The sequence below is a fragment of the Oscillibacter valericigenes genome (genome assembly GCF_016902445.1).
GTDB classification, from domain to species: Bacteria; Bacillota; Clostridia; order Oscillospirales; family Oscillospiraceae; genus Oscillibacter; species Oscillibacter avistercoris.
Genome location: NZ_JACSNX010000017.1, coordinates 1 through 56,294, shown reverse-complemented (window position 1 = coordinate 56,294; position 56,294 = coordinate 1). Strand labels below are relative to the sequence as shown.

At 64.3% G+C, this 56,294-nt stretch carries 50 protein-coding genes; 43 read left to right on the top strand and 7 right to left on the bottom strand.

What is annotated here, in order from left to right; all coding sequences use genetic code 11:
- The first annotated feature begins 147 nt into the window (after positions 1–147).
- The 10 genes from rlmD (at position 148) to tuf (ending at position 15,415) form a co-directional block, all read left to right on the top strand.
- Positions 148–1,545, top strand: coding sequence for a 23S rRNA (uracil(1939)-C(5))-methyltransferase RlmD (gene rlmD / locus H9X91_RS10475; protein ID WP_204804895.1), 1,398 nt, complete (start codon positions 148–150; stop codon positions 1,543–1,545).
- Positions 1,546–1,547: 2 nt separating this feature from the next.
- Positions 1,548–2,096 (top strand): HNH endonuclease, encoded by a 549-nt coding sequence (locus H9X91_RS10470; protein ID WP_204804894.1) that lies wholly within the window; start codon positions 1,548–1,550, stop codon positions 2,094–2,096.
- A 182-nt stretch (positions 2,097–2,278) separates the two neighbouring features.
- Positions 2,279–2,464, top strand: coding sequence for a hypothetical protein (locus H9X91_RS10465; RefSeq protein WP_204804893.1), 186 nt, complete (start codon positions 2,279–2,281; stop codon positions 2,462–2,464).
- A gap of 344 nt (positions 2,465–2,808) precedes the next feature.
- A complete protein-coding gene (rpoB, locus tag H9X91_RS10460; protein ID WP_204804892.1) occupies positions 2,809–6,510 on the top strand; it encodes a DNA-directed RNA polymerase subunit beta in 3,702 nt (1,233 codons plus the stop codon).
- A gap of 61 nt (positions 6,511–6,571) precedes the next feature.
- Positions 6,572–10,360 carry a DNA-directed RNA polymerase subunit beta' gene (gene rpoC, locus H9X91_RS10455; RefSeq protein WP_204804891.1) on the top strand — a complete coding sequence of 1,263 codons (3,789 nt, stop codon included), beginning with the start codon at positions 6,572–6,574 and terminating at the stop codon, positions 10,358–10,360.
- A 235-nt stretch (positions 10,361–10,595) separates the two neighbouring features.
- A complete protein-coding gene (locus H9X91_RS10450) occupies positions 10,596–10,841 on the top strand; it encodes a ribosomal L7Ae/L30e/S12e/Gadd45 family protein (RefSeq protein WP_204804890.1) in 246 nt (81 codons plus the stop codon).
- A gap of 102 nt (positions 10,842–10,943) precedes the next feature.
- Positions 10,944–11,360, top strand: a complete 417-nt coding sequence (gene rpsL / locus H9X91_RS10445; RefSeq protein ID WP_204804888.1) for a 30S ribosomal protein S12 — start codon at positions 10,944–10,946, stop codon at positions 11,358–11,360.
- Positions 11,361–11,513: 153 nt separating this feature from the next.
- Entirely contained in the window at positions 11,514–11,984 is a 471-nt protein-coding gene (rpsG, locus tag H9X91_RS10440) for a 30S ribosomal protein S7 (RefSeq protein WP_204804886.1), read from the top strand.
- Positions 11,985–11,999: 15 nt separating this feature from the next.
- Complete coding sequence (gene fusA / locus H9X91_RS10435; RefSeq protein WP_204804885.1) at positions 12,000–14,105, top strand: elongation factor G; 2,106 nt, start codon at positions 12,000–12,002, stop codon at positions 14,103–14,105.
- Between the two features lie 104 nt (positions 14,106–14,209).
- Complete coding sequence (tuf, locus tag H9X91_RS10430; protein ID WP_204804884.1) at positions 14,210–15,415, top strand: elongation factor Tu; 1,206 nt, start codon at positions 14,210–14,212, stop codon at positions 15,413–15,415.
- 83 nt (positions 15,416–15,498) lie between these two features.
- Here tuf and H9X91_RS10425 read toward each other — a convergent pair whose 3' ends face one another.
- Positions 15,499–15,972, bottom strand: a complete 474-nt coding sequence (locus tag H9X91_RS10425) for a DUF4830 domain-containing protein (RefSeq protein WP_204804883.1) — start codon at positions 15,970–15,972, stop codon at positions 15,499–15,501.
- An 87-nt stretch (positions 15,973–16,059) separates the two neighbouring features.
- Here H9X91_RS10425 and H9X91_RS10420 point away from each other — a divergent pair, with 87 nt between their 5' ends.
- The 11 genes from H9X91_RS10420 (at position 16,060) to topA (ending at position 28,795) form a co-directional block, all read left to right on the top strand.
- On the top strand, positions 16,060–16,782 hold the full coding sequence (locus H9X91_RS10420; RefSeq protein ID WP_204804882.1) for a pseudouridine synthase: 723 nt from the start codon (positions 16,060–16,062) through the stop codon (positions 16,780–16,782).
- 159 nt (positions 16,783–16,941) lie between these two features.
- Entirely contained in the window at positions 16,942–18,033 is a 1,092-nt protein-coding gene (locus H9X91_RS10415) for a PucR family transcriptional regulator (protein WP_204804881.1), read from the top strand.
- A 247-nt stretch (positions 18,034–18,280) separates the two neighbouring features.
- Positions 18,281–18,973, top strand: coding sequence for a cell division ATP-binding protein FtsE (ftsE, locus tag H9X91_RS10410; protein WP_204804880.1), 693 nt, complete (start codon positions 18,281–18,283; stop codon positions 18,971–18,973).
- Positions 18,966–19,856 (top strand): permease-like cell division protein FtsX, encoded by an 891-nt coding sequence (ftsX, locus tag H9X91_RS10405; protein WP_204804877.1) that lies wholly within the window; start codon positions 18,966–18,968, stop codon positions 19,854–19,856. Before ftsE ends, ftsX begins: the two co-directional genes overlap by 8 nt.
- Before the next feature lie 10 nt (positions 19,857–19,866).
- A complete protein-coding gene (locus H9X91_RS10400) occupies positions 19,867–21,114 on the top strand; it encodes a murein hydrolase activator EnvC family protein (RefSeq protein WP_204804875.1) in 1,248 nt (415 codons plus the stop codon).
- 51 nt (positions 21,115–21,165) lie between these two features.
- Positions 21,166–21,915: a hypothetical protein gene (locus H9X91_RS10395; RefSeq protein WP_204804873.1), complete on the top strand. Its 750-nt coding sequence runs from the start codon at positions 21,166–21,168 to the stop codon at positions 21,913–21,915.
- A 163-nt stretch (positions 21,916–22,078) separates the two neighbouring features.
- Complete coding sequence (greA, locus tag H9X91_RS10390; protein WP_204804871.1) at positions 22,079–22,552, top strand: transcription elongation factor GreA; 474 nt, start codon at positions 22,079–22,081, stop codon at positions 22,550–22,552.
- 12 nt (positions 22,553–22,564) lie between these two features.
- Positions 22,565–24,064 (top strand): lysine--tRNA ligase, encoded by a 1,500-nt coding sequence (gene lysS / locus H9X91_RS10385; protein WP_204804869.1) that lies wholly within the window; start codon positions 22,565–22,567, stop codon positions 24,062–24,064.
- A 316-nt stretch (positions 24,065–24,380) separates the two neighbouring features.
- Positions 24,381–25,142, top strand: a complete 762-nt coding sequence (locus H9X91_RS10380; RefSeq protein ID WP_204804867.1) for a TrmH family RNA methyltransferase — start codon at positions 24,381–24,383, stop codon at positions 25,140–25,142.
- A 13-nt stretch (positions 25,143–25,155) separates the two neighbouring features.
- On the top strand, positions 25,156–26,340 hold the full coding sequence (gene dprA, locus H9X91_RS10375) for a DNA-processing protein DprA (protein WP_204804865.1): 1,185 nt from the start codon (positions 25,156–25,158) through the stop codon (positions 26,338–26,340).
- 34 nt (positions 26,341–26,374) lie between these two features.
- Entirely contained in the window at positions 26,375–28,795 is a 2,421-nt protein-coding gene (gene topA / locus H9X91_RS10370; RefSeq protein ID WP_204804863.1) for a type I DNA topoisomerase, read from the top strand.
- Here topA and H9X91_RS10365 read toward each other — a convergent pair.
- A complete protein-coding gene (locus H9X91_RS10365; protein WP_204804861.1) occupies positions 28,763–29,032 on the bottom strand; it encodes a hypothetical protein in 270 nt (89 codons plus the stop codon). The two genes, topA and H9X91_RS10365, sit on opposite strands and share 33 nt — an antisense overlap.
- A gap of 80 nt (positions 29,033–29,112) precedes the next feature.
- Here H9X91_RS10365 and H9X91_RS10360 point away from each other — a divergent pair, with 80 nt between their 5' ends.
- From H9X91_RS10360 to H9X91_RS10325, 8 genes are all read left to right on the top strand, one after another.
- Positions 29,113–29,325, top strand: coding sequence for a helix-turn-helix domain-containing protein (locus H9X91_RS10360; RefSeq protein WP_204804859.1), 213 nt, complete (start codon positions 29,113–29,115; stop codon positions 29,323–29,325).
- A gap of 825 nt (positions 29,326–30,150) precedes the next feature.
- Positions 30,151–31,461, top strand: a complete 1,311-nt coding sequence (gene trmFO, locus H9X91_RS10355; RefSeq protein WP_204804856.1) for a methylenetetrahydrofolate--tRNA-(uracil(54)-C(5))-methyltransferase (FADH(2)-oxidizing) TrmFO — start codon at positions 30,151–30,153, stop codon at positions 31,459–31,461.
- A complete protein-coding gene (gene plsX, locus H9X91_RS10350) occupies positions 31,458–32,492 on the top strand; it encodes a phosphate acyltransferase PlsX (protein ID WP_204804854.1) in 1,035 nt (344 codons plus the stop codon). Before trmFO ends, plsX begins: the two co-directional genes overlap by 4 nt.
- Before the next feature lie 82 nt (positions 32,493–32,574).
- The gene (acpP, locus tag H9X91_RS10345; protein WP_204804853.1) at positions 32,575–32,823 is read left to right on the top strand and encodes an acyl carrier protein; all 249 of its coding nucleotides are present in this window, start codon (positions 32,575–32,577) and stop codon (positions 32,821–32,823) included.
- Between the two features lie 51 nt (positions 32,824–32,874).
- Entirely contained in the window at positions 32,875–33,558 is a 684-nt protein-coding gene (rnc, locus tag H9X91_RS10340; protein ID WP_204804852.1) for a ribonuclease III, read from the top strand.
- A gap of 157 nt (positions 33,559–33,715) precedes the next feature.
- The gene (locus H9X91_RS10335; RefSeq protein ID WP_204804851.1) at positions 33,716–34,555 is read left to right on the top strand and encodes an undecaprenyl-diphosphate phosphatase; all 840 of its coding nucleotides are present in this window, start codon (positions 33,716–33,718) and stop codon (positions 34,553–34,555) included.
- Positions 34,556–34,679: 124 nt separating this feature from the next.
- Positions 34,680–37,217, top strand: a complete 2,538-nt coding sequence (locus H9X91_RS10330) for an FtsK/SpoIIIE family DNA translocase (protein WP_204804850.1) — start codon at positions 34,680–34,682, stop codon at positions 37,215–37,217.
- Between the two features lie 368 nt (positions 37,218–37,585).
- Entirely contained in the window at positions 37,586–38,785 is a 1,200-nt protein-coding gene (locus H9X91_RS10325; RefSeq protein WP_204804849.1) for a pyridoxal phosphate-dependent aminotransferase, read from the top strand.
- 40 nt (positions 38,786–38,825) lie between these two features.
- On the opposite strand, the gene H9X91_RS10320 is transcribed toward H9X91_RS10325, so the two are convergent.
- Positions 38,826–39,140: an MGMT family protein gene (locus tag H9X91_RS10320; protein WP_204804848.1), complete on the bottom strand. Its 315-nt coding sequence runs from the start codon at positions 39,138–39,140 to the stop codon at positions 38,826–38,828.
- Complete coding sequence (locus H9X91_RS10315) at positions 39,137–39,952, bottom strand: carbon-nitrogen hydrolase family protein (RefSeq protein WP_204804847.1); 816 nt, start codon at positions 39,950–39,952, stop codon at positions 39,137–39,139. The genes H9X91_RS10320 and H9X91_RS10315 overlap by 4 nt, the downstream gene beginning before the upstream one ends.
- Before the next feature lie 267 nt (positions 39,953–40,219).
- On the opposite strand from H9X91_RS10315, the gene H9X91_RS10310 reads away from it, so the two are divergent.
- From H9X91_RS10310 to H9X91_RS10300, 3 genes are all read left to right on the top strand, one after another.
- The gene (locus tag H9X91_RS10310; protein WP_204804845.1) at positions 40,220–40,672 is read left to right on the top strand and encodes a YjbQ family protein; all 453 of its coding nucleotides are present in this window, start codon (positions 40,220–40,222) and stop codon (positions 40,670–40,672) included.
- Positions 40,673–40,938: 266 nt separating this feature from the next.
- A complete protein-coding gene (locus H9X91_RS10305; protein WP_204804844.1) occupies positions 40,939–42,276 on the top strand; it encodes an APC family permease in 1,338 nt (445 codons plus the stop codon).
- Positions 42,277–42,492: 216 nt separating this feature from the next.
- A complete protein-coding gene (locus H9X91_RS10300; protein ID WP_204804843.1) occupies positions 42,493–45,081 on the top strand; it encodes a cation-translocating P-type ATPase in 2,589 nt (862 codons plus the stop codon).
- A 51-nt stretch (positions 45,082–45,132) separates the two neighbouring features.
- On the opposite strand, the gene H9X91_RS10295 is transcribed toward H9X91_RS10300, so the two are convergent.
- Positions 45,133–45,894, bottom strand: a complete 762-nt coding sequence (locus H9X91_RS10295) for a MerR family transcriptional regulator (protein ID WP_204804842.1) — start codon at positions 45,892–45,894, stop codon at positions 45,133–45,135.
- A 149-nt stretch (positions 45,895–46,043) separates the two neighbouring features.
- Between H9X91_RS10295 and H9X91_RS10290 the strand changes: the two genes are divergently transcribed.
- The 5 genes from H9X91_RS10290 (at position 46,044) to H9X91_RS10270 (ending at position 48,999) form a co-directional block, all read left to right on the top strand.
- Positions 46,044–46,511 (top strand): NUDIX hydrolase, encoded by a 468-nt coding sequence (locus H9X91_RS10290; protein ID WP_204804841.1) that lies wholly within the window; start codon positions 46,044–46,046, stop codon positions 46,509–46,511.
- Positions 46,512–46,569: 58 nt separating this feature from the next.
- Entirely contained in the window at positions 46,570–47,061 is a 492-nt protein-coding gene (locus H9X91_RS10285; RefSeq protein ID WP_204804840.1) for a GNAT family N-acetyltransferase, read from the top strand.
- Between the two features lie 9 nt (positions 47,062–47,070).
- Positions 47,071–47,445: a DUF3783 domain-containing protein gene (locus tag H9X91_RS10280; RefSeq protein WP_204804839.1), complete on the top strand. Its 375-nt coding sequence runs from the start codon at positions 47,071–47,073 to the stop codon at positions 47,443–47,445.
- Positions 47,446–47,449: 4 nt separating this feature from the next.
- Complete coding sequence (locus tag H9X91_RS10275) at positions 47,450–47,881, top strand: 2-thiouracil desulfurase family protein (RefSeq protein WP_204804838.1); 432 nt, start codon at positions 47,450–47,452, stop codon at positions 47,879–47,881.
- A gap of 116 nt (positions 47,882–47,997) precedes the next feature.
- Positions 47,998–48,999 carry a biotin--[acetyl-CoA-carboxylase] ligase gene (locus tag H9X91_RS10270; RefSeq protein WP_204804836.1) on the top strand — a complete coding sequence of 334 codons (1,002 nt, stop codon included), beginning with the start codon at positions 47,998–48,000 and terminating at the stop codon, positions 48,997–48,999.
- A gap of 73 nt (positions 49,000–49,072) precedes the next feature.
- Here the strand turns inward: H9X91_RS10270 and udk are convergent, their stop codons facing one another.
- Positions 49,073–49,690 (bottom strand): uridine kinase, encoded by a 618-nt coding sequence (udk, locus tag H9X91_RS10265; protein WP_204804834.1) that lies wholly within the window; start codon positions 49,688–49,690, stop codon positions 49,073–49,075.
- Between the two features lie 206 nt (positions 49,691–49,896).
- Between udk and H9X91_RS10260 the strand changes: the two genes are divergently transcribed.
- From H9X91_RS10260 to H9X91_RS10235, 6 genes are all read left to right on the top strand, one after another.
- Positions 49,897–50,850, top strand: a complete 954-nt coding sequence (locus H9X91_RS10260; protein ID WP_204804832.1) for an SH3 domain-containing protein — start codon at positions 49,897–49,899, stop codon at positions 50,848–50,850.
- A 114-nt stretch (positions 50,851–50,964) separates the two neighbouring features.
- Positions 50,965–52,725, top strand: coding sequence for an ABC transporter ATP-binding protein (locus H9X91_RS10255; protein ID WP_204804830.1), 1,761 nt, complete (start codon positions 50,965–50,967; stop codon positions 52,723–52,725).
- Positions 52,712–53,503 (top strand): YlmH family RNA-binding protein, encoded by a 792-nt coding sequence (locus H9X91_RS10250; RefSeq protein WP_204804828.1) that lies wholly within the window; start codon positions 52,712–52,714, stop codon positions 53,501–53,503. The genes H9X91_RS10255 and H9X91_RS10250 overlap by 14 nt, the downstream gene beginning before the upstream one ends.
- 14 nt (positions 53,504–53,517) lie before the next feature.
- Positions 53,518–53,739: a DUF4177 domain-containing protein gene (locus tag H9X91_RS10245; protein ID WP_204804826.1), complete on the top strand. Its 222-nt coding sequence runs from the start codon at positions 53,518–53,520 to the stop codon at positions 53,737–53,739.
- A gap of 15 nt (positions 53,740–53,754) precedes the next feature.
- Positions 53,755–53,964, top strand: a complete 210-nt coding sequence (locus H9X91_RS10240) for a DUF896 domain-containing protein (RefSeq protein ID WP_204804824.1) — start codon at positions 53,755–53,757, stop codon at positions 53,962–53,964.
- Between the two features lie 5 nt (positions 53,965–53,969).
- On the top strand, positions 53,970–55,142 hold the full coding sequence (locus tag H9X91_RS10235; protein ID WP_338111978.1) for a 5-bromo-4-chloroindolyl phosphate hydrolysis family protein: 1,173 nt from the start codon (positions 53,970–53,972) through the stop codon (positions 55,140–55,142).
- 49 nt (positions 55,143–55,191) lie between these two features.
- Here the strand turns inward: H9X91_RS10235 and H9X91_RS10230 are convergent, their stop codons facing one another.
- On the bottom strand, positions 55,192–55,962 hold the full coding sequence (locus H9X91_RS10230) for an HpcH/HpaI aldolase family protein (RefSeq protein ID WP_204804822.1): 771 nt from the start codon (positions 55,960–55,962) through the stop codon (positions 55,192–55,194).
- Positions 55,963–56,294 lie beyond the last annotated feature (332 nt).

Sequence of the window (56,294 nt, the reverse complement as noted above, 5' to 3'; positions counted from 1 at the left end):
GACCGACCCGCCGAACATTTTTTCTTTTCCACCGGGCGCGGCGCATTTTCTTTTTGATGTTTCAAAAAGAAAATGGGGGGCGCATCTGCCCAGCCATCAGCATGGCTGAATTCCCGCGTCCAATGGGACGCACCCCCGGAGGTATCTATGGACCGACTTCATGAAAATCAAATCTACACCGGCACGGTGGAGGGCTACTCCAGCGAGGGCCTGGGCATCGTCCGCCTGGACGGCGCCGTGGTGTTCGTCCCCCAGGCCGTCCGGGGGGAGACCATCGACCTGAAGATCACCAAGGTGATGAAGACCGCCGCCGCGGGGGAGATCGTGAAGATCTACAAGCCATCTCCCGACCGGGCGGCGCCGGAGTGCCCCTATTACGGCCAGTGCGGCGGTTGTGACTTCCAGCACCTGACCTATCCGGAGGAGCTGCGGGCCAAGCGCCAGCGGGTCCAGGACGCCCTGACCCGCCTGGGGGGCGCCGATGTCCAGGTGGAGGAGATCCTGGGGGCCAAGAACCCCCTGCACTACCGCAACAAGAGCCAGTACCCCGTGGGGGCCGGCGGCGCCATCGGCTTTTACCGGGCCCGGAGCCACCAGGTGGTGCCGGTGAAGCGGTGCCTGATCCAGCCCGAGGCGGCGGACAAAACCGCCGCGGCGGTGGGGGAGTGGATGCGCCGCTACAAGATCCCCGCCTATGACGAGACCGCCGGCAGGGGGCTGGTGCGGCACATTTACGTCCGGGTGAACCAAAAGGGCGAGAGCCTCTGCTGCGTGGTCATCAACGGAAAACAGGCCCCCCGGGAGCCGGAGCTGGCGGCCTACGTCTGCGCCGCCGTGCCCCATACCGTGGGCGTGCTGGTGAACAGCAACACAAAGCGGGGCAATGTGATCCTGGGGGAGAAGTACCGCACCCTCTGGGGGCAGGATTTCCTGATGGACACCCTCTGCGGCCTGGCGTTCAAGCTGTCGGTGCCCTCGTTCTACCAGGTGAACCGGGACCAGGCGGAGGTGCTGTACGGCAGGGCCCTGGCGTATGCCGGGCTCACCGGGACAGAGACGGTGGTGGACCTGTACTGCGGCATCGGCACCATCACGCTGTGTTTGGCGAAGCGGGCCAAACGGGTCATCGGCGCGGAGATCGTGCCGGCGGCCATCCGGGACGCGGAGGAGAACGCCGCCCGGAACCACATCGAAAACGCGGAGTTCTTCTGCGGCGATGCGGCGGAGGCGGCCGCCAGGCTGGAGGCGGAGGGCCTGCGGCCGGACGTCATCACCGTGGACCCGCCCCGGAAGGGGCTGGCGCCGGAGGTGATCGGCTCCATCGCCGCCATGGGGCCGGCGCGGGTGGTGTACGTCTCCTGTGACCCCGCCACCCTGGGCCGGGACGTGAAGCGGTTCGGCGAGCTGGGCTACCGGGCCGTCCGGGCCTGCGCCGTGGACATGTTCCCCGGCACCCGCCACGTGGAGAGCGTGGTGCTGCTGGAGAGATCGATCGGGAGGGATACAGACTATGGCGAGAAAACAGATCCGAACGACCATCCCTGAAATTGTGCACTTATTGGGCGCGGCACACAGATGAAAGCGGCCTGAGCGTCGATTTCGCGGAGGCCCACGAGCGGTGCTGGCGCTGCGGCTGCCGGCGCAGACTGGAGCGCTGCCACATCGTCCCCGATTCCCTGGGCGGCGAGGACGTCCCATCCAATTTTGTCATCCTGTGCAAGCGCTGCCACCTGGACAATCCGAACGTGGCGGACCCGGAGATCATGTGGGACTGGCTGCGGGCCTACAGCGTGCCGCTGTACGACACGTTCTGGGACATCCAGGGGATGGAGGAATATAAAAAGATCTACGGTGTCTCTGTGATGGAGGAGTTCAGCAGCCGGGATCTCCGGCTGGATGACCCGGAGGTCCGGGAGATCCGGAATGAGGTGGCTCAGGGCGCATCCTATCATTTCGGGGATCCCCATTTGAACGTGGCCACGCTGGCGGGCCTGCAGCGGATGCTGTTCAAGGAGTACGACAGGCGGCATGGCCTGGAGACAGGGCATCAGGTCGCGTCCTGCATCAGCCGGAACGGATTCTGGCAGGGAAAATAGGATGTTCCGCTGAAATAAAACGGACGGATCATGGCACCATAGATACGCTGCCCCGCCGCCGGGGCAGCAGGGCGCGGACCTTTGCGGCCTGCGCAGAAAACAGTTGTCAAACCCCGGCGGAAGGTGTATGATGAAACAAATCCCAACGGTGACGGCCAGTGTACCGAAACAGGAGGAGTATTATGAACAAAACTGCAAGCATGGTCTTGAAGATCATCGGCGCCAGCCTGGCATTCGCGGCGGTCGTCTGCCTGCTGATCGGCGGCTGGCATGACCTCAGCGTGGGCTGCAGCGGCATGAAAAAGCGGCTGGCCCGGAAGTTCGGCTCTGAGTACGACGACTACGCCGACGAGGAGCTGTACGAGTGATCCAGCGCACCAGAAGGGGCCCCATCCACCTGGATGGGGCCCCTTTTCCGCACGTTTGCCCGCAGGGCAACAAAAAAGCGGCGGGAGCAATCCCCAGCCGCTGCCAAATTCCCCTTGACAGAGGAAAAAAACCATGGTAAAATAAGACGCTTATATGATGGCAGAGGATACTCCGCCATTTTCTATCGTTGAGATAACGATAGCATATTTCCCAGAACAATGCAAGAGCGGGATACAGGAATTTTAACAACGACACCGTGCGTATCATTCCTGGCCGCGCCACCCGAAAAACCACGCGCCCGGCAGGACAGGGCGGGGCGCACAGAAGAAAGGTGAATGAGAAGATGGCCAAAGACAAGTACTACGGAAAGACCCTTCGTAAGAACTTCGCCAGGCACGAGGAAGTCATGCCCATGCCCAATCTTCTGGAGATCCAGAAGAAGTCTTACCAGGAGTTTTTGGACACCGGCCTTCGGGAGGTGTTCAACGACGTGGGCGCGATCACGGACTACCAGGGCAACCTGGAGCTGACGTTCATCGACTACAAGATGGATGAGGCGCCCAAGTACGACGTGGAGGAGTGCAAGGCCCGGGACGCCACGTACGCCGCCCCCCTGAAGGTGAAGGTCCGCCTGCGGAACAAGGAGACCGAGGAGATCAAGGAGCAGGAGATCTTCATGGGCGACTTCCCGCTGATGACCCACTCCGGCACCTTTGTCATCAACGGCGCCGAGCGCGTGGTGGTCTCCCAGATCGTCCGGTCCCCCGGCGTGTACTACGGCAAGGAGACGGACCTCAAGACCGATCTGCCCATCCTCACCTCCACCGTCATCCCCAACCGGGGCGCCTGGCTGGAGTATGAGACCGACGCCAACGAGGTGTTCTGGGTCCGCATCGACAAGAACCGCAAGCTCCCCATCACCTGCCTGATCCGGGCCCTGGGCCTGAAGACGGATCAGGAGATCCTGGACCGGTTCGGCGACGATCCCCGCATCGTCACCACGCTGGAGAAGGACCCCTGCAAGAACTATGAGGACGCCATGCTGGAGATCTACCGGCGCCTGCGTCCCGGCGAGCCCCCCACGGTGGAGGCCAGCGAGACCCTGATCCACAACCTGTTCTTCGATCCCCGGCGCTACGACCTGTCCACCGTGGGCCGGTACAAGTTCAACAAGAAGCTGTCCCTGTGGCAGCGGGTCCCCGGCTACAAGCTGGTGTACCCGGTGGCGGACCCCGCCACCGGCGAGATCCTGTTCGAGGACGGCCATCTGCTGACCAAGGACGATGCCCGCCTGCTGGACGAGGTGGGCGTGGCGGAGGTCACCATCGACGTGGAGGGGCAGCCCCTGCGTGTCATGTCCAACAGGATGTGTGACCTGAGCCACTATGTGGACTTCGATCCCCTGGCGGAGTGCGGCATCAAGGAGCGGGTGCGCTTCGACGTGCTGCAGGAGCTGCTGGGCCAGTACTCCGGCGAGGAGCTGAAGGATCAGATCCGCCTGCACAAGACCGATCTGGTGCCCAAGCACATCATCGTGGATGATATCCTCACCTCCATCAACTATATGAACGGCCTGGCCCGGGGCATCTCCGTGAAGGACGATATCGACCACCTGGGCAACCGCCGCCTGCGCTGCGTGGGCGAGCTGCTGCAGAACCAGTTCCGCATCGGCTTCTCCCGGATGGAGCGGGTGATCCGGGAGCGGATGACCATCCAGGATCTGGACGTGGTCACCCCCCAGAGCCTCATCAACATCCGCCCTGTCACCGCCGCCATCAAGGAATTCTTCGGCTCCAGCCCCCTGAGCCAGTTCATGGATCAGACCAACCCCCTGGCGGAGCTGACCCACAAGCGGCGTCTGTCCGCCCTGGGCCCCGGCGGCCTCTCCCGCGAGCGGGCCAACATGGAGGTCCGGGACGTCCACTACAGCCACTACGGCCGCATGTGCCCCATCGAGACTCCTGAAGGTCCCAACATCGGTCTGATCTCCTATCTGGCCACCTATGCCCGGATCAACGAGTACGGCTTTATCGAGGCTCCCTACCGGGCGGTGGACAAGAAAACGTTCCATGTCTCCGACGAGATCACCTATATGACCGCCGACGAGGAGGACAACTACATCGTCGGCCAGGCCGCCGAGCCCGTGGACGAGAACGGCTGCCTGATCAACGCCCGTATCACGGCCCGGCACCGGGACGAGATCGTGGAGGTGGACAAGGAGCGGGTGGACTACATCGACGTGTCCCCCCGGATGATGGTCTCCATCGCAACGGCCATGATCCCCTTCCTGCCCAACGACGACGCAAACCGCGCCCTGATGGGCGCCAACATGCAGCGCCAGGCCGTGCCCCTGCTCCGCCCCCACGCCCCCATTGTAGGCACAGGCATGGAGCACAAGATCTGCATCGACTCCGAGATCGCCGTCCTGGCGGAGGGCGACGGCGTGGTGACCTCTGTGGACGCCCGCCACATCACCGTCAAGTACGACAGCGGCGAGATCAAGGATTACAAGCTGACCAAGTTCCTGCGGTCCAACCACGGCACCTGCATCAACCAGCGTCCCATTGTGGAGGTGGGCGAGCGGGTCCACGGCTGGGGCAAGGACGAGAACGGCCAGACCGTCGATCCCACCGTCCTGGCCGACGGCCCCGCCACCGAGCAGGGCGAGATCGCCCTGGGCCAGAACATCCTGGTGGGCTTCATGACCTGGGAAGGCTACAACTACGAGGACGCCGTGCTGCTGAACGAGCGGCTGGTGCGGGAGGACCTGTACACCTCCATCCACATCGAAGAGTACGAGATCGACGCCCGGGACACCAAGCTGGGCCCGGAGGAGATCACCAGAGATATCCCCAACGTGGGCGAGGACGCCCTGAAGGACCTGGACGAGAACGGCATCATCCGCATCGGCGCGGAGGTCCGCTCCGGCGACATCCTGGTGGGCAAGGTCACCCCCAAGGGCGAGACCGACCTGACCGCCGAGGAGCGGCTGCTGCGGGCCATCTTCGGCGAGAAGGCCCGTGAGGTCCGGGACACTTCTTTGAAGGTCCCCCACGGCGAGAGCGGCATCATCGTGGATGCCAAGGTCTTCACCCGGGAGAACGGCGACGAGCTGGGCCCCGGCGTGAACATGGTGGTGCGGGTGTATATCGCCCAGCGCCGCAAGATCCAGGTGGGCGACAAGATGGCCGGCCGCCACGGCAACAAGGGCGTCGTGTCCCGGGTCCTGCCCCAGGAGGATATGCCCTTCCTGCCGGACGGCACCCCGCTGGACATCGTGCTGAACCCCCTGGGCGTGCCCAGCCGTATGAACATCGGCCAGGTGCTGGAGGTCCATCTGGGCTACGCGGCCCAGAAGCTGGGCTGGAAGGTGGCCACCCCCATCTTCGACGGCGCCACCTACAGCGACATCCAGGAGCTGCTGCAGCAGGCGGGCCTGGATCCCGAGGGCAAGAGCGTGCTGTACGACGGCCGCACCGGCGAGCCCTTTGACAACAAAGTTACGGTGGGCTACGTGTACTTCCTGAAGCTGCACCACCTGGTGGACGACAAGATCCACGCCCGCTCCACCGGCCCGTACTCCCTGGTGACCCAGCAGCCTCTGGGCGGCAAGGCCCAGTTCGGCGGCCAGCGCTTCGGCGAGATGGAAGTCTGGGCCCTGGAGGCCTACGGCGCGGCCTACACCCTGCAGGAGATCCTGACGGTGAAGTCCGACGACGTCACCGGCCGTGTCCGGACTTACGAGGCCATCGTCAAGGGCCACAACGTGCCCCAGCCCGGCGTGCCGGAGTCCTTCAAGGTGCTGGTGAAGGAGCTGCAGTCCCTGTGCCTGGACATCCAGGTGCTGGACAAGGACGGCAACGTCATCGAGCTGAAGGAAGACGAGGACGCCATGGACACCTTCAACCTGGCCCGGATGGACGCCGACGACGACCGGCACCGCGCCTTCTCCGAAGAGGCGGAGTTCCAGGATTCCGGCTTTGACATCGAGGACGCCCCGGAGGATGCCGGCGCGGACATCGACGTGGACTTCGACGACGAATGATCCAGGATCGTATTGTTCGTCAACTCAACAATTCTGGATCATGTAAGGAGGAAATCGCAAGATGATCGACAACAACACTGGCAACAACATTGCCTTTGACGCGATTAAGATCGGCATGGCCTCTCCGGAGCAGATCCGCGCCTGGTCCTATGGCGAGGTGAAAAAGCCGGAGACCATCAACTACCGCACCCTGAAGCCGGAGCGGGACGGCCTCTTCTGCGAGCGCATCTTCGGGCCCACCAAGGACTGGGAGTGCCACTGCGGCAAGTACAAGAAGATCCGCTACAAGGGCAAGATCTGCGACCGCTGCGGCGTCGAAGTCACCCGGGCCAAGGTCCGCCGGGAGCGGATGGGCCACATCGAGCTGGCCACCCCCGTCTCCCACATCTGGTATTTCAAGGGCATCCCCTCCCGGATGGGTCTGCTGCTGGACATCAGCCCCCGGATCCTGGAGAAGGTGCTGTACTTTGCCAACTATATCGTCACCGACCCCGGCGAGACCCCGCTGACGAAGAATCAGATCCTCTCCGAGAAGGAGTACCGGGACTACCGGGAGAAGTATGAGAACGACTTTCAGGCCGGCATGGGCGCCGAGGCGGTGAAGAAGCTGCTGCAGGATGTGGACCTGGAGGCCCTCTCCGCCCAGCTCCACGCGGAGCTGAAGGACGCCTCCGGCCAGAAGAAGGCCCGGATCGTCAAGCGGCTGGAGGTGGTGGACGCCTTCCGCCTGTCCGGCAACAAGCCGGAGTGGATGGTCATCGACGTGCTGCCGGTGATCCCGCCGGAGCTGCGGCCCATGGTCCAGCTGGACGGCGGCCGGTTCGCCACGTCCGACCTGAACGACCTGTACCGCCGGGTCATCAACCGGAACAACCGCCTGAAGCGGCTGATCCAGCTGAACGCCCCGGACATCATCGTCCGCAACGAGAAGCGGATGCTCCAGGAGGCCGTGGACGCCCTGATCGACAACGGCCGCCGTGGCCGCGCCGTCACCGGCGCCAACAACCGGGCCCTCAAGTCCCTCAGCGATCTGCTGAAGGGCAAGCAGGGCCGGTTCCGCCAGAACCTGCTGGGCAAGCGCGTGGACTACTCCGGCCGCTCCGTCATCGTGGTCGGCCCCGAGCTGAAGATCTACCAGTGCGGCGTGCCCAAGGAGATGGCCGTGGAGCTGTTCCGCCCCTTCATCATGAAGAAGCTGGTGGAGGACGGCACCGCCAACAACATCAAGTCCGCCAAGAAGATGGTGGACAAGGGCGTCACCGAGGTGTGGGACGCCCTGGACGTCATCATCAAGGACCACCCCGTCATGCTCAACCGCGCCCCGACGCTGCACCGCCTGGGCATCCAGGCCTTCGAGCCGGTGCTGGTGGACGGCCGCGCCCTGAAGCTGCACCCCCTGAACTGCACCGCCTTCAACGCGGACTTCGACGGCGACCAGATGGCCATTCACGTGCCCCTGTCCGCCGAGGCCCAGGCGGAGGCCCGGATCCTGATGCTCTCCGCCAACAACCTGCTGCGTCCCCAGGACGGCGGCCCCGTCACCGTGCCCACCCAGGACATGGTGCTGGGCTCCTACTACCTGACCATGGACCGCATGGGCAAGGCGGAAAAGGGCGCCGAGACCATCTGGTGCGAGGATGCCGGCGACACCGGCCTCACCGCCCAGTCCATCGTGGATGCGGACGACTTTGTGGCCGCCAACGAGGCCCTGGCGAAGGACCAGAAGAAGGCCACCTATCGCCCCCTCCACTTCTACGCCAGCGAGGAAGAGGCCCTGATGGCCTACAACGACCATATCATCGGGCCCCACTGCCCCATCGGCGTGCGCCGCACCATGACGGTGGACGGCGTGGCCCACACCTGCGTGGTGGAGGCCACGCCCGGCCGGATCATCTTCAACCAGAACATCCCCCAGGACCTGGGCTTTGTGGACCGGACCGATCCCCAGCATGCCTGCGACTATGAGGTCACCTTCACCTGCGGCAAGAAGCAGCTGGGCCAGATCGTGGACCGCACCATCAACAAGCACGGCTTCACCGTGGCCGCTGAGGTGCTGGACGCCATCAAGGCCACCGGCTACAAGCACTCCACCCTGGCGGCCATCACGGTCTCCATCGCGGACATGACCGTGCCTCCCAAGAAGTACGAGCTGGTGGCCGCCTCCGAGCAGAAGGTGCTGGACATCGAGAACCAGTACAAGATGGGCTTCATGACTGAGCACGAGCGCTACAAGCAGGTGGTGCAGGTGTGGGAGAAGACCACCAACGACGTCTCCGACGCCCTGCAGAAGAACCTGGACCGCTACAACCCCATCTTCATGATGGCGGACTCCGGCGCCCGCGGCTCCATGAAGCAGATCCGCCAGCTGGCCGGTATGCGCGGCCTGATCGCCAACACCGCCGGCCGCACCATCGAGATCCCCATCAAGGCCAACTACCGCGAGGGCCTGACCGCTCTGGAGTACTTCATCTCCTCCAGAGGCGCCCGCAAGGGCCTGGCCGACACGGCTCTGCGTACCGCAGACTCCGGTTACCTGACCCGCCGCATGGTGGACGTCTCCCAGGATGTCATCATCCGGGAGGAGGACTGCCATGTGACCCACGGCATCAAGGTCTCCGAGATCAGCGAGAACGGCCAGGTCATCGAGAAGTTCTCCGACCGCATCCGGGGCCGGTTCCTGGTGGGCGACGTGGTGGACGCCGACACCGGCGAGGTGCTGCTGTCCAACACCAAGATGATGGATGAGAGCGACGCCAGGATCCTGGAGACCCACAAGTGGGTCCAGGCCAACTACCGGGACGGCGACCGCTGCACCTTCGATCCGGCGGTGGATGAGCATCCCACCGTCATGATCCGCACGGTGCTGACCTGCAAGGCTCACAGCGGCGTGTGCGCCAAGTGCTACGGCATGAACCTGGCCACCCAGCAGCCTGTGGGCCCCGGCGAGGCGGTGGGCATCATCGCCGCCCAGTCCATCGGCGAGCCCGGCACCCAGCTGACCATGCGTACCTTCCACACCGGCGGCCTGGCCGGCGGCGACATCACCCAGGGTCTTCCCCGTGTCGAGGAGCTGTTTGAGGCCCGCAAGCCCAAGCGGATGGCCACGCTGGCCGAGATCGGCGGCACCGTCAAGTTTGAGGAGACCACCAAGGGCAGCCTGGTGAACATCGTCATCACCGCCCCCGATGGGGACACCCGCACCTACGCGGTGCCCCACACGGGCCTGCTGGTGAAGGACGGCGACGTGATCGAGGCCGGCCACCAGCTGACCTACGGCGCCCTGAACCCCCACGAGGTGCTGCGCATCCGCGGCGCCGACGCCGTGTACAACTACCTGATCCAGGAGGTCCTGCGGGTGTACCGCCAGCAGGGCGTGGATATCAACGACAAGCACATCGAGATCATCGTCCGCCAGATGATGCGCAAGGTCCGTCTGGAGGACGCCGGCGACACCAAGCTGCTGGACGGCTCCATGGTGGACGTCCTGGAGCTGGACGACGCCAACGAGGAGATCGACCGCCGCAACGCCGCCGGCGAGCGGCAGGAGAACGGCGAGCCTCTGCGCCACGCCGTGGGCACCCAGCTGCTGATGGGCATCACCAAGGCCTCTCTGGCCACGGACTCCTTCCTGTCCGCCGCCTCCTTCCAGGAGACCACCAAGGTCCTGACGGAGGCTGCCATCAAGGGCAAGGCCGACCACCTGGTGGGCCTGAAGGAAAATGTCATCATCGGCAAGCTGATCCCCGCCGGCACCGGTCTGACGGCCTACCATACCTTTGCTGAGGAGCTGGTCCCCGGCAAGGCGGAAGCTGTGCCCGAGCAGGAGCCGGCAATGCCTGTCGAGCAGTGAGCAGACACGCCTGAGAACCGATGGAGAGAGCCGGACCCTGACGGGTCCGGCTCTCTTTGCCTGCCGGGGCGGGGCAGGCCGGCTCGTATGTGCCGGGGCGCGCACGCACAGTCCATGAAATGGGAATTTTTTACCGAAAAACGTCTTGACGGATATGTTTCCCCATGGTATAATCCAAAAATGCGCGGATATTCAAGATCTGCGGATTTTGCCATGCGTTTCAGGAGGAATTCCCGTGATCACGGAACTTGCTTCCCAGGAGAAAGTCATCGGCGTGAAGCAGTCCCGCAAGGCGATCCGGGAGGGACGGGCCAAGCGGGTGTATCTCGCCTGTGACGCCGATCCCGCCATTACCGAGCCGGTGGCCGCCAGCTGTGCGGAGGCCGGCATCCCCGTGGAGACGGACTACACCCTCGCCCAGCTGGGAGAGGCGTGCCGGATCAGCGTGGGCGCCTCTGTGGTGGCGGTCCTCTCCGCTTGAAAAATGGTTTTTTTCGGAATAGCTTCACCGCGTTCCGTAAAAAATAAGGACTGTCGTGGTCACACGGCAGCGAAATTATGAAAGAAAGGAGAAATACACCGAATGCCTACTTTTAACCAGCTGGTCCGTAAAGGAAGAGAACAGGCTTCCTACAAGTCCACTTCTCCCGCTCTGCAGTTTGGTCTGAACACCCTGAAGAACAAGACAACCGATCTGCCTTCTCCCCAGAAGAGAGGCGTGTGCACCGCCGTGAGAACCGCGACCCCCAAGAAGCCCAACTCCGCCCTGCGTAAGATCGCCCGTGTGCGTCTGACCAACGGCTACGAAGTCACCGCTTACATTCCCGGCGTGGGCCACTCCCTGCAGGAGCACTCCGTCGTCATGATCCGCGGTGGCCGTGTCAAGGACCTCCCCGGTGTCCGTTACCACATCATCCGCGGTACGCTGGATACCCAGGGCGTCTCCGGCCGTATGCAGGGCCGTTCCAAGTACGGCGCCAAGCGGCCCAAGCAGAAGTAAGTCTGCAAACTGAAAGCTTTGCCGAACAGGTTTATATAGATGGCGGCCCCCGGGCCGCCGGGACGACCTCTTTGGCAGGCATTCACGGAAGGCTGAAATACGCCTTTTGAGTACCTATGAGATCATAGAATCATTATGAAGGAGGGAAGCATAGTGCCCAGAAGAGGTAATGTTCCCAAGAGAGAGATCCTGCCGGATCCCGTTTACGGCTCCGTCCTGGTCACCCGGCTGATCAACAGCGTCATGCTGGATGGCAAGAAGGGCGTGGCCCAGAAGGTGGTCTACGGTGCATTCGACCAGATCAAGGAGAAGACCGAGAAAGACCCCATCGAAGTGTTCAACCAGGCTATGGAGAATATCATGCCCAGCCTGGAAGTCAAGGCCCGCCGCGTGGGCGGCGCCACCTATCAGGTCCCCATGGAGGTCCGTCCTGCCCGCCGCACGACCCTGGGTCTGCGCTGGCTGACCACCTACGCCCGCTCCCGCAGCGAGCGCACCATGGCAGAGCGCCTGGCTGGTGAGCTGATGGACGCTGCCAACAACACCGGCAGCGCCGTGAAGAAGCGTGAGGAAGTCCACAAGGCGGCTGAGGCCAACAAGGCGTTCGCCCATTTCCGCTGGTAAGTTAGGAGATTCAGTATGCCGAGAAAAACACCGCTTGAAAATACCCGCAATATCGGCATTATGGCTCACATCGACGCGGGCAAGACGACGACCACTGAGCGCATCTTGTTCTACACCGGTGTGAACTATAAGATCGGTGAGACCCATGACGGCACTGCCACCATGGACTGGATGGCCCAGGAGCAGGAGCGCGGCATCACCATCACGTCCGCAGCCACTACCTGCTACTGGTCTGGTTCCAAGAACCAGTTCAAGCCCACCCGGATCAACATCATCGACACGCCGGGCCACGTGGACTTCACCGTAGAGGTGGAGCGTTCCCTGCGCGTGCTGGACGGCTCTGTCACCGTGCTGTGCGCCAAGGGCGGCGTGGAGCCCCAGTCTGAGACTGTGTGGCGTCAGGCCGACAACTACCATGTTCCCCGGATGATCTACGTCAACAAGATGGACATCATGGGCGCTGACTTCTACAACGTGCTCCGCATGATCGAGGAGCGCCTGAAGTGCAACGCCGTGCCCATCCAGCTCCCCATCGGCAGCGAGGATACCTTCAAGGGCATCATCGACCTGATCGAGATGGACGCTGACGTCTACTACGACGATCTGGGCAAGGACATGCGCGTGGAGCCCATCCCCGCGGATATGATGGATCTGGCCAACGAGTACCGGGAGAAGCTGATGGACGCCGTGTCCATGGTGGACGAGTCCATCATGGAGGCGTATCTGTCCGGTGAGGAGGTCCCCCAGGCAAAGATCCGGGCGGCCATCCGCAAGGCCACCATCGCCAATGAGATGGTGCCCGTCACCTGCGGTACGTCCTACAAGAACAAGGGCGTGCAGAAGCTGCTGGATGCCATCGTGGACTATATGCCCTCTCCCGTGGACATCCCGCCCATCAAGGGCGTGAACCCCAAGACCGACGAGGAGGACGAGCGTCCCGCGGACGACAACGCCCCCTTCTCCGCCCTGGCGTTCAAGATCATGACTGACCCCTATGTGGGCCGTCTGAGCTTCTTCCGCGTCTATTCCGGCCATCTGACCACCGGTTCCTCCGTGCTGAACAGCACCAAGAACGTCAAGGAGCGCATCGGCCGGATCCTGCAGATGCACGCCAACCACCGGGAGGATATCGAGGAGGTCTTCTCCGGCGATATCGAGGCCGCTGTGGGTCTGAAGAACACCACCACCGGTGACACCCTGTGCGATGAAAAGGCACCCATCATCCTGGAGTCCATGGAGTTCCCCGAGCCCGTCATCCGCGTGGCCATCGAGCCCAAGACCAAGGCCGGCCAGGAGAAGATGACCATGGGCCTGATCAAGCTGGCCGAGGAGGACCCCACCTTCAAGACCTACACCGACGAGGAGACGGGTCAGACCATCATCGCCGGCATGGGCGAGCTGCACCTGGAGATCATCGTGGACCGCCTGCTGCGCGAGTTCAAGGTGGAGGCCAACGTGGGCGCCCCCCAGGTCGCCTACAAGGAGACCATCAAGAAGGCTGTGGATCAGGACACCAAGTATGCCCGCCAGTCCGGCGGCAAGGGCCAGTACGGCCATGTCAAGATCCATGTGGAGCCCAACGAGTCCGGCAAGGGCTACGAGTTTGTCAACGCCATCGTGGGCGGCGCCATCCCCAAGGAGTATATCCCGGCTGTCGACGCCGGTATCCAGGGCGCCATGAACGCCGGCGTGGTGGCCGGCTTCCCCGTGGTGGACGTGAAGGTCACCCTGTACGACGGCTCCTATCACGAGGTGGACTCCTCCGAAATGGCGTTCAAGATCGCCGGCTCCATGGCCTTCAAGGAGGCCTGCCGCAAGGCCGATCCCACGCTGCTGGAGCCCATCATGAAGGTCTGCGTCATCGTGCCCGATGAGTATATGGGCGACGTCATCGGCGACCTGAACAGCCGCCGCGGCCAGATCATCCAGCTGGAGGCCCGTCCCGGCGCCCAGCAGATCGACGCCCATGTGCCTCTGGCCGAGATGTTCGGCTACGCCACGGACCTGCGCTCCCGCACCCAGGGCCGCGGCCAGTACACCATGGAGCCCAGCCACTACGTGGAGATTCCGAAGAATATCCGGGATAAGATCGTGGAGACCCGCACGAAGTCCAACGGCTGAGGAAAAAGGGATTGATTTTCCCTGCATAATACTGTAAAATAAGCAATGCTGAGAAAATTCGCATTGCAACAACAGATTTTGAAAATTGACAGGAGGATTTTCAAATGGCTAAGCAGAAATTTGAAAGAACCAAGCCCCATGTTAACATCGGCACCATTGGTCACGTCGACCATGGCAAGACCACGCTGACCGCCGCCATCACCAAGTGGCTGTCTCTGCAGGGCAAGGCTCAGTTCGAGGCTTATGACTCCATCGACAAGGCCCCCGAGGAGAAGGAGCGCGGCATCACCATCAACACCGCTCACGTGGAGTATGAGACCGACAAGCGTCACTATGCCCACGTGGACTGCCCGGGCCACGCCGACTATATCAAGAACATGATCACCGGCGCTGCTCAGATGGACGGTGCCATCCTGGTCATCGCCGCCACTGACGGCCCCATGGCTCAGACCCGTGAGCACATCCTGCTGGCCCGTCAGGTGGGCGTGCCCGCCATCGTCGTGTTCCTGAACAAGTGCGATCAGGTGGACGACCCCGAGCTGCTGGAGCTGGTGGAGATGGAAGTCCGCGAGCTGCTGAGCAAGTACGAGTTCCCCGGCGACGACATCCCCATCATCAAGGGCTCTGCTCTGAACGCCCTGATCTCCGAGTCCAACGATCCCAATGCTCCCGAGTATGCCTGCATCAAGGAGCTGATGGACGCTGTTGACGACTATATCCCCACTCCCGCCCGTAACGACGACCTGCCCTTCCTGATGCCCGTCGAGGACGTGTTCACCATCTCCGGCCGCGGCACCGTGGCCACCGGCCGTGTGGAGCGCGGTGTCCTGAAGCTGAGCGAGGAAGTCGAGATCGTCGGCCTGAGCGACGAGAAGAAGAAGACCGTCGTCACCGGCATCGAGATGTTCCACAAGCTGCTGGACTACGCTGAGGCCGGCGACAACATCGGCGCCCTGCTGCGCGGCGTGGACCGCAACGGCGTGGAGCGCGGCCAGGTTCTGGCCAAGCCCGGCTCCATTCATCCCCACACCAAGTTCAAGGGCCAGGTCTACGTGCTGACCAAGGACGAGGGCGGCCGTCACACCCCCTTCTTCAACAACTATCGTCCTCAGTTCTACTTCCGCACCACCGACGTGACCGGCGTCATCACTCTGCCCGAGGGCACTGAGATGTGCATGCCCGGCGATAACGTCGAGATGAGCGTGGAGCTGATCACCCCCATCGCCATTGAGAAGGGCCTGCGTTTCGCTATCCGTGAGGGTGGCCGTACCGTGGGTTCCGGCGCTGTCACTGACATCATCGCTGACTGATCGTTCTCATAAGCGAAAAGGACTGCCGCACTGCGGCAGTCCTTTTTTTCGCTCCGGCCGGCGGCCCCGCGTCCGGGAGGGGCTCATTCCTCCTGGTCCGGATAGACCAGAGTGTCCTGGAACCCGTCGGCTCCGGCGCAGAGGATGTCGCCGGCCACCGGCTGCTCCTCGCAGACATAGAGATTGGCCTGCACCCCCTCCGGCCGCCCGGGATAGTTGATAACGGTATAGGTGTAGCGGGCCACCTGCTTCCCACAGCAGCCGGAGAGGTCGAAGCCTTGGGAATCCTGCAGTTCGTTGTAGGTGAGATAGGGCTCCTCCAGCTTTTCCGGCAGCAGGAACTGCAGCGTCTCCACCGGCTCCTCCTCCACCTGCCAGCCCAGAGATTCCAGATAGGCGACGCGGTCCGTGTTGGTGGCAAGCCGCCATTCCGAAGCCGTGCCGCCTGCACCGGAGCGCCCGGCCAGCAGGATCACAGCAGCAAGCAGAATGCCGGCCAGGATCACGGCCAGTACGGCCTTTGTCTTTTTGGAAATCCGTGCGGTCCAGATCAGCATATCAAATCCCTCCTGCATCTTCCTATTCATTTTTTTCCGGATTTATGATAGGATAGAGCAGAAGAAATCGCAGGCGGAGGGAACGATATGGAGAAAGCGCGGCTGGATAAGATCATCGCCGCAGGGGGCCGGTACTCCCGGCGGGAGGTCCGGCAGCTGATCCGGCAGGGCCGGGTCCTGGTGGACGGCGTGCCCGCCCGGGCGCCGGAGGACAAGGTGGACCCGGAGTCCGCGGAGATCCTTGTGAACGGGGAGCGGCTGTGCTACCGCCGTTTTACCTGGCTGATGCTCCACAAGCCCGCCGGGGTGCTGTCTGCCACGGAGGACGGCCGCGGGGAGACCGTGCTGGATCTGCTGGCGCCGGAACTCCGGCGCCAGGGCCTGTTCCCGGTGGGCCGGCTGGATAAGGATACCGAGGGCCTGCTGCTGCTGACCAATGAGGGGGGCCTGGCCCATGACCTGCTGTCTCCCCGGCACCATGTGGACAAGGTCTACTATGCCCGTACAGACGGGACGCTGGACGAGGAGGATTCCAGGGCCTTTGCCGCGGGCATGACCCTGGGAGACGGGCTGGTGTGCCAGCCTGCGGGGCTGGAGGTCCTCTCCGCCGGACCTGCGGGCAGCGAGGTGCTGGTGACGCTCCGGGAGGGCAAATTCCACCAGGTGAAACGGATGCTGGCGGCCAGGGGTGCGCCGGTCCGCTACCTCAAGCGGGTCAAAATGGGCAATTTGACGCTAGATCCAACCCTTGCCCCGGGAGAGTACCGATATTTGACGGAAACAGAGCTGGAGGAACTGCGGAATTTCTGATAATCGGGGCAGAAAACTCAAATGTTGCCCAAAAAAGGCAGATGTTTTTTGTTGAAAAAAGAAAAAACATCTTGCATTTTGTCAAATTTGACGATATAATATAGCCATTGACAATTTGCACAACGCCCCCACGCGTGATATTTGAGGAGGAGAACGACCATGTCTGGAAGAATTTTTCAAAATGTGGTGCTGCAGCTCAAGGAAAATACGGACCGGACGGTGGGTGTCATTGACGGCGAGGGCATCGTGATCGCCTGCAGCGAACTGGCGATGATCGGCCAGCGGTGGGCGGAGCATGTTCCGGTCATCAATGCCGCCGGCGGCGCCATCGTGGCATCGGACGGCAAGACCTTCAAGGCGCTGAACGGCTGGGGCGCGCAGTTTGACTATGCAGCCTTTGCCTTCGGGGACAACGAGATCAGCCGGACGGTCTGCGCCATGGCCACTGTGGCGCTGAACGCGGCCAAGGCCTATTATGAGGAAAAACATGACCGGGGGTCCTTTATCAAGGACATCATCTCCGACAACATCATGCTGGGGGACATCTATGTGCGGGCCAAGGAGCTGCGGGTGGTGGCGGACGTGCCCCGGGGCGTGTTCGTGGTCCGCACCCTGAAGAAGGGAGAGTCCGTCCCCACGGACGTGATCCAGTCCCTGTTCCCGGACCGGCAGAACGACTTTGTCCTCAGCATCGGCGAGGGGGATGTGGTCCTGATCCGGCAGATGCCGGAGGGGACCGGCATCAAGGACCTGAACAAGATCGCCTCCACCATCGAGGAGGCACTGCGCTCCGGCGGCGAGCCCACGGTGGTGGTGGGCATCGGCACGGTGGCCACCCACCTGCGGGACCTGGCCAAGAGCTATAAGGAGGCCCAGATCGCCATCGAGGTGGGCAAGGTCTTCGATACGGAGAAGTACGTCATCAACTACGAGAACCTGGGCATCGGCCGGCTGATCTATCAGCTGCCCACCACGCTGTGCGAGATGTTCCTGCAGGAAGTCTTCAAGAAGAACCCCATCGACGCCCTGGACAAGGAGACGCTGTTCACCATCCACAAGTTCTTTGAGAACAACCTGAACGTGTCCGAGACCGCCCGGAAGCTGTTCGTTCACCGGAACACCCTGGTGTACCGGCTGGAGAAGATCAAGAAGCTGACGGGTCTGGACCTGCGGGAGTTCGATGATGCCATCACCTTCAAGGTGGCCCTGATGGTCAAGAAGTACCTGACCTCCCGGGGGATCGACTCCTGAATCCATCGTGTTCCAGAGGCCCCGGCCGGGATTGCCCGGCCGGGGCTTTTTCTGTGCCCGGCGGAGACAGCACGGCGCAGGACGGAATTTGGAATGAGCCGGGGAAGATTTCAAAAAGGCGGTTGCATTGCGGCGGAAAACCAGATATAATGAAAAAAGCTCTTACATTATGTCGACTGGCGGGGAACGATTTCCCTGTGCCCGGCGTGTATAGGATAGAAGTATTGCTGGATCACGAGGTACAGACATGATTCGATTAAAAGACGTCGAGATGGAATACGATAACGGGACCCGCGCCATCAAGGGGATCTCCCTGACCATTGAGGACGGGGAGTTCGTGTTTCTGGTGGGCCCCTCCGGGTCCGGAAAGTCCACCATCATCAAGCTGCTGACCGGCGAGGTGGAGCCCTGCGCCGGGCGCATCATGATCAACGGCTTTTCCGTCAGCAATATCTCGGAAAAGCAGATCCCCCTGATGCGCCGCACACTGGGGGTCATTTTCCAGGACTTCCGGCTGATCGAAAAAAAGACGGTCTATGACAATCTGGCCTTCGTCATGCGGGCCGTGGGCGCCAGCCCCAAGGAGATCCGCAAGCGCATCCCCTATGTGCTGGAGCTGGTGGGCCTGGCGGAGAAGGCAGGCAGCTATCCCACGGAGCTCTCCGGCGGCGAGCAGCAGCGGGTGGCCATTGCCCGGGCTCTGGTGAACAATCCCAATACCATCATCGCCGATGAGCCCACCGGAAACCTGGACCCGGAGCGGTCCCTGGAGCTGATGAGCCTGCTGGTGAAGATCAACGAGCTGGGCACCACCGTGGTGGTGGTGACCCACGAGAAGGATCTGGTGGACCGCTTCGGCAAGCGGGTGGTCACCATCGATTCCGGCCACGTCATCAACGACAGCGTGGGCGGCTATGTGGGAGGACGCATCCATGGCTAAACATCACGATTTCCGCTATTTTTTCCACGAGGGCCTCAGCAACATGTTCAGCCACGGGTTCATGTCCTTTGCCGCCATCGGCATCACCGTGGCCTGCCTTCTGATCATGGGGACCTTTACCCTGGTGGCGGTGAATGCCAATGAGCTTTTGAAAAATCTGGAGCAGGAAAACGAGATCCTGGCCTATGTGGACGACAGCTACACCGATGCCCAGGCCCGGGCCCTCCAGTCCAGGCTGGAGGCCATACCCAATGTGGCCTCTGTCACCTTCATCTCAAAAGAAGAGGCCATGGAGGACTTCAAGGCCCAGTATCCGGACGAGGAGCTGATTCAGGACCTGGACCCGGAGATCCTGGAGGACCGGTACGCCATCAAGCTGGTGGATCTGGAGGAGCAGAGCGAGACCGTGGAGGCGGTGCAGGCCCTCACCGGGATCTCCGACGTCAGCCACTATGAGGAGATCGCCGGGGGCTTCGTCACCGTGCGGAACGTGGCCACGGTGGTGTGCGTGGCGCTGATCGCCATTTTGTTCGTGGTTTCGGTGTTCATCATCTCCAACACCATCAAGCTCACCACCTTTGACCGGCGGGAGGAGATCGCCATCATGCGGATGGTGGGCGCCACCAACGGCTTCATCCGCTGGCCCTTTGTGTACGAGGGGTTCATGCTGGGCCTGCTGGGCGCGGTGATCGCGTTCTTCCTCCAGTGGGCGCTGTACGCGGCAGTGGCCCGGGGCGTGGACAGCAATGACACGCTGCAGCTGATCCGGGTGCTTCCCTTCTCGGAGCTGTGGGCGCCGGTGGCGGCGGTGTTCGCCCTGGCAGGCATCATCATCGGCGTGGGAGGCAGCCTCTCCGCCATTCGGAAATTCCTGCAGGTGTGAGGTGAAGGCGATGAAAAAAAGAACAGGCAAGGGATTCCGCCGCCTCTGCCGCGCTGTGTTTGCAGCGGCACTGGTGCTGGCCATGACAGGCGCCAGCCTGGCCCCGGCGGCGGCCGTCACCTGGGCAGACGTGAACGAGCTGAAGGACGAGGCCAACAGCCTGGACGCAGAGAAAGAAGAGCTCCAGGCAAAGCTGGACGAGCTGGCAGATGACAAGAGCCAGGCGGTGGCCCGCAAGCAGCTGCTGGATCAGCAGATCGCCAATACCGAGGCCCAGATCGCCAATACACAGGCGCAGATCGACCAGTACACCGCCCTCATCACCCAGACGGAGGCAGAATTGGCGGAGGCCGAGGAACAGGAGGAGGCCCAGTACGAGCTGTTCTGCAGCCGGGTCCGGGAGATGGAGAAGCAGGACGAGGTCAGCTACTGGGCAGTGCTGTTCCGGGCCAGCAGCTTCACGGATCTGCTGGGGCGTCTGGACGCCATCAATGAGATTATGAAGTACGATCAGGGCATCATCGACGATCTGAAGGCCCTGCAGACGGAGATCGAGGAGAAAAAGACCACTCTGGAGACCAGCAAGACCGAGAGCGAGGCCGCCAAGGCGGAACTGGTCAGCAAGCAGAGCGAACTGAACACCCAGCGCAGTGAGGCCAATGCGGTCATCCAGCAGCTGTCCGCCAACGAGAGCGAGACAGAGTCCGCCCTGGCGGATCTGGAGGCGGAGCAGGACGCCCTGTGGGCAGAGGCCCAGCGCCTCAGCGACCAGCTGGTGGCCCAGCAGGCGGCCAACGGCCAGTCTACGGAGTCCAACCCCGGCGGGTACATCTGGCCGGTGGACAGCCGGTACATCACCTCCACCGTGGGCGGCCGGGCGTCTCCAGGCGGCATCGGCTCCACCAACCACAAGGGCACGGATATCGGCCGGGTGGGCTACACCAGTCCCATCTATGCCTCCAAGTCGGGTACGGTCATCGTGTCCCAGTACAGCAGTTCCTATGGAAACTACGTGGTCATCTCCCACGGCAGCGGAAACACCACGCTGTACGCCCATATGTCCAGCCGGAAGGTGGAAGTGGGCCAGTATGTGAACCAGGGAGATGTGATCGGCATCACCGGCTCCACCGGCAACTCCACCGGACCGCATCTGCACTTTGAGGTGACGGAAAACGGCGTCCGGGTGAATCCGCTGAACGACGGTGCGGAGCCCAAGATGGGCTATCTGACGGGTTACACCCTCTCTTCTTCCGCTTAATGGAAACATAAAAACCGCTCCCGCCCCGTAGGATGGGGCGGGAGTGATTTTATGATCGGTGTGCTGACCTGGACCCCGCCTGCCGGGGGAATTCGACAAAAGAGCGTGACAGTGGAGATGCGGAGCCTGTTCCACATGCGGGTGGCCTGGGCGGCGGTAGCAAAGGGCCCCCGGACACCGGAGGCTGTGGTGCGGCGGCGGGTGCTGACCGCCGCCAGACGGCTGCGGAAGGCCGGCACCGGCCGGCTGGTAGTGCCGGAGGCGTTCACCTATGGGAAGCAGCTGGAGAAGGGCGGCGTGACGCCGGTGGCCACCGTGCCCCTGCGGCGTGCTCTGGCGGCGGACCTGGCCCGGGCGGGCATGGCGGCCCGCGGCCTTCCTGGCAGCGCTCGGGTGGCGGTGGCGGGGGACCAGCTCTCCGGAGAGCTGGTGCGGACCGTGACGGAGCTGGCCCTGGGGCATCGCTATGTATGGGTGGATGTGCCCTACGGCGCCGAGGCCCTGGCGAATCAGCTGCGGCGGGAGTACGGCGTCTCCCTGCTGACCGTCCCGTCCCGGGCGCAGCTGGAGGAGGCTGACGTGCTGATCCTGTTTGCCCCCCGGACGGACCTGCGGCGGAAAAACCCGGTGGTCCTGCCCCTGTACGACGAGACGGCGGCGCTGCCGCCCCTGCTGCTGCCGCCGGCACTGGAGGACCAGATGCCCGCTGGCTGCAGCCGGCCGCAGCTGCTGGCGGCCATGGTGGAGGGCGGCATCCTGCGGCCCGGGCAGATCACGGTGGGCAGCCCCGCGGGAGGATGAGGCCCGCCGGAGCCGCCGCCTCCGGAAATTTATCCGGGAGCGGAGGACGGCGCTTGACATTCGGGGATCGACACACTATAATACTACTCTATGATAATATAGCATCATTATGTGCAGGAGCGGCCATGCCGCCCTGCCGAAGGATAGGAGAGATACAGTCCACATGGAAAGAGAGTACAAGATGAGCGCAGCCCGCGCCCAGGAGCTGCAGGAGGAACTGAACTATCTGAAGACCACCCGGTCCGATGAAGTGGCGGAGCAGATTAAGGTGGCCCGCGGCTTCGGCGACCTGAGCGAGAACAGCGAGTACGACGAGGCCAAGAATGAGCAGGGCAAGCTGTACTCCCGCATTGCCGAGCTGGAGGAGATCCTGCAGCATGTGGTGATCGTGGACGAGAGCAACGCCCCCACCAATGTGGTGACTATCGGCTGCAAGGTGACGGTGGCGGACAAGAACGGCAACACCATGCCCGCCTACCGGATCGTGGGCTCCCAGGAGTCTGATCCCATGAACGGCATCATTTCCGAGGAGTCTCCCTTCGGCAAGGCCCTGATCGGCGCCAAGGAGGGGGACACTGTTACCGTAGAGGCCCCCAGCGGCGCCATCGTCTACACGGTGCAGAAGATCGAGCGGTAAAGGAGAGCGGACATGTCTGAACAGAAGACGACCCAGCAGCCGGAGCAGGAGCTCAGCGAGCAGCGCCGGGTCCGGCGGGAGAAGCTGGCGGCCCTCCAGGCCGCGGGCGAGGATCCCTTCCAGGAGACCCGGTTCGACTGGGATGCCACCTCCGCCCAGATCAAGGAGCACTTTGACGAGATGGAGGGCAAGGCCGTGAAGGTGGCCGGCCGCCTGATGAGCAAGCGGGGCATGGGCAAGGTCAGCTTCTGCGACCTTCAGGACCGGGACGGCCGCATCCAGCTGTACGCCCGCCAGGACGAGATGGACGAGGCGGTCTACAAGAAGTTCAAGAAGTTCGACATCGGCGACATCGTGGGCGTCGAGGGCGAGGTGTTCCGCACCCAGCGGGGCGAGATGAGCGTCCGGGCCAGGAACATCACCCTGCTGAGCAAGGCGCTGCTGCCCCTGCCGGAGAAGTTCCATGGCCTGCAGGACCGGGAGCTGCGGTACCGCCAGCGGTATGTGGACCTGATCGTGAACCCGGAGGTGAAGCGCAACTTCATCATCCGGTCCAGGTTCATCAAGCACGTCCGGGACTTCCTGGACGGGCGGGGCTATATGGAGGTGGAGACGCCGGTGCTGAACACCATCTCCGGCGGCGCCACGGCCCGGCCCTTCATCACCCACCACAACACCCTGGACATCGATATGTATATGCGCATCGCCACGGAGCTGCCCCTGAAGCGGCTGATCGTGGGCGGTCTGGACCGGGTGTACGAGATCGGCCGCATCTTCCGCAACGAGGGCATGGACCCCAAGCACAACCCGGAGTTCACCACCGTGGAGCTGTACCAAGCCTACACGGACTTCAACGGCATGATGGACCTGTTTGAGGACCTGCTGTCCTCCGCCGCCCAGAAGATCCTGGGCACCTATCAGCTGGAGTGGCAGGGGGAGCAGATCGACCTGACCCCCGGCTGGCCCCGCCTGACCATGCATGAGGCCGTAAAGCAGTACACCGGCATCGACTTCATGGCCATCTCCTCTGACGAGGAGGCGGTGGCCGCCGCCAAGGCCATTGGTGTGGAGCTGCCGGAGACGGCGGACCCCACCTGGGGCAACGCCCTGTATGAGACCTTTGACCAGAAGGTGGAGGAGAAGCTGGTGCAGCCCACCTTCATCACCATGCACCCGGTGGACGTGAGCCCCCTGGCCAAGCGGTCCCCCAAGGACCCCCGCCTGACGGAGCGGTTCGAGCTGTTCATCTGCCGCAGCGAGATGGGCAATGCCTTCTCCGAGCTGAACGACCCCATCGACCAGAAGCAGCGCTTCCAGAAGCAGGTGGAGCTGCGGGCCAAGGGCGACAGCGAGGCCGGCATGATGGACGAGGACTATATCAACGCCCTGGAGTACGGCCTGCCGCCCACGGGAGGCCTCGGCATCGGCATCGACCGCTGCGTCATGCTGCTGACCAACTCCGACACCATCCGGGAGGTCATCCTCTTCCCCACGATGAAGCCCCTGGACTGACGCTTCTTTCCATTTCCTGTGAGACTGTGGGAGAGAGTGGCCTGGCCGCTGTGATATCCTCCCCTTGCTGATGAGAGAGCAGAGCCGCTGGCAAAGCCGGCGGCTCTGCTTTTGGACATGGGCGGATCCGATATGCCGCCGGCGGGCTGTCCTGCCGGATGCCGCTCCGTGATCAGAAAAATCGGCGGCTGCGCAAAAAAGTCGTTGACTTGCACGCTTTGGAAGCATATGCTATACTTGTTTCTGTATCGGACCGGATGGGAGCTTTTGGAAATCCTTCCGCCGGGAAATGACCACAGGAGAGGAGGCACCGCTTATGGAGACCATCACCAGCCGGACCAATCCGCTGTGTACCCACCTCCGGAAGCTGGCGGCCTCCGCTTCTTATCGCCGCAGCTGCGGGGAGTTCCTCTGCGACAGCCCCAAGCTGCTGGAGGAGGCATTGCTCTGGGGGGCGGACCTCCACACCGTGGTGTGCACGGATCCGTCTGCCCTGCCGGTGCTGCCGGAGGCGGTGCGCTGCGTCCAGGTGCCGCCGGACCTGATGAAGTCGATCTCCCCGGCCCAGACGCCTCAGGGCGTCCTCGCCGTCTGCGGCCTGCCGGACCAGGCCCTTCCGGAGACGCTGGAGGGCCGCCGGTACGCGGTGCTGGACGGGGTCCAGGACCCGGGGAACGTGGGGACGATCCTGCGGACGGCGGACGCCTTCCACGCCGACGGGCTGTTCCTGGTGAACGCCTGCGCGGACCTGTACAATCCAAAGACCGTCCGGGCCTCCATGGGGGCGGTGTTCCGCTGCCCGGTGTGGGCCTGTACGCTGTCTGTGCTGCGGGGCCTGCTGACGAAGAGCGGCCTGCCCCTGTACGGCGCCGCCCTCCGGGCGGACACGGTGGACGTGCGGCGGGCGGACTTCGCCCGCTGCGCCGTGGCCATCGGCAGCGAGGGCAAGGGCCTTTCGGCGGAAGTGCTGGAGGCCTGTGATCTGACAGTGAAGATTCCCATGAGCGACCACTGCGAGTCCCTGAACGCCGCCGCGGCGGCGGCCGTGCTGCTGTGGGAGGCGGCGAGAGACGACTGAGGAGGGAGTGCCCATGTCCGCGCTGAAATACTGGCTGTGGCTGACGGAGCTGCCGGGGCTGACGAACCAGACCCGGCTGGCGCTGCTGCGCCATTTCCCCACGCCGGAGGACGTGTACTACGCCGACCCGGAGGAGGTGCTGCTGACCGAGGGCATCACCCGGGAGCAGGCGAAGCTGCTGGAGGATAAGGACTGCTCCGGCGCGGACCGGATCCTGGCGGACTGCCAGCGGCTGGACCTGGACCTCCTCACCATCCAGGACGCGGGATATCCCAACCGGCTGCGGAACATCTACGACCCGCCCTGCCTGCTGTACGTCCGGGGCCGCCTGCCGGCCTTTGACGACGAGGCGTCCATCGCCGTGGTGGGCACCCGGGACTGCACGCCCTACGGCGTCTCCTGCGCGGAAAAGCTGGGCTACGGCCTGGCCGCCGGCGGGGCCGTGGTGGTCAGCGGCCTGGCCCGGGGCGTGGACTCCGCGGCCCTGCGGGGCGCCCTCCGGGCAGGCGGCACCGTGACGGCGGTGCTGGGCAACGGCCTGGATGTGGTCTATCCCCCGGAAAATCAATATCTATATGAGGACGTGGCGGCCGCCGGCGCGCTGATCAGCGAGTACCCGCCGGGCACGCCGCCGGAGGCGAAGCACTTCCCGGTGCGCAACCGCATCATGTCCGGCCTGTGCCTGGGCACTCTGGTGGTGGAGGCACCGGCGCGCAGCGGCGCCCTCATCACGGCGGGCACCGCCCTGGAGCAGGGGCGGGACGTGTTCGCCGTCCCCGGTCCCATCGACGCTCCCGCCAGCGTGGGCTGCAACCGCCTGATCCGGGACGGCGCCGGGCTGGTGTCCGACGCCTGGGACATCCTGGGGGAATACGAGCCCCGGTTCCCGGACAAGCTGCGCCGGGAGGGAGCCAGGGAGACGCCGGCCGTGCTGGGCTACCAGGCCCGGCAGAAGACGGAGCCCAAGCCCGTGCCCCCGTCGGTGAGCCTTTCCCACAACGACTACAGCCTGACGGACGACCAGATCTGCCTGCTGCGGGCCCTGACGGAGGAGCCCATGCTGGTGGACGATCTGATCGAGCTGACGGACATCCCCACCCGGCGGGTATTGTCGGCTTTGACGGTGCTGGAGATCGAGCATCTGGTGACCCAGCACAGCGGCAAGCGGTATGCCCGCGCGGTGAATTTGACGGAATAAACACGCGCCCGATCCCGGGCGCCTGGAGGTAACTATGGCAAAACACAGCCTGGTCATCGTGGAGTCTCCCGCGAAGGCCAAAACCATCGGAAAATACCTGGGCAAGGATTTTACCGTGAAGGCCTGCATGGGCCACCTGCGGGACCTGCCCAAGAGCACCCTGGGCGTGGACCTGGAGCACGACTTCGAGCCGGTCTACAAGCCCATCAAGGGCAAGGAGGACATCATCGCCGACCTGAAGAAGTCCGCCAAGGGCGCGGACATGGTCTACCTTGCCACCGACCCGGACCGGGAGGGGGAGGCCATCTCCTGGCACCTGAAGCAGCTGCTGGACCTGCCGGACGAGAAGACCCGGCGGGTCACCTTCAACGAGATCACGAAAAAGGTGGTCCAGGAGAGCATCCAGGAGCCCCGGGACATCGACCAGAAGCTGGTGGACGCCCAGCAGGCCCGGCGCATCCTGGACCGGATCGTGGGCTATGAGCTCTCGCCCCTGCTGTGGAAGAAGATCCGCCGGGGCCTGTCCGCCGGGCGGGTCCAGTCCGTGGCCACCCGGATGGTGGACGACCGGGACCGGGAGATCGAGGAGTTCAAGCCCGAGGAGTACTGGACCCTGGACGCCAGCCTGACTGGCGACGATGTGAAAAAGCTCCCCTTCGCCGCCCGCTATCATGGGAAGGACGGCAAGAAGGCGGAGCTGAAGTCGGCGGAGGACGTGGACGCCGTGGTCCGGGAGACGGAGCAGGCCCCCTTCTCCGTCAAGACCGTGAAGCGCACGGACAAGCAGCGCAGCCCCTCTCCGCCCTTCACTACCTCCACCATGCAGCAGGAGGCATCCCGCAAGCTGGCCATGACGCCCCGGCGGACCATGGCCATCGCCCAGCAGCTGTACGAGGGCGTGGACATCGAGGGCGAGGGCACCGTGGGCCTCATCACCTATATGCGTACCGACTCCCTGCGGATCAGCGAGGAGGCCCTGGCTGCCGCCAAGACCTTCATCGTGGGCCGCTACGGCGACAGCTATGCCCAGACCCACCGCTACAAGGCCAAGGCCAACGCCCAGGACGCCCACGAGGCCATCCGCCCCAGCAACGTCAACTGGACGCCGGAGATGCTGAAAAAGGACCTGACCAGTGAGCAGTACCGCCTTTACCGCCTGGTGTGGAGCCGGTTCCTGGCCAGCCAGATGGCCAATGCCGTGTACGACAGCGTGGCCGTGGAGATCGAGGCGGCGGGCCACAGCTTCCGGGCCAGCTCCTCCAGCCTGAAGTTCTCCGGCTACACCGCCGTGTATGAGGAGGGCAAGGACGAGGAGAAAGAGGAGAAGGAATCTCCCCTGCCCGCTCTGCGGGAGGGGGAGCCCCTGACATTGAAGGGCTTTGACCGGGAGCAGCATTTCACCCAGCCCCCGGCCCACTACACCGACGCCACGCTGATCCGGGCCATGGAGGAGCAGGGCATCGGCCGGCCCTCCACCTACGCCCCCACCGTGTCCACCATCCTGGACCGGGAGTATGTGGTGAAGGAGGGCAAGTACCTCCACATCACCAACCTGGGCCGGGTGGTGACCGCTTTGATGAAGGAGCGGTTCTCCGACATCGCGGACCTGAAGTTCACCGCCAACATGGAGCAGCGGCTGGACTCCGTGGAGGAGGGGAAAACTGCCTGGAAGGACGTGCTGCGGGAGTTCTACGGCGACTTCGCCCAGGACCTGCAGGATGCGGAGAAGGCCCTGGACGGCACCCGCATCAAAGTGCCCGACGAGGTCAGCGAGGAGATCTGCCCGGAGTGCGGACGGAACCTGGTGGTGAAGTCCGGCCGGTTCGGCCGCTTCCTGGCCTGCCCGGGATATCCGGAGTGCTCCTTCACCATGCCTCTGGTGGTGGAGATGCCGGGCCGCTGCCCCAAGTGCGGCGGGCGGCTGATGAAGCGCACCGGCAACAGCAAAAAGACCGGCAAGCAGTACACCTACTACTGCTGTGAGCACGTCAACAGCAAGGACGAGTCCCAGAAGTGCGACTTCATGACCTGGGACGTGCCGGTGAAGGACGACTGCCCGGTCTGCGGCCACACCATGTTCAAGAAGGCGGGCCGGGGCTTCAAGAAGCCCTTCTGCATCAATCCGGAGTGCTCCAATTTCCTGCCGGAGGAGAAGCGGGGCTATCCCCGGAAGAAGACGGCGGACAGCGCCGAGGACGCGGAGGCCGCGGCCGCAGAGCCGACGGCGGAGAAAAAGCCCGCCAAGCGGGCTGCCGCGGCCAAGAAGGCGGGCACCGCCAAGACCACCGCAAAAAAGACCGCCGCCAAGAAGCCGGCAGCGTCCAAGACCGCCGCAAAGAAGACGACGGCCAAGAAGGAGACCACGGCCAAAACGGTGTCCAAGACCACGACAAAAAAGGCCGCTGCCAAAAAGACAGTGGCGTCAAAGGCGAAGAAGCCCGCCGGGGAGGAGTGACAGCTCCCGGGCCAGGCGGAAGCCGGAGCGGAAGAGAAAGCGCTCTTCCTGCTTTGTATGGCGCCACGCGGCGGCCTGATAGGCCTCCAGCAGTTCGACCTGTTCCGGGGTCAGGGAGGCCAGGAGGGCGTTCTCCAGGCGGCTTTCCTGCTGGCAGAGCGGCCAGCAGGCGCTGGGGAGGTTTTCGTCCAGGTGGTCCAGGAGGTCCTCGAAGAGAATGTCCAGAGGGTCGGTCATAATTTATCATCTCCGATATCGTAATTTAATTTCGTGTTTTCAATATACACGAAATTTAATTACAAGTCAAGAGGTAAAGCATGGAAACTTTTGCACAACGGATTCGACAGCTGCGCAAAGAGTCTGGCAAAACACAAGTGCAGATGGCCGCCATCTTTGAGGTCGGTTCCCGCCAATATCAGAATTATGAGGGCGGTGGGCATTACCCCGATGTACCGGGGTTGATGAAAATGGCGGACTACTTCGGCGTTACTACCGATTATCTACTGGGACGCAGCGACCAGAGGGGTTAAGGTGATACGGGCCGCCGGACGGCGGCCACCGGGTCTCTGCTCCCGCAGGGGGGCTTGTCCAGCCAGGATGCACCCCCCATTTTCTTTTCGGTCTTGCCCGAAAAGAAAACGGGCCGTGCACGGTCCAAAAGAAAAGGGCGCTAGGCGCGCTCCGGTGCAGTGGCCCTCCGAGCGCGACGGGGGTCGGCGTATCGGTGCCTGCTCCGATTTTGCCTGGCCTTCGGGCACGCCTGGGCCTTCTGCCAGGTCGATACTGCCGTCCCGTGGCGGATGGTGCCGACCTCGTCGGGGTGGTCATCGCATTGAGTTGCTTCTCTTTTCGCTGCCGCTGGCCGGTGGTTGATGAAAGTTGCAGCATGGGCCAATGCAGCAGCTCCTACGCCCGCCAGGGCAGCGCGTAGCGAAGCGGAACGCGCGGAAAGAGGAACGGGTCAAATGCGTCCTTGCACCCCGACCCAAGATGCACCGCGCCGCGGGAATCAACCACCAAGTCTGCACCGCGCCCCGCCGCGCCCGTAGTCCAGTCCTCGCAAACACGCAGGCACCCTCTCACGCCGACCCCCGTACAGCAACTTTGCACGCACGTGCAAAGTTGCGGCCAAAGCGCCTTTTTCTCTTACACCGGGCGCGGCGCGTTCTCTTTTTGGGCAAGACCAAAAAGAGAATGGGGGGCGCATCCCCCGTGGAAACGGCCCCCTGCGGGAGCAGGAATCCCCCTGGCCGCCGTTCGGCGGCCCCACCACACCCACTGTCGGGTGTATCCAGCAAACTCCCCGTCCCATGGGACGCCCCCCATCAACCAACGATAGATAAAGGATCCAAACTATGCATGTAACAGTCATCGGCGCCGGCCTGGCCGGATCAGAGGCCGCTTGGCAGCTGGCCCAGCGGGGCATCGACGTCACCCTCCGGGAGATGAAGCCGGAGAAAAAGACCCCCGCCCATGAGACCGAATATTTCGCGGAGCTGTGCTGCTCCAACTCCCTGCGGAGCGACCAGCTGGAAAACGCCGTGGGCCTCCTGAAAGAAGAGCTGCGGCGGCTGGGCTCCCTGATCCTCCAGTGCGCCGACGCCACCCGGGTGGAGGCCGGCGGCGCTCTGGCGGTGGACCGCCACGGCTTCGCCCGCATGGTCACGGAGCAGATCCGCAGCCATCCCCGCATCACCGTGGTGCCGGGGGAGGTCACCGAGATCCCGGAGGGGGAGGTGGTCATCGCCTCCGGCCCCCTGACCTCTGACGCCCTGGCGGAGCGGCTCCAGGCTCTGCTGGGGGCGGATACGGCGCTGCACTTCTACGACGCGGCGGCACCCCTGGTCACCGCCGAGAGCGTGGACATGGACAAGGCCTGGTTCGGCTCCCGGTACGACCGGGGCACGGCGGACTACGTCAACTGCCCCATGACGGAGGAGGAGTACGACGCCTTCTGGAAGGAGCTGACCTGTGCCCAGGAGGCGCCGGTCCACGGCTTTGAGGACAAGATGGTGTTCGAGGGCTGCATGCCGGTGGAGGTCATGGCCCGCCGGGGCCACGACACGCTGTGCTACGGCCCCTTAAAACCCCGGGGCCTCAAGGACCCCCGCACGGGGAAGGAGCCCTACGCCGTGGTGCAGCTGCGGCGGGACAACGCCGACGGCACCGTGTACAACCTGGTGGGCTTCCAGACCCATCTGAAATTCCCGGAGCAGCGGCGGGTGTTCTCCATGATCCCCGCCCTCCACGACGCGGAGTTCCTCCGCTACGGGGTCATGCACCGGAATACGTTTCTGAACTCCCCCCGGCTGCTGGACCGGTACTACCGGCTGCAAAGCCAGCCCCGCTTCTCCTTTGCCGGACAGATGACCGGCGTGGAGGGGTACGTGGAGTCCGCCGCCTCCGGCTTCCTGGTGGGGGTGGAGACCGCCCGGCGCCTGCAGGGCAAGCCGCCCATCGACTTTCCCCGGGAGACCGCCATCGGCGCCCTGGGGCTGTATGTGTCCAATCCCTCCGTCACGGTGTTCCAGCCTATGAACATCAACTTCGGCATCATGCCGCCGCTGGACCACCGGGTGAAGGGGAAGCGGAACAAGAACGCGGAGCTGTCGGCCCGTTCGCTGGCCATCATCGACCAAATCAAGCAGGAGGTGCGGGAAGCATGAAGATCATCGTAGACGCAATGGGCGGGGACAACGCCCCGCTGGAGATCGTCCGGGGCGCCCTGGCCGCCAACCGGGACCACGGAGTGGAGATCATTCTGGTGGGCCGGACGGCGGAGGTGCTGAAGGCCGTGGAGGCCTGCGGCGAAAAGAGCCTGCCGGCAGGAGTGGAGATCAAGGATGCCGCGGAGGTGGTGGAGATCGCCGACGACCCCGCCATGGCCTTCAAGCTGAAGCCCAACTCCTCCCTGACCGTGGGGCTGAACCTGCTGAAGGACGGGGCGGGCGACGCCTTCGTCTCCGCCGGGTCCACCGGGGCCCTGCTCTCCGGCGCCACCCTGGTGGTCAAGCGCATCCGGGGCATCCGCCGGGCCGCCATGGGCCCTCAGATCCCCACTGCCGGAGGACGGGCGGTGCTGTGCGACTGCGGCGCCAACGCCGAGTGCACGCCGGAGTATCTGCTCCAGTTCGCGTACCTGGGCAGCTACTATGCCCAGCGGGTCATGGGCATCGGAAAGCCCCGGGTGGGCCTGCTGAACATCGGCGCGGAGGAGGAGAAGGGCGACACCCTGCGCCATGAGGCATTTGCCCTGCTGAAAGAGGCGGGAGACGCCGGCCGCATCTGCTTTATCGGCAATGTGGAGGCCAACGACGCCATGCTGGGCGCCGCCGACGTGATCGTCACCGACGGCTTTACCGGGAACGTGGTCCTCAAGTCCATGGAGGGCCTGGGAAAGTTTATCCTGAAGGAGCTGAAGGCGGTCTTCCTCTCCAGCGCCAAGACCAAGCTGGCCGCCGGCCTGGTGAAGGGGGATCTGGGCAGGATGAAGAAGCTGATGGACCCCAGTGAGGTGGGCGGCACGCCCTTCCTGGGCATCCAGAAGCCGGTGATCAAGGCCCACGGCAGTTCAGATGCCCGGGCCATTGAAAACGCGGTGCTGCGGGCCAAGGAATATGCCGAGAGCGGATTCATCGCCGACATCCAGGCCAACATTGAGCATATGCGGGTCCAGCCGGCAGCGGAAAAAAATTGATTTCCTATTGACACCGCCATGGGGATGCCGTATGATTACCCCATCAAGGCACAGAGCCATTTTTCCTTGAGGGGTGAACGACATGTCAAATGAGGAAATTTTTCAGACGATGAAGGATCTGGTGTCCGAGCAGTTTGGCCTGGCGCCGGACGAGGTGACGCTGGAGACATCCTTTGAAGATGACCTGGGCGCCGATTCCGTGGATCTGGTGGAGCTGGTCATGGCCATGGAAGAGGAGTTCGAACTGGGAATGACGCAGGAGGACGAGGTCAAGGCCATCAAGACCGTGGGAGACGCCGTGAATTACGTGGCGGCCAAGCTGAACGGATAACATGCAGGAACGCCCCGCGGTGAGCGGGGTTTCCTTTTGGGAGTGGACGATATGCAGGATCTGGAGAAAAAACTGAACTACAGCTTCCGGGACCCGGCCCTGCTGGAGGAGGCGCTGAACCACAGCTCCTACGCCAACGAGCACCGGGCTGCCGGGCTGCGCAGCAACGAGCGGCTGGAGTTCCTGGGGGATTCCGTGCTGGGCTTTGTGACGGCGGAATTCCTCTTCCGCCAGCACCCGGATCTGCCGGAGGGGGACCTGACCCGCATCCGGGCGGCCCTGGTGTGCGAGCAGAGCCTGTATGAGGTGGCGCGGAAGCTGGGCCTGGGCCAGTATCTGAAGCTGGGCCGCGGCGAGGAGGCCGGCGGCGGCCGGGAGCGGATCTCCATCCTGGCGGACGCCACAGAGGCGGTGTTTGCCGCCGTGTATCTGGACGGTGGGATCGAGAGCGCCTCCGCCCTGATCCACCGCTGCCTGCTGGATGCCGAGAAGGAAGAGGTGGTGGAGGAGCGCCGCCGGGACTACAAGACCGCTCTGCAGGAGCTGGTCCAGCGCCAGGCGGATCAGGTGCTCACCTACCATATGATCGGCGAGGCGGGGCCGGATCATGACAAGACCTTCCAGGCGGAGGTGCAGCTCAACGGCCAGCCGGTGGGCACCGGCACCGGCCACAGCAAAAAAGAGGCGGAACAGGCGGCGGCCAGAGCCGCGCTGGAGGCGCTGGAAGAGGTGTGAGCCGCTGGCGGAATACAGGAGAACAGACCGGTCACAGGGACCGGTCTGTTTTTGCCCCCGCCGCGGCTTTCCCGGAAATATGACTGGAATTTTCCGCCTGACCGTGATATACTCAAACATGTATGTCCGATTTTAAACGACTGGAGGATTGAACCCATTGTCTTTGCTGTCATCCATCCTGCTGGGCCTGATCCAGGGCCTGGCAGAGTTTCTGCCCATCTCCAGCTCCGGCCATCTGGCCATTGCGGAGCACTTCCTGGGCCAGGCGGGCGTCCCGGCGACGCCGGATTTTTTTGATGTCCTGCTGCATCTGGGCACCCTGGTTGCGGTGTTCGTGGCTTATTGGAAGGACATCCGGGAGATGATCGTTGAGCTGATCGACGGAGTCCGGGATCTGGCCCATGGCACCACGCCCACACCCATGCCCCCGGCCCGGCGGCTGATCCTGCTGATCATTGTGGCCACGGTGCCGCTGTTCGCCGTGCTGCCCATCAAGGACTGGATCGAGGGCCTGTCCGGCAACATCTATTTTGTGGCAGGCGCGCTGATCGTGACAGGCTTCCTGCTGTTTGCCAGCGACCGGGTGAAGAAGGGCCGCAAGGCGGAGCGGAGCGCCAGACTGCTGGACGTCTTTTTGGTGGGCGTGGCCCAGGCCATCGCCACCTGCCCCGGAATCTCCCGCTCCGGCACCACCATCACCGCCGGCTGTTTTGTGGGGTTTGACCGGAAATTCGCCGTGCGGTTTTCCTTTCTGATGTCCATCCCCGCCATTCTGGGGGCGAACATCCTGACACTGAAGGACGCGATCACGGAAAACACCATTATCGTATCGGAGATCCCCGTGTACCTGGTGGGCGTGGCGGTGGCCGCCGTGGTGGGCTACGCCTGCATCCGCCTGCTGAAGATGATCGCCGACAAAGGCAAGTTCGGATGGTTCGCCTATTATTGCTGGGCGGCGGGCCTGATCGTGCTGGCGCTGACGCTGGTGCTGGGATAACTTGCCTTTGGCCCGCCGTCCATCCGCACGGAAGAGGCCACGGTCACTCGAACTTATGGGTTTGCGGGCTGAGGCGCTGCCCCGGCAGTGAACAAGGGAGATTGGAGCCACGAAGGAGAGAAGCATGGCATCCTCAACGCAGAAGAAAACGACAACGAAAAAGAGCGGCAGCCGATCCGGCTCCCGCACGGCAAAGAGCAAGCAGCCCCAGAAGCGCCCTATCCGCCGGGAGGTGGGGGGCGCGGTCCTGCTGGTGCTGGCCCTGTGTGTGCTGGTGAGCTACTGCGGCGTGCAGGCCATCCTCATCGATCTGCTGGCGGAGCTTTTGAAGGGATTGTTCGGCTATGGATACTGGCTGGCGGGCCCTGCCATGCTGCTGGCGGGAGGGATCCTGCTGCTGCATCGGGGGCGCCCGGTGGCGCTGCGGACTGCCGGTGCTCTGCTGCTGCCCCTGACCGCGGGCGCTCTGTTCCACACCATCTTCGCCGGCGGGACGTATCCCCTGAGCGGCGAGGGAGTCCTCAAGAGCCTCTGGACCAGCGGCATCGCCCTGAAGGCAGGCGGGGCAGTCTCCGGCCTGCTGGCGGAGGCAGCGGTCGTAACGGTCTCCAAATATGTTTCCATCGTGCTCTTTGCCCTTCTGCTGGCCGGAGAACTGCTGGCTGCCTTCAGGGTGACCCCGTCCGCCATCCTGGAGATGGTGCGGAACCGCCCGGAGTACGAGGAAGAGCCGGAGCCTGCCCCGGCCATCCATATCACTCCCGCGGAGCCGCCCCGGCGGCGGACTGAGCGGCAGGCGAAGCCCGCCATCGACATCCCCCTGGACAGCGAGGAGCTGGCTGCCCCGCCGGAAGAGGATCCAGGCCGATTCACCGGCTTTTTCCGCCATCGGTCCGACAAGATGAAGACACCGGACCAGGTGCTCTCCGACAGGGAGCCGGAGCCGGCCCCCGCGGCGCCCGCAGCGGAGCCTGTCCGCGCCAGGGCAGCTGCCCCGGCGCCGATGCCGGCAGCGGAGAACCCTGCTGAAGAGCCCACGCCCGCAGCCGCCCCTGCGCAGGGGAAAAAGGCCGTGGCCCGGGAGGTGGCGGCACAGACCGCCGCCGTGACGGCGGAGATCGAGGAGAAGATGGCGGCGGAGGAGAGCGCCTATCAGTTCCCGCCCATCACGCTGCTGAAGCAGAGCCGGGCGGAAAACTACGCCGAGACCGGCGCGGAGCTGCGGAACAACTCCCGCCGTCTGGCGGAGACCCTCACCAGCTTCGGCGTGGACGCCACCGCCGGCGATGTGGTCCACGGCCCCTCCGTCACCCGGTATGAGTTCGTGCTGGACCAGGGCGTGAAGCTCAGCAAGCTCACCAATCTGGCGGATGATATCGCACTGGCGCTGGGCGCCTCCGGCGTGCGGATCGCACCCATCCCGGACAAGATCTCCGTGGTGGGCATCGAGGTGCCCAACAAGCAGGTGACGCCGGTGCTGATCCGGGACGTGATCGAGTCCCGGGAGTTTACGGAGCACAAGTCCAAGGTGGCCTTTGCCCTGGGACGGGACATCGGCGGCCGGAACATCGTCGGCGACATCGAGCGTCTGCCCCACGTGCTGATCGCCGGCACCACCGGCTCCGGCAAGTCCGTGTGTACCAACTCCCTGATCGTGTCCCTGCTGTACAAGTCCACCCCGGATGAGGTCCGCTTCATCATGGTGGACCCCAAGATGGTGGAGCTGGCCCCCTACAACGGCATCCCCCACCTGCTGATCCCGGTGGTGACGGACCCGAAAAAGGCCGCCGGCGCCCTGCAGTGGGCGGTGTTCGAGATGATGAAGCGGTACAAGACCTTCTCTGAGCACGGCGTGAAGAAGCTGGAGGAGTACAACAAGCTGGCGAAGGCCAGCGAGGACCTGGAGACCCTGCCCAGCGTGGTGGTGGTCATCGACGAGCTGGCAGACCTGATGCTGGTGGCCGCCAAGGAGGTGGAGGAGTCCATCTGCCGGGTGGCCCAGATGGGCCGCGCCGCCGGCGTCCACCTGGTGATTGCCACCCAGCGGCCCTCCGCCGACGTGATCACCGGCCTCATGAAGGCCAACATCCCCAGCCGCATCGCCTTCGCCGTGGCTTCTTCGCTGGAATCCCGGATCATTCTGGACAACACCGGCGCAGAAAAGCTGGTGGGCAAGGGTGACATGCTCTACGCCCCTCTGGGACAGGGCAAGCCCGTCCGTGTCCAGGGGTGCTTCATCTCCCCGGAGGAGATCGAGCAGGTGGTCCAGTTCGTGAAGCAGTCCGGTGAGGCCCACTATGACAATGAGGTCATCGCCAAGATCGAGGAGTCCCTGCAGGAGAAGGAGAAGGGCGGCAAGGGCGCCGGAGCGGCTGCTCCGGAGGCCGGAGAGGAAGAGGACGAACTGCTCCCCGCCGCCGTGGAGGTGGTGCTGGAGACCGGACAGGCCTCCGTCTCCATGCTGCAGCGGCGGCTGAAGCTGGGCTACTCCCGGGCCGCACGTCTGGTGGACCAGATGGAGGAGCGGGGGATCGTGGGCCCCTTCGAGGGCTCCAAGCCCCGGCAGCTGCTGATCACCCGGGAGAAGTGGCAGGAGATGCAGATGGGCAGCGCCCCCGCCGGCAGTACAGATGAACCGCCATTCCCGGAGGAAGAGGCCTGAGCTTTGCCGGATCCGGGAAAAACTCTGCAATTCTGCGCTTGACAAATCCCCGCAAAGACGTATAATAGAACCAATCAACAGCAAACGCGATGACAGAGCCAGCCCTGCGAAACCGGCTTTCAAGCGAGGGGGAGGCGGTGCAAGCCCCCAGCCCACGCCGCACGGCAGCCACTCTGGAGCAGTCCGCGATGAGCGGAACGGCTCATCCCCGTTACAGGATGGCATGAGATGCCGCTCTTCCGGAGGGGCGGCAGATCAGGGTGGTACCGCGGAACGGACTTTCGCCCCTGACAGAGATGTCAGGGGCGTTTTTTTATCCCGAGCCGCCGCCCGTACACATAAAAATTTTGACCAAGGAGGTCATTTCTATGAAATTTTCCCATAAGATCCAGCAGTGCGGCCTCTCTCCCATGCGGAAGTTCTACCCCTATGAGGTGGCGGCGGAGGCCAAGGGCCTGCGGGTACACCATCTGAACATCGGCCAGCCGGACATCGAGACGCCCAGGGCCTTTTTCGACGCGGCCCGGGATTTCGGCGAGACGGTTCTGGCTTATGCCCCCGCCCCCGGCGTGGAGGTCTATCTGGAGGCGGTGCGGGACTATTACGCCCGCCTGGGCTACCCCATCACCTGCGATGAGATCCTGGCAACCTACGGCGGCAGCGAGGCGCTGCAGATCGTCCTGCCCTGCGTGCTGGACGAGGGAGACGAGATCCTGATCCCCGAGCCCTTCTATCCCAACTACGACACGTTCGTCCGGGTCACCGGCGCCGCCATCCGGCCCATCCCCACCTCGGCGGAGGAGGGGTACCGCTACGCGGACCGGGCCCGGATCGAGCCCCTGATCAACGAGCACACCCGGGCGATCCTCATCACCAACCCCGGCAATCCCACCGGTGTGGTTCTGACGCCGGAGGAGCGGCGGCTGATGGTGGACATCGCCAAGGAGCACGACCTGCTCCTCATCAGCGACGAGGTGTACCGGGAGATCGTCTACGGCGATGAGGCGCCCTCCTCCATGCTGGAGTTCACGGACGCGGCGGAAAATGTGGCGGTGGTGGACTCCATCTCCAAGCGGTTCTCCGCCACCGGCGCCCGGGTGGGCGCGCTGATCTCCCGCAACAAGGAGCTGATGGGCCAGGCCATGAAGCTCTGCCAGGGCCGTCTGTGCGCGGCCACGCTGGACCAGGTGGCCGCCGCCGCCCTGTACCGGAAGATGGACGCGGCGTACTACGCCGGCGTGCGGGAGGAGTACCGCCGCCGGAAGGATGCCGTGGTGGCGGCGCTGAACCGGGTGCCCAATGTGCAGTTCAGCGAGCCGGAGGGGGCCTTCTACCTGATGGTGACCCTGCCGGTGGACGACGCGGAGAAGCTGCAGTACTTCCTGCTGGAGGAGTTCCAGGACCAGGGCGAGACCGTCATGTATGCCCCCGGAGAGGGCTTTTACGGAGAGCCCGGCAAGGGCCGCAACGAGATCCGCATCGCCTATGTGACGAATCCCGACGACCTGACCCGGTCCATCGAGCTGCTGGGTCTTGGCATCCGGGCCTACAACAGCCGGAAGCAGTGAGCGGACAAAACAGGAGAGAGGCAGACGCCTCTCTCCTGTTTCATGTTTGCGGTGACCAGAGACAGTGCTCCAGATCCACAGTGCCGTCCAGGCGGAAATCCACGCCCTCCGCCTCCAGCAGGGCCCGCTGGGTGCCGGGGGCGAAGGTGTCAAAGGCGGCCTTGGTGCCGCCGAACCGGTCCACCACCCGGTGGCAGGGCACGGCCGGGTCCTGACAGGCGGCCATGGCGTATCCCACCAGCCGGGCGCACCGGGGCATGCCGGCCAGCCGGGCGATCTGGCCGTAGGTGGCGACTTTTCCGGCGGGGATCCGCCTTACCACGTCGTAAAAGGCGGGAAAGACGCGGCCGCTCATCGCTCGCCGATCTCGTACAGGTCCGTCCGCCGGCCGGAGAGGATGGGCAGCTGAGTCCGCACCGCCGCCAGCCGGTCCAGGTCCAGATCGGCGTACAGGGTCGTCTCCTCCGCCCCGGCCCGGCACAGCACCGTGCCCCAGGGATCCACGGCGATGGAGTTGCCGTAGGACACGTAGGAGGCCGCCTCGTCCCGGGCGGGGGCCACGCCAACGGTGAAGCACTGGTTGTCCACCGCCCGCTGGCGGAACAGGATCTCCCAGTGGGCGGGGCCGGTGGTCATGTTGAAGGCCGCCGGCACGAAGATCACCTTGGCGCCCCGCAGGCACATGCACCGGGCCAGCTCCTCGAACCGCAGGTCAAAGCAGACGCACAGGCCCATGGTGCCGAAGGCCGTCTCAAAGGTGGTGACGGCGTTTCCCCGGGAAAAGGTGTCGGACTCCCGGAACCGCTGGCCGCCGGGCACGTCGATGTCAAACAGGTGGGCCTTGCGGTGCCTGGCCAGCTGCCGGCCGTCCGGGCCGTAGACGTAGCAGGTGTTGTAGACCTGGTCTCCCGCAAGCTCCGGGACCGTGCCGCCGACGAGATAGAGTTTCCGCTCCGCCGCCAGGGCGGACAGGGCCGCCTGGGCCTCGCCGCCCTCCGGCTCCCCATAGGGCCGGAAGCAGCTGTTGTCATAGGGGCAGCAGAACATCTCCGGCAGGACGGCGAAGTCCGCGCCGTTGTCGGCGGCCTCCCGGATCTTGGCGAGAGCCGTCTGGATATTCCGCTGTTTGTCCGGGACCACCGGCATCTGGATCAATGCCACACGCATAGGCGTACCTCCTTGAGCATTTTCTGCACAGCCTGCCTGTGCCGGCGGGGGCGCTGCGCACCGGGCACCGCATCGCATATGGACAGGGTGCCCCGGCAGTCTTTCCGCAGGGGTGAGCCGGGTGTCAGGCCGGGTGCGGCAGACGAATCGTCTGCGCCTCTGCAGCCATTGTACCACGGCGGACATTGTGATACAATACCTGTCAGATGCGGAGCGGGCCGGCGCGGGCATCCTGCCGGCCTGCGGGATCACAAAGGAGGAACAGGCATGGCTGTTTACACAGAGAAAAAAACGTACCACACTAAGGCCCACATGGGCATGATCGACGTGACGGAGGACTTTCAGCACGCCGTGACGGAGGCCTGCAAACAGCACGGCATCTCCGCCGGGACGGTCACCGGCTTCACCACCGGCGGCGTGGCGGGCCTGACCACGCTGGAGTTCGAGCCGGGCATCGTGAACCACGACCTGAAGGCGGCGCTGGACGTGTTCTCTCCCTATCTGGATGAGAAGGGGCGGGTGGTGCCCTACTGGCACCACGAGACGTGGCACGACGACAACGGCTCCTCCCACATCAAGGCGGCGCTGCTGTCCCCCTTCATCACCGTGCCCTTTGTGAACGGCAAGATCACAGTGGGTCCCTGGCAGAACCTGACCCTCATCGAGTGCGATACCCGGGACCGGGTGCGGGACATCGTGTTCCAGGTGATGGGAGAATGACGAGGGTGCGTCCCGGCGGAGCCGGGACCCTGGAGCGGACAGGCTCTGCCTGACCGCTCCGGTGAAATGCGGGCCCCCGGCCGCCGGGGCGTGCGGCACCCGGAGCGCGCAAAAAGTGGTCCGCCGCTGCGGGGACCGCTTTTTGCATATTGCTGTCGAAAAACGAAAAAAATAGATTGCATTTTGTGCAGGATTGTGCTATCCTTCTTCTACTGCCCTTGAAAGGGCTGCCGCAGAAACGCTTTCAGCAGAGAAAGGGGAAGACCATGGAAAAACGGTATGGCCTGCCCACTGCCATCTGCATGGTGGTGGGGATCGTCATCGGCTCCGGCGTGTTTTTCAAGGCAGAAAAGGTGCTCCAGGCCACACAGGGCAACATGCCGCTGGGCATCCTAGCCTGGGGGATCGTGGGCGCCATCATGATCATCTGTTCCTATGTGTTCGCCACCATGGCCACCCGGTATGAAAAGGTCAGCGGCCTGGTGGACTATGCGGAGGCCACTGTGGGCCGGCGGTACGCCTACTACGTGGGCTGGTTCATGGCGGTGCTGTATACGCCCTGTCTGGTGTCCGCCCTGGCCTGGATCTCCGCCCGGTACTTCTGCGTGCTGCTGGGCTGGGACATCACCGGCGGCGCCTGCATGACCATCGCCGGGGCCATGCTGTGCCTGGACCACGTGCTCAACGCCCTGGCGCCCCGTCTGGCGGGCAAGTTCCAGGTGTCCACCACGGTCATCAAGATGATCCCCCTGGCCCTGATGGCCGTCTGCGGCGCGGCGGCGGGACTGATGAACGGCCGCATGGCGGAGAACTTCGCCACCATGAGCGCCGGCGCCATCTCCGCAGGGGAGGGGCTGATGGCCTCTACCGTGGCGGTGGCCTTCGCCTATGAGGGGTGGATCCTGGCCACCTCCATCAACGCCGAGCTGCGGGACGCCAAGCGGACGCTGCCTCGGGCCCTGGTGGTGGGGGCTTTCATCGTGGTGGCCACCTATATCCTCTATTATGTCGGCCTTACCGGCGCGGTGACCACGGAAGAGCTGATGGCCAGCGGCGAGGCGGCGGCCAAGATGGCCTTCCAGCGGGTGTTCGGTGAGACGGCGGGCACGGTGGTGTTCGTGCTGATCGTCATCTCCTGCCTGGGCACGCTGAACGGCCTGACCCTCTCCTGCTGCCGGGGACTGTATGCCCTGGCGGTCCGGAACGAGGGACCGGCGCCGGAGCTGTTCCGGCAGGTGGATCCAGTGACCAACATGGCGGGCAACTCCGCCCTGGCCAGCCTGGGCCTGTCCGCACTGTGGCTGGTGTATTTCTACGGCGCCAACGTGGGCGGTCCCTGGTTCGGCCCCTTCAGCTTCGACTCCTCGGAACTGCCCATCATCACGCTGTACGGCATGTACGTGCCCATGTTCATTCAATTCATGCGCAAGAGCACGGACCTGCCTCCCTTCCGGCGGTTCGTCATGCCTGCCCTGGCCCTGTGCGCCTGCGCCTTCATGGTGTACGCCGCCTTTGCCGGCTACGGGGTGACCGTGCTGTACTATCTGGGGGTGTATGCCGTGGTTATGGGCATCGGATGGCTGTTCGACCGGCAGAAAAAATGAAAAAAGTGGAAGATTAGGGATTGACAAGTTGGGGAAAATGGAGTATAGTGCCTTCAGTACCAAAAGGGAGTAGCTGGCACATCGATTGTGTACCCAACGGCGTCAGTACGGGCTTCGGCCCCGCTTCGGGTTGAAACGGCGAGACTTTTGTATCAATGCAGAGGCATTGACGCAAAAGTCTCTTTTTTTTGCGTCTTGCCGGAAAGAAGGAGTTTTATGAAGACGGAAAAGACCATCTGGCAGAAGAGCCGGGAGGAGCTGCTCCAGGAGCTGGACAGCACCCCGGAGGGCCTGACCGGCGCGGAGGCCGCCCGCCGCCTGGAACAATACGGCCCCAACGAATTGCAGGAGGGCGGGAGGAAGAGCGTCCTGCGGATCTTCCTGGAGCAGTTCGCCGACTTCCTGGTGATCATCCTGATCCTGGCGGCCGTTGTCTCCGCCATCCTGGGGGATGTGGAGAGCATGGTGGTCATTCTGGCGGTCATCACCATGAACGCCGTCCTGGGCACCGTGCAGACGGTGAAGGCCGCCGCGTCCCTGGACAGCCTGAAGCAGATGTCCGCCCCCACCGCCAAGGTGGTGCGGGACGGCCGGGTGGTCCAGATCCCCGGCCGGGAGGTCACCGTGGGCGACGTGGTGGTGCTGGAGGCCGGCGACTCCATCTGCGCCGACGGCCGCCTGCTGGAGTGCGCCAGCCTGAAGTGCGCCGAGAGCGCCCTCACCGGCGAGAGCCTGCCGGTGGAGAAGGACCTGGCGGACATCGGCGGCGACGTGCCCCTGGGCGACCGGAGGAACATGGTGTTCTCCGGCTGCTTCGTCACCTACGGCCGGGCCCGGTTCCTGGTGACATCCACCGGCATGCACACGGAGATGGGCAAGATCGCCGCCCTGCTGAAGAGCACGGAGGAGAAGAAGACGCCCCTCCAGGTGAGCCTGGACCAGTTCGGCCGCAAGCTCTCCATCGGCATTTTGATCATCTGCGCCATCCTCTTCGCCGTCAGCGTGTTCCTGCGAGGCGAGGATGTGATGAACGCCTTCCTCTTCGCCGTGGCCCTGGCCGTGGCCGCCATTCCGGAGGCCCTCAGCTCCATCGTCACCATCGTGCTGTCCTTCGGCACCCAGAAGATGGCCAAGGAGCACGCCATCATCCGGAAGCTCCAGGCGGTGGAGGGCCTGGGCAGCGTGTCCGTCATCTGCTCCGACAAGACCGGCACTCTGACCCAGAACAAGATGACCGTGAAAAAGCTCTGCGCCGGAGGGCAGATCATCCCGGCGGACGGGGCGGACTTCTCCCGCCCGGACCAGCGGGCGCTGCTGCGGGCGGCCCTGCTGTGCAGCGACGCCACGGTGAACGAGTCCGGCGAGGTGGGCGACCCCACCGAGACCGCCCTGGTGCGCCTGGGCGAGGGCTACGGCTTCGACGAGGCGGACGTGCGGGGCAAGTACCCCCGGCTGGCGGAGCTGCCCTTTGACTCGGACCGCAAGCTGATGAGCACGGTCCACCAGCTGCCCGACGGCCTGACCATGCTGACCAAGGGCGCCGTGGACGTGATGCTGGACCGCACCCGTCTCTCCCCGGAGGAGAAGGCGGAGATCGAGCGGATGAACGAGGAGCTGTCCCAGCAGGGCCTGCGGGTGCTGGCCTTCGGCAAGCGGATGCTGACCGCCCCCGCAATCGGCCTGGAGGATGAGAACGACCTCCAGTTCCTGGGCCTCATCGCCATGATGGACCCGCCCCGGGAGGAATCCAAGGCGGCCGTCAGCGAGTGCATCGCCGCCGGCATCCGGCCCATCATGATCACCGGCGACCACAAGGTCACCGCCTCCGCCATCGCAAGGGAGATCGGAATCCTCACCCCCGGCACCGAGGCCGTGGAGGGCGCCGTCATCGAGTCCATGAGCGACGAGGAGCTGCGGGAATTCGTGCCCAGGGTCAGCGTGTACGCCCGGGTGTCCCCGGAGCACAAGATCCGCATCGTCCGGGCCTGGCAGGAGCGGGGCAACCTGGTGGCCATGACCGGCGACGGCGTCAACGACGCCCCGGCCCTGAAGCAGGCGGACATCGGCGTGGCCATGGGCATCACCGGCACCGAGGTGGCCAAGGACGCCGCCGGCATGGTGCTGACGGACGACAACTTCGCCACCATCGTCCAGGCCGTCAAGAACGGCCGGAACGTCTACGCCAACATCAAGAAGGCCATCCAGTTCCTGCTCTCCGGCAACACGGCGGGCATCCTGACGGTGCTGTACGCCTCCCTGGCGGGCCTGCCGGTGCCCTTTGCGGCGGTGCACCTGCTGTTCATCAACCTGCTGACGGACTCCCTGCCCGCCATCGCCCTGGGCCTGGAGCCCCACAGCGACGCGGTGATGCAGGAGAAGCCCCGTCCCCGACAGGAGGGTATCCTGACAAAGCCCTTCCTGCTGAGCGTGGGCACGGAGGGTGCGGTGATCGCCCTGGCCACCATCCTCGCCTTCCACATCGGCCTGGCCAGCGGCGGCGCGGCGGTGGCCAGCACCATGGCCTTTGCCACGCTGTGCCTTTCCCGCCTGTTCCACGGCTTCAACTGCAAGTCCGGCCGGCCGGTGATCTTCACCCGGGCCTTCTGGAACAACAAGTTCCTGCTGGGGGCCTTCGCCGTCGGTGCGCTGCTGCTGGCGGCGGTGCTGCTGGTCCCGCCCCTGGAGCCCCTGTTCCAGGTGGCGGAGCTGTCCGCCGGCCTGGTGGCGGCAATCGTGGGGCTGGCCTTCGGCTCCATGGTGGTCATCCAGATCCTGAAGGCCATCCGCAGCATGGGCAGGAAGTAAATCTCTCCAGAAATGCGGCAGGGCCGCCCGTTGACGGGCGGCCCTGTTTTCTTATGCGCCGGTGTAGGCCCGGACGGCATCCCGCAGGAATGCCGCGCAGCCGGAGACCTCCCGGTCGTAGTAGGCGGTGAACCGGGGGTCAGACACATACAGCTCCGCCAGTCCGGTGTGGGCCTGGGGCGTGTACGCCTCCCAGGAGTAGGACAGCCACCGCCGGTGGAGCTGGGCAATCCGCTGTCCCTCTGGTCCAGCGGGGGCTGCGCCCGCCTGCACGGCGGCGGTCAGGGCCTGGAGGATCTCGTCCCCCAGTGCCTTCCATGCCGTGTACTCCTCTTGGGTCAGGGCCAGGACGCAGGCGTTGGCCCGGTCCGCCTCCTCGTCTCCGTATCTCTGCCGGATCTCCTGCCCGAAAGCGGCCTCATTGGCCGCGACGACGCAGCGCTTGAAGGCCTCAAACTTCTCCTGATCGGTCATTTTCGTTCCTCCTTTGATGTTGTCGATGGTCCGCTGGACAGTCAGGATCAGCTCATCCAGCCGGGCCCGGCGGGCCTTCAGCTCTGTCAGGTGGCTCTGCAGCGCCGCCTGGCGGTCAAAGGCCGGGTCGTCCAGGATGGTCCGGATGGAGGCCAGGTCCAGCCCCAGCTCCCGGTAGAACAGGATGTCCTGCAGCCGGTCCAGCTGCTTCGGACCGTAGAGGCGGTATCCGGCCTCCGTGGTCCGCAGGGGCTTCAGCAGGCCTGTCCGGTCATACCAGCGCAGGGTCCTGGGGGTAACGCCGGCCAGCTCCGCCAGCGCCTTGACGGTGTATTCCATGGTGATCCCTCCTGTCGATTTGGAGTATAACGGTTGACGCTGCGGCAAGGTCAAGAGGGTTTTCGAAAAAACCGGGGGTTTCTTTTTTGAAAGGAAAGGTCTATAATAAAATAACACCATTTGGAAGATCCCGAAAGGGGGCACCGCCCATGATCAACTCCACCCTGTGCTACCTGGAGCGGGGAGACGACTACCTGATGCTCCACCGGGTGAAAAAGAAGGACGACCTGAACCATGACAAGTGGATCGGCGTGGGCGGCAAGTTCCAGGAGGGAGAGAGCCCTGAGGACTGCATCCTCCGGGAGACCTGGGAGGAGACGGGCCTGACGCTGACGGACTACCGCTACCGGGGCCTGGTGACGTTCGTGTCCGATGCGGCCCCCACCGAATATATGCACCTCTTCACCGCCACTGGCTGGACCGGTACGCCCCACCCCTGCGACGAGGGGGAGCTGGCCTGGATCCCCAAGGCGGACCTGCGGAAGCTGCCCATGTGGGAGGGGGACAAGCTCTTCCTGGACCTGCTGGAGCAGGACGCCCCCTTCTTCTCCCTGAAGCTGCGATACCAGGGGGACCGGCTGACGGAGGCGGTGCTGAACGGAAGGCGGATCGTATGACGCCCGCCCTGACGCTGGAGCCCCTGTCCCGGGCGTATCTGCCGGAGGCGGCGGCCCTGTGGGCCGACCCGGCGGTGATCCGTTACACCAACATCACCGCCCCTGCACGCCGGCAGAGGCGGCGGAGCGCCTGGACCGACTGCTGGCCTGCCAGCGGGGCCTGCCGGCACCCGCCGTCTTCGCCGTCCGGGAGGGAGCGATCTTCCGGGGCCTGGTCGGCTGCCCGCCGGTGGATGCCTCCGCCGGGACGTATGGGCTGTTCTATCAGCTGCTGCCTGTCTGCTGGGGACGGGGCCTGGGCCTTGCCGCCGCGCAGGCGGCGCTGCAGCAGCTGGACAGGCTGACGCCGGCCCTGGTGCTGGCGGATACGGTGGCGGAAAACACCGCCAGCGTCCGTATCCTGGAGCGGCTGGGGTTCGTCCGCACCGCGGTGCGCTCCGGTGCCTTCCGCCGGGAGGGCCGGGCGCTGGACATCTGGGACTATGCCCTCCGGCGGGGCGGATCTGATGGGAGCGCCCTCCGGGACGGTCCCCACATCACGGAGAAATGAGGGATGCTCATGAGCGGAAGACTGCTGCTGTTCGGCTTTGAGGAGCTGCCCACCATTCTGGCGGCCGCAGCGGCCGCCGGTCCTTTTGGGGCCGAGGTGGTGCCGGTGGCCCGACAGGATTACAACAAGCCTCTGGCGGTGCTGGCGGGCCTGGATGACGATACCGGCACGCTGCTGCCATTCAACGGCGGCCCTCTGGGGGGACGGATGGTGGTGCTGTGCGGCCTGGAGGACCGGATGGACGGCCTGCTGCCGGCGCTGCGCCAGGCGGGCGTGGGGCCGGACTGCCTGAAGGCCGTGCTGACATCCCGCAACCGGAGCTGGAACGCCCTGCAGCTGTATGGAGAGCTCCTGCGGGAGCACCAGGCCATGAACGGGCGGTGAGGATATGAGACTCCTGATCTCCGCCTGCCTGCTGGGGTGCCGGTGCCGGTATGACGGGGCTTCCAAGACACAGCCCTGGGTCGCCGCCCTGGCGGAGCGGTACGAGCTGGTGCCCGTCTGCCCGGAGCAGCTGGGCGGCCTTCCCACGCCCCGCCTGCCATCAGAGCGGCAGGGAGACCGGGTGGTCACCCGGGAGGGCGGCGATGTCACCGCCCAGTACCGCCGGGGGGCGGAGGAGGCGCTGCGGCTGGCCGATCTGCTGGGGTGTGAGGCGGCGCTGCTGAAGGAGCGGAGCCCCTCCTGCGGCAGCGGGACGGTCTATGACGGTACCTTCACCGGCACGCTGACGGCCGGCGACGGCGTCACAGCGGAGCTGCTGCGCACCCACGGCATCCCGGTGTACGGAGAGAGCCGGATCGAAGAACTGCTGGATTGAGGCAGGCGGGAGATGTCCCGCCTGCCTTCTGTTTCCCGCAGACGGACCGGAGGTTTACAACCGGGGGAAAACATGATAGACTCAGGGGCAGAGACATCAGGAGAGGGGAGAGCCATATGAGCCGACGGGACGTTCTGGCGCTGCTGCGGCAGCGGGAGGGGGACTATGTCTCCGGCCAGGAGATCAGCGACCGCCTGGGACTGAGCCGCACCGCCATCTGGAAGGCGGTGGACGCCCTGCGGCGGGAGGGCTATACGGTGGAGGCCCGCACCGGCCGGGGCTACCGCCTGCTGGATGCCCCGGACGCCCTGACGGAGCCGGAGATCCGGCGCTTCCTGGGGGAGACGGCCCGGGTGGGCCGGACCCTGGTCTGCCTGCCGGAGGTGGACTCCACCAATCTCCGCGCCAAACAGCTGGCGGCGGAGGGGGCGGCGGACGGCACCGTGGTGGCGGCGGATCTCCAGACCGCCGGCCGGGGCCGCCTGGGCCGGAGCTTCCAGTCCCCCGGCGGCCAGGGGATCTATTTGACGGCTCTGCTGCGGCCGGACCTGCCGCCGGAGCGGCTGTCCCCGGTGACGGCCATGGCCGGTGTGGCGGTGTGCCGGGCCATAGAGCGGATCTGCGGCGCCAGTCCCGGCCTGAAGTGGCCCAACGACCCGGTGCTGGGCGGCAGGAAGGTCTGCGGCATCCTGACGGAGCTCTCCCTGGAGGGGGAGACCGGCCGGGTGCAGGACCTGGAGCTGGGCATCGGCATCAATGTGTCCCAGCGGCCGGAGGACTTTACCCCGGAAGTGCGGGAGATCGCCACCTCTCTGGCCCAGGCGGTGGGTCATCCCGTGTCCCGTCCCGCCCTGGCGGCGGAGGTGATCCGGGAGGTGGACCGGCTCTGCGCTGCCCTGGCGGCGGGAGAGAGCGGGCCCTATCTGACGGAGTACCGCCGCCGGTGTGTGAACCTGGGTCGGACCGTGCGGCTGCTGGGCACAGACGGCGGCGAGACGGCGGAGGCCCTGGACATCGATGGGGATTTCGGCCTGGTGGTCCGGATGGCGGACGGCACGGTGCGGACCGTCCGGTCCGGCGAGGTATCCGTCCGGGGACTGTACGGCTACACAGAATAGGGCGAAGCCCTGTCATAAGCTCCAAAAGGCGCCTGCCGAAGTTCGGCAGGCGCCTTTTTACGGGGAACGTGCGTCATTCCACGTCGATATGGTGCTGGATGCGCTGCATGATCATGTCCAGGGCCACCAGATTGTGGCCGCCCTCCAGCACCACGATGTCCGCGTACTTCCGGGAGGGCTCCACATACTTCTCATGCATGGGCTTCACGGTGGTGAGGTACTGGTCCACCACAGACTGCAGGGTCCGGCCGCGCTCCTCCACGTCCCGCAGGGCCCGGCGGAGGATACGCTCATCTGCGTCCGTCTCCACAAAGATCTTGATGTCGAACATATCCCGCAGGGTGGGATTCTGGAAGATCAGGATGCCCTCCACGATGATGACCTTGGCGGGCTGGATCTCCACGGTCTGGTCGGTGCGGTTGTGTTCCACAAAGGAGTAGACAGGACACTGGATCGAGTGTCCGGCCTTCAGTTCCTGCAGGTGCTGGATCAGCAGCTCTGTGTCGAAGGCACTGGGATGGTCATAGTTGACCCTGGCCCGTTCCTCATAGGTCTTGCCCTCCTGCAGCTTGTAGTAGCTGTCATGGCCGATGACGGTCACATCACCGCCGAAGTGCTCTTTCAGGTGCCGGGTCAGCGTGGTTTTTCCGGAGCCGGTGCCCCCCGCGATCCCGATCAACATAGTCTCCATCGTTTCGCTCCCTCCAAAATCTCACAGTTCTGTGAAACAAAACCGCCTGTTCTCCCGTCCATTATAGAAGGGGCCCCGCCTGAAAGCAAGCATATCCGCCGCAAAACCGGAAAATTCCGCAGAAATCGGCATCTGCATACTTGACGGCACCTGGAAAACCCGATATTATGTAAATTGTGAATCGCTGTTGAGCGGGAGGATGACCCATGGCCATGAAACGCTGCCCCATCTGCGGGGAGAAGTATTCCGATACCTATAAGAGCTGCCCCTTCTGCGAGGAGGAAGAGGCGCTGCAAAGCGGCAGTCAGATCCGCAGGACGGCGCCTGCCCGGGGTGGCAGGCGTGCGGCCAAGAACCGCCGTCAGCCCAATCTGCTCAGCCCCATCCTCGTTGTGCTGATCGTGATCATGGCGGCGCTGCTGGTCTATCTGCTCTTCGGCGATCAGATCGCCGAGCGCCTCACCGGCGGAACGGATGCGGCCCAGGATCAGCAGGTGGAGGATGTGACACCGGACGTCCCGGACACCACGGACCCGGAGACGGGAGAGGACGTGACCATGCCGGAGAGCGGTGACACCGGAGAGACAGAGGAGACGGATGACGGCGATACTGCCGCCGAGCAGACAGATCCTGCCACCCTGCCGGAGACGCTCACCATCGCCTATCTGGGCTCTCCGCGGACGGAGTTCACCATGTCCGTGGGAGATGAGCCCATCCCCCTGACGGCCTCCGGCGGCAGCGGCACCTATACCTGGAGCAGCAGCGATGACGGCATCGCCTCTGTGGATGCCAGCGGCAAAGTGACGGCTGTCTCCGCCGGACAGGCCACTCTGACAGTGACGGACGGCTCCGGCAAGGGCACCTGCCTGGTGCGGGTCCGGGGCGGCAGTGCCGGCAGCACGACTTCTGCAGGCGGCAGCACCGCATCGTCCGGCGGAACCCTGACGGCGGGGGCTGCTGTGGTAGTCAACGCCAGCAGCGGCGTGCGCGTGCGCTCTGGCCCTAACACTGACAGTGAGATCCTGGCGACGCTTTCCAACGGGAATTCCGTCCAGGTGGTGCAGAGCGCCGGGAACGGCTGGTATCAGATCACCTTCGTGGCCTCCGGCGGCGTCACCACCACCGGCTACATGATGGGCACCTATCTGTCCAATTCCTGACCAGACACAGATCCCCGAATGTCTTCGGACATTCGGGGATATTTCATTGCGCCGGCGGGAAAAGTGTGCTATGATTTTGAAGACATGAATCGATACAGATAAAAGGAGAGTACCATGACGACCCGACAGTTTCAGGAGTCCTCCGCCCTGCGGATCTTCCTGTCCTACTTCAAGCCCCACCGCAAGCTGTTCATCCTGGACATGTGCTGCGCCCTGATGATCGCCATGATCGACCTGGCGTTTCCCTATGTGTCCCGGTGGTGCATGTACCAGCTGCTGCCCGAAAGCGCCTACCGGACGTTTTTCGCCGTGATGGCCGTGGTGTTCTGCGCCTATATCCTGCGGTCGCTGTTCACCTACATCATCTGCTATTACGGACACACCTTCGGCATCCTGGTGGAGGCGGACATCCGCCGGGACCTGTTCCGCCACATGCAGGAGCTGAGCTTCGATTACTATGACCGCAACCGCACCGGTCAGCTGATGAGCCGGCTGACGGCGGATCTGTTCGACATCACGGAGCTGGCCCACCACGGCCCGGAGGACATTTTCATCTCCGGTGTCACCATTGTGGGCGCTTTGATCATTATGTTCACCATTCAGTGGCAGCTGGCCCTGGTGATCGCCTGCATCATCCCGGTGTTCTTCCTGGTGGTGTGGAAGTGCCGGGCCTCCATGCAGGCGGCCTCCATCAAGGTCAAGCAGCGGACGGCCACCATCAACGCCGACATCGAGTCCGGCCTCTCCGGCATCAAGACCGCCAAGGCCTTCGCCAATGAGGAGACGGAGCTGCGGAAGTTCGACGTGTCCAACGACAGCTACAAGACCTCCAAGCGGGCGTTCCACCGGGCCATGGGCCGGTTCAACGCGGTGATGGAGTTCTTCCTGTGCATCCTCTCCGTGGCGGTGATCTCCGTGGGCGGCTTCCTCATCATGCAGGGCCGGATGGACACCGTGGACCTGATCACCTTCAGCCTGTATATCACCACCTTCGTGAACCCGGTGCGCAAGCTCTCCACCTTTGCGGAGCTGTTTGCCAACGGCACGGCGGGCTTTGCCCGGTTCGTGGAGCTGATGCGGGAGGAGCCTGCCATGCAGGATGCCCCCGATGCCATCACCCTCTCCCGGGTGGAGGGGCGCATCGACGTGGACCACGTGTCCTTTGCCTATCAGGACGACCTGGCGGTGCTCCACGACGTGGACCTCCACATCCGTCCCGGTGAGACCATCGCCGTGGTGGGGCCCTCCGGCGGCGGCAAGTCCACCCTGTGCCAGCTGATCCCCCGGTTCTACGACGTGACGAACGGCGCCGTCCGCATCGACGGCCATGACGTCCGGCAGGTGACCCAGGAGTCCCTGCGGCAGAACGTGGGCGTGGTGCAGCAGGACGTGTTCCTGTTCGCCGCCAGCATTCTGGAGAACATCCGCTACGGCAAGCCCGGCGCCTCTGAGGAGGAGGTGGCCCGGGCGGCGAAGCTGGCGGAGATCTACGATGACATCGTGGCCCTGCCGGAGGGCTTTAACACCTATGTGGGTGAGCGGGGCACCCTGCTCTCCGGCGGACAGAAGCAGCGCATCTCCATCGCCCGGATCTTCCTGAAGGACCCGCCGGTGCTGATTTTGGACGAGGCCACCTCCGCTCTGGACAGTGTGACGGAGGCCAAGCTCCAGGAGACCTTTGAGAAGCTGGCCCACGGCCGCACCACCATCATCATCGCCCACAGGCTCTCCACCGTCCGCAACGCGGACCGGATCGCCGTCATCGAGGATGGCCGCATCACGGAGCTGGGCAGCCACGACGAGCTGATGGCAAAGGACGGCGCCTATGCGGAGCTGGTGCGGACCCAGGAGCTGATCGGCCATGGAAAAGAGTAAGCTGCTGGACCGCTGCGGGGCAGAGGGAGAGGATCGGCTGCTGCTGGCCAAGGTCCTGGACCGGGCGGAGCAGGCAGCCGGCCGCAATGTCCCCGCCTGGACGGACTTTCTCTCCCCCCAGCAGCAGATGCTGGCCCAGGACCTGCTGCGCCTGGCAGGCATCCCGGAGACCGCCTGGCTCCGCCAGGGGGGCTATCAGGGGGCGGAGCGGAATATCCTGCTGTTCCTGCCGGACTGGATGGAGCCGGAGACGGCGGAGAGCCCCCTCCGGTGTCTGCGGGCATCCTTCCGGCCGGAGGACCGCCTGAGCCACCGGGACATTCTGGGGAGCCTCATGGGTATGGGCATCGTCCGGGAGAAGGTGGGAGACATTCTGGTGTCCCCGGAGAGCGCGGACCTGATCGTGCTGGACACGGTGGCGGAGTTCCTCCTCTCCAGCTGGAACAGCGCCGGCCGGGCGCGGCTGGCGGTGACGGAGATCCCCGCCGCCCACCTCCACATCCCGGAGGTGCGGTGTGAGGAGATCCGGGACACCGTCTCCTCCCTGCGGCTGGACGCGGTGTGCTCCACCGGCTTCCGCATGGCCCGGGGCAGGGCGGCGGACCTGATCTCGTCCGGCCACGTTCAGGTGAACTGGCGGGCGTGTACGAAAGCGGACAAGCTGCTCTCGGCGGGGGATACCGTCTCCGCCCGGGGCTTTGGAAAATTTCAGCTGGCGGAGGTGGGCGGCGTCACAAAAAAGGGCCGTACCGCCATCGTGGTGAAGCGATATGTCTGAGAGGGGGAAGCGGGATGCTGGAATACGAGTTTGAGGAAGTCGCCTGTGACGAGGGCGGCGGTGGATGGAGCCTGCTGGGCGGCTTCGGAATGGAGACCGTGGCCCATCAGGAGGCCATCCGGCGCCGGGCGGCGGATGGCTGGCGGTACGTTGGATTTATCCCGCGGTACCAGCGGGCCGGCGGCTTTATTGAGACGATCGACCTGGTATTCGAGCGCCGGCGCCCGGACACCTGACAGGAGGAGCGAGACATGGACCAAAAGCAGATCGACCGCATCAACGAGCTGGCCCGGAAGGCCAGGACGCCGGAGGGCCTGACGGAGTGGGAGCGGATGGAACAGGCCGCCCTGCGGCGGGAGTACATCGACTCCGTCCTGGGGAATCTGAAGAGCCAGCTGGACCACACCTATGTGGTGGATGAGCAGGGCAACAAGCGCAAGCTGAAGCAGAAGGAGGACTGAGGGCCGTGGCCAAAAGCAAAAAAAAGCAGGAAGGCGTGGGCATGTGGGTGGCCATCGTGGTGCTGTTTGTCCTGGGCGCATGGCCCATCGCCCTGATCCTGCTGCTGGTCAAGCTCTTTGGAGATGACGGAAAGAAAAAGCGGACCGCCGCGCCGCCGCTGAATCAGGCGGCATCTGCGGGGACAGCCGCAGCAGAGGACAGCAGGGCCAAAAAAGTCATGCGCAGCGCCATGCGGTCCCCGGCAGTGAAGAAATCCAACGCCAAGTGGCTGAAGATCATCGGCGCGGTGCTGGCAGTCTGCGGCCTGGCCGCCAGCTGGAACCCCATCGACATGATGATCTGGCTGGGCGGCGTGGAGATCTGGTATATCGAGGAGCTGCTGTGGGCCCTGGCCATCACCGCCGCCGGCGTGGCCATGTTCTGCAGCGGCATGTCCATCGACCGCAGCCTGAAGCGGTACAACAAGTACCTGGCCGTGGTGGGGGACTACGAGGCCATGGCGGTGGAGCAGCTGTCCCGGACGCTGGGGTATCCCAGGGACCGGGTGGAGAAGGACCTGCAGAAGATGATCGACAAGGGCTACTTCGGGGACGAGGCGTACCTGAACATGGAGCTGGGCTATCTCTTCCGCAGCGGCCAGGCGGATGCGGAGCTGAAGCAGAAGCGCCGGCAGGAGCAGGCCCAGGAGGCGGCCGCGGCTCCGCCCCCCAAGGAGACGGAGGAGGGCTATTCCGGCATCCTGCGGAGGATCCGCCGGGCCAACGACGCCATTGCGGACGAGGCCCTCTCCGCCAAGATCGATCGGCTGGAGACCATCACCGCCAAGATCTTCCGGGCGGTGGAGGAGGACCCGAAGAAGCGGGACCGGATCGACACCTTTATGAACTACTACCTGCCCACCACCCAGAAGCTGCTGGACTCCTACGCGGAGTTCGAGGCCGCCGGGGTGGAGGGGGAGAACCTCCGCCAGGCCAAGGCCCGGATCGAGTCCACCATGGACCTCATCATCAAGGGCTTTGAACACCAGCTGGACGAGCTGTACAAGGCCGACGCCCTGGATGTGGACAGCGACATCCGGGTGATGGAGACCATGCTGGAGCGGGACACCGCCAGTGTGGAGAAGGACTTCGGCCTGGGGAGCATGGCCGCAGAGGAAAAGCCCCGGCAGACAGAGTGAAGAAAAACCGGTGCGGAAATCCGCACCGGTTTTTTGCGTCTAGGCAGGCTTACCCCCAGACCTCTGCCACCATCTTTTTGTACATCTCCACATAGAACAGCGTGTCCAGCCCCATGGTGGCACTGTCGTATCCCTCCGCAAACCGCTGGCGGGAGGCCGCCGGACCGCCGGTGAAGATCATGGACAGCTTGCCGTGGCGCCTACAGGCCGCCTGGACCCGGAGAATGGCCTCGTGGACCTCCGGAGCGTCGAACTCGCCGGGATGGCCCAGGGCGATGGACAGGTCAAAGGGGCCAACGAAGATGCCGTCCACACCGTCCATGGCGGTGATCTCCTCGATGTGCTCCAGACAGCCCGCAGTCTCGCACTGGGGCAGCAGCAGCGTCTCCCGGTTGCAGGTCTCCATGTAATCCGGGATGGAGGCCGCGTGGGGTGCATATCCCCAGCCGCCGTCCCGGGTGGGACAGAATCCGCGGTTCCCAAGAGGCGTGTATTTGGCGTACTGGACCAGTTCCCGGACTTCCTCCACCGTCTCCACGCAGGGAACGACCACGCCCTGGGCCCCCACGTCCAGCAGCCGCAGGACGGCTGTGCGGGAGATCTCGTTGGCCCGGGCCAGGGCCGTCAGGCCGGCTCCCTGGGCGGCGGCGATCTGGGCCGCGGCGGATTCGATGCCGGCGGGCGTGTGCTCCGTATCCACGATCACATAGTCCAGACCCGTATAGCGCAGGCTCTCCACCGCCAGGGGATTGCCGATGGCGGTAAAGGTCCCCAGGCTGGGACGGCCTTCCCGGAATTTCTTTAGAACCGCGTTTTCCATATTCTGTGTTCCTCCTGAAAATAGCTTGATTCTATTATAGCCGATGGGCAGGACGTGTCAATTCCTGAGGCATCTGGAAAAGCACCCAAAAAATCAAGGAAAAAACCGGGGGAGTTGGCCGTTCAGCCAACTCCCCCGAAGCAGTTTCAGGACCGGGCGTTTTTACAGCTCGCAGAGCTTGAGGAGCTCCTCCCAGTTGCGGTCCACTTCCTTCTGGACCTCCTCGATCATCCACTCGTTGCCGGGCTTGAACATATGGGCGAAGCGGCCCTGCATCTTCAGGTACTCCTCCACCGGCAGCTTATTTCTAGGCTTGTAGCTGAGGATGTACT

Bases quoted from the DNA above. Each gene is read 5' to 3' on its own strand.
- H9X91_RS10395 (WP_204804873.1), top strand. From the start codon at position 21,166: ATGATCGGTGTGCTGACCTGGACCCCGCCTGCCGGGGGAATTCGACAA.
- rpsL (WP_204804888.1), top strand. From the start codon at position 10,944: ATGCCTACTTTTAACCAGCTGGTCCGTAAAGGAAGAGAACAGGCTTCC.
- H9X91_RS10420 (WP_204804882.1), top strand. From the start codon at position 16,060: ATGGAGAAAGCGCGGCTGGATAAGATCATCGCCGCAGGGGGCCGGTAC.
- H9X91_RS10315 (WP_204804847.1), bottom strand. From the start codon at position 39,952: ATGCGTGTGGCATTGATCCAGATGCCGGTGGTCCCGGACAAACAGCGG.
- H9X91_RS10415 (WP_204804881.1), top strand. From the start codon at position 16,942: ATGTCTGGAAGAATTTTTCAAAATGTGGTGCTGCAGCTCAAGGAAAAT.
- topA (WP_204804863.1), top strand. From the start codon at position 26,375: ATGGCAAAACACAGCCTGGTCATCGTGGAGTCTCCCGCGAAGGCCAAA.
- lysS (WP_204804869.1), top strand. From the start codon at position 22,565: ATGTCTGAACAGAAGACGACCCAGCAGCCGGAGCAGGAGCTCAGCGAG.
- H9X91_RS10250 (WP_204804828.1), top strand. From the start codon at position 52,712: ATGGAAAAGAGTAAGCTGCTGGACCGCTGCGGGGCAGAGGGAGAGGAT.
- H9X91_RS10400 (WP_204804875.1), top strand. From the start codon at position 19,867: ATGAAAAAAAGAACAGGCAAGGGATTCCGCCGCCTCTGCCGCGCTGTG.
- H9X91_RS10230 (WP_204804822.1), bottom strand. From the start codon at position 55,962: ATGGAAAACGCGGTTCTAAAGAAATTCCGGGAAGGCCGTCCCAGCCTG.
- H9X91_RS10245 (WP_204804826.1), top strand. From the start codon at position 53,518: ATGCTGGAATACGAGTTTGAGGAAGTCGCCTGTGACGAGGGCGGCGGT.
- H9X91_RS10310 (WP_204804845.1), top strand. From the start codon at position 40,220: ATGGCTGTTTACACAGAGAAAAAAACGTACCACACTAAGGCCCACATG.
- H9X91_RS10300 (WP_204804843.1), top strand. From the start codon at position 42,493: ATGAAGACGGAAAAGACCATCTGGCAGAAGAGCCGGGAGGAGCTGCTC.
- rnc (WP_204804852.1), top strand. From the start codon at position 32,875: ATGCAGGATCTGGAGAAAAAACTGAACTACAGCTTCCGGGACCCGGCC.
- H9X91_RS10365 (WP_204804861.1), bottom strand. From the start codon at position 29,032: ATGACCGACCCTCTGGACATTCTCTTCGAGGACCTCCTGGACCACCTG.
- ftsX (WP_204804877.1), top strand. From the start codon at position 18,966: ATGGCTAAACATCACGATTTCCGCTATTTTTTCCACGAGGGCCTCAGC.
- H9X91_RS10295 (WP_204804842.1), bottom strand. From the start codon at position 45,894: ATGGAATACACCGTCAAGGCGCTGGCGGAGCTGGCCGGCGTTACCCCC.
- H9X91_RS10290 (WP_204804841.1), top strand. From the start codon at position 46,044: ATGATCAACTCCACCCTGTGCTACCTGGAGCGGGGAGACGACTACCTG.
- trmFO (WP_204804856.1), top strand. From the start codon at position 30,151: ATGCATGTAACAGTCATCGGCGCCGGCCTGGCCGGATCAGAGGCCGCT.
- H9X91_RS10380 (WP_204804867.1), top strand. From the start codon at position 24,381: ATGGAGACCATCACCAGCCGGACCAATCCGCTGTGTACCCACCTCCGG.
- fusA (WP_204804885.1), top strand. From the start codon at position 12,000: ATGCCGAGAAAAACACCGCTTGAAAATACCCGCAATATCGGCATTATG.
- H9X91_RS10320 (WP_204804848.1), bottom strand. From the start codon at position 39,140: ATGAGCGGCCGCGTCTTTCCCGCCTTTTACGACGTGGTAAGGCGGATC.
- H9X91_RS10255 (WP_204804830.1), top strand. From the start codon at position 50,965: ATGACGACCCGACAGTTTCAGGAGTCCTCCGCCCTGCGGATCTTCCTG.
- H9X91_RS10330 (WP_204804850.1), top strand. From the start codon at position 34,680: ATGGCATCCTCAACGCAGAAGAAAACGACAACGAAAAAGAGCGGCAGC.
- H9X91_RS10280 (WP_204804839.1), top strand. From the start codon at position 47,071: ATGAGCGGAAGACTGCTGCTGTTCGGCTTTGAGGAGCTGCCCACCATT.
- udk (WP_204804834.1), bottom strand. From the start codon at position 49,690: ATGGAGACTATGTTGATCGGGATCGCGGGGGGCACCGGCTCCGGAAAA.
- greA (WP_204804871.1), top strand. From the start codon at position 22,079: ATGGAAAGAGAGTACAAGATGAGCGCAGCCCGCGCCCAGGAGCTGCAG.
- H9X91_RS10425 (WP_204804883.1), bottom strand. From the start codon at position 15,972: ATGCTGATCTGGACCGCACGGATTTCCAAAAAGACAAAGGCCGTACTG.
- H9X91_RS10240 (WP_204804824.1), top strand. From the start codon at position 53,755: ATGGACCAAAAGCAGATCGACCGCATCAACGAGCTGGCCCGGAAGGCC.
- H9X91_RS10260 (WP_204804832.1), top strand. From the start codon at position 49,897: ATGGCCATGAAACGCTGCCCCATCTGCGGGGAGAAGTATTCCGATACC.
- H9X91_RS10305 (WP_204804844.1), top strand. From the start codon at position 40,939: ATGGAAAAACGGTATGGCCTGCCCACTGCCATCTGCATGGTGGTGGGG.
- rpoB (WP_204804892.1), top strand. From the start codon at position 2,809: ATGGCCAAAGACAAGTACTACGGAAAGACCCTTCGTAAGAACTTCGCC.
- H9X91_RS10360 (WP_204804859.1), top strand. From the start codon at position 29,113: ATGGAAACTTTTGCACAACGGATTCGACAGCTGCGCAAAGAGTCTGGC.
- plsX (WP_204804854.1), top strand. From the start codon at position 31,458: ATGAAGATCATCGTAGACGCAATGGGCGGGGACAACGCCCCGCTGGAG.
- rlmD (WP_204804895.1), top strand. From the start codon at position 148: ATGGACCGACTTCATGAAAATCAAATCTACACCGGCACGGTGGAGGGC.
- dprA (WP_204804865.1), top strand. From the start codon at position 25,156: ATGTCCGCGCTGAAATACTGGCTGTGGCTGACGGAGCTGCCGGGGCTG.
- rpoC (WP_204804891.1), top strand. From the start codon at position 6,572: ATGATCGACAACAACACTGGCAACAACATTGCCTTTGACGCGATTAAG.
- H9X91_RS10270 (WP_204804836.1), top strand. From the start codon at position 47,998: ATGAGCCGACGGGACGTTCTGGCGCTGCTGCGGCAGCGGGAGGGGGAC.
- H9X91_RS10275 (WP_204804838.1), top strand. From the start codon at position 47,450: ATGAGACTCCTGATCTCCGCCTGCCTGCTGGGGTGCCGGTGCCGGTAT.
- tuf (WP_204804884.1), top strand. From the start codon at position 14,210: ATGGCTAAGCAGAAATTTGAAAGAACCAAGCCCCATGTTAACATCGGC.
- ftsE (WP_204804880.1), top strand. From the start codon at position 18,281: ATGATTCGATTAAAAGACGTCGAGATGGAATACGATAACGGGACCCGC.
- H9X91_RS10325 (WP_204804849.1), top strand. From the start codon at position 37,586: ATGAAATTTTCCCATAAGATCCAGCAGTGCGGCCTCTCTCCCATGCGG.
- acpP (WP_204804853.1), top strand. From the start codon at position 32,575: ATGTCAAATGAGGAAATTTTTCAGACGATGAAGGATCTGGTGTCCGAG.
- H9X91_RS10465 (WP_204804893.1), top strand. From the start codon at position 2,279: ATGAACAAAACTGCAAGCATGGTCTTGAAGATCATCGGCGCCAGCCTG.